The sequence below is a fragment of the Arthrobacter sp. TMN-50 genome, from assembly GCF_054511125.1.
Genome location: NZ_JBTNDG010000003.1, coordinates 114,964 through 171,789 on the forward strand (window position 1 = coordinate 114,964; position 56,826 = coordinate 171,789).

The 56,826-nt window shown below is 64.0% G+C and carries 50 protein-coding genes (1 of these 50 only partly in view); 29 read left to right on the top strand and 21 right to left on the bottom strand.

Features of this window, described 5'->3' with window-relative positions; all coding sequences use genetic code 11:
• Positions 1-24: 24 nt before the first annotated feature.
• On the bottom strand, positions 25-1,509 hold the full coding sequence (locus ACX80A_RS06845; RefSeq protein WP_459258939.1) for a PucR family transcriptional regulator: 1,485 nt from the start codon (positions 1,507-1,509) through the stop codon (positions 25-27).
• A 92-nt stretch (positions 1,510-1,601) separates the two neighbouring features.
• Between ACX80A_RS06845 and pxpA the strand changes: the two genes are divergently transcribed.
• The 5 genes from pxpA (at position 1,602) to ACX80A_RS06870 (ending at position 5,897) form a co-directional block, all read left to right on the top strand.
• Entirely contained in the window at positions 1,602-2,354 is a 753-nt protein-coding gene (gene pxpA, locus ACX80A_RS06850; protein WP_459258940.1) for a 5-oxoprolinase subunit PxpA, read from the top strand.
• A 76-nt stretch (positions 2,355-2,430) separates the two neighbouring features.
• The gene (locus ACX80A_RS06855; RefSeq protein WP_459258941.1) at positions 2,431-2,670 is read left to right on the top strand and encodes an acetyl-CoA carboxylase; all 240 of its coding nucleotides are present in this window, start codon (positions 2,431-2,433) and stop codon (positions 2,668-2,670) included.
• Positions 2,667-4,028: an acetyl-CoA carboxylase biotin carboxylase subunit gene (locus ACX80A_RS06860; RefSeq protein ID WP_459258942.1), complete on the top strand. Its 1,362-nt coding sequence runs from the start codon at positions 2,667-2,669 to the stop codon at positions 4,026-4,028. Before ACX80A_RS06855 ends, ACX80A_RS06860 begins: the two co-directional genes overlap by 4 nt.
• On the top strand, positions 4,025-4,927 hold the full coding sequence (locus ACX80A_RS06865) for a 5-oxoprolinase subunit B family protein (RefSeq protein ID WP_459258943.1): 903 nt from the start codon (positions 4,025-4,027) through the stop codon (positions 4,925-4,927). Before ACX80A_RS06860 ends, ACX80A_RS06865 begins: the two co-directional genes overlap by 4 nt.
• Positions 4,917-5,897 (top strand): 5-oxoprolinase subunit C family protein, encoded by a 981-nt coding sequence (locus tag ACX80A_RS06870; RefSeq protein WP_459258944.1) that lies wholly within the window; start codon positions 4,917-4,919, stop codon positions 5,895-5,897. Before ACX80A_RS06865 ends, ACX80A_RS06870 begins: the two co-directional genes overlap by 11 nt.
• On the opposite strand, the gene ACX80A_RS06875 is transcribed toward ACX80A_RS06870, so the two are convergent.
• Positions 5,883-6,947, bottom strand: coding sequence for a LacI family DNA-binding transcriptional regulator (locus ACX80A_RS06875; protein ID WP_459258945.1), 1,065 nt, complete (start codon positions 6,945-6,947; stop codon positions 5,883-5,885). The two genes, ACX80A_RS06870 and ACX80A_RS06875, sit on opposite strands and share 15 nt — an antisense overlap.
• A 239-nt stretch (positions 6,948-7,186) precedes the next feature.
• On the opposite strand from ACX80A_RS06875, the gene ACX80A_RS06880 reads away from it, so the two are divergent.
• The 6 genes from ACX80A_RS06880 to ACX80A_RS06905 are packed head-to-tail and all read left to right on the top strand — an operon-like array spanning position 7,187 to position 12,422.
• Positions 7,187-8,278: an asparaginase gene (locus ACX80A_RS06880; RefSeq protein WP_459258946.1), complete on the top strand. Its 1,092-nt coding sequence runs from the start codon at positions 7,187-7,189 to the stop codon at positions 8,276-8,278.
• Between the two features lie 3 nt (positions 8,279-8,281).
• Complete coding sequence (locus ACX80A_RS06885; protein ID WP_459258947.1) at positions 8,282-9,172, top strand: polysaccharide deacetylase family protein; 891 nt, start codon at positions 8,282-8,284, stop codon at positions 9,170-9,172.
• Positions 9,169-10,548 (top strand): MFS transporter, encoded by a 1,380-nt coding sequence (locus ACX80A_RS06890; protein ID WP_459258948.1) that lies wholly within the window; start codon positions 9,169-9,171, stop codon positions 10,546-10,548. The genes ACX80A_RS06885 and ACX80A_RS06890 overlap by 4 nt, the downstream gene beginning before the upstream one ends.
• Positions 10,541-11,305, top strand: coding sequence for an SDR family NAD(P)-dependent oxidoreductase (locus ACX80A_RS06895; RefSeq protein WP_459258949.1), 765 nt, complete (start codon positions 10,541-10,543; stop codon positions 11,303-11,305). Before ACX80A_RS06890 ends, ACX80A_RS06895 begins: the two co-directional genes overlap by 8 nt.
• On the top strand, positions 11,302-12,000 hold the full coding sequence (locus tag ACX80A_RS06900; protein ID WP_459258950.1) for an SDR family NAD(P)-dependent oxidoreductase: 699 nt from the start codon (positions 11,302-11,304) through the stop codon (positions 11,998-12,000). The genes ACX80A_RS06895 and ACX80A_RS06900 overlap by 4 nt, the downstream gene beginning before the upstream one ends.
• A 44-nt stretch (positions 12,001-12,044) precedes the next feature.
• The gene (locus tag ACX80A_RS06905; protein ID WP_459258951.1) at positions 12,045-12,422 is read left to right on the top strand and encodes a hypothetical protein; all 378 of its coding nucleotides are present in this window, start codon (positions 12,045-12,047) and stop codon (positions 12,420-12,422) included.
• Here ACX80A_RS06905 and ACX80A_RS06910 read toward each other — a convergent pair.
• Both ACX80A_RS06910 and ACX80A_RS06915 read right to left on the bottom strand, forming a co-directional pair.
• Complete coding sequence (locus tag ACX80A_RS06910; RefSeq protein ID WP_459258952.1) at positions 12,419-13,645, bottom strand: glycerophosphodiester phosphodiesterase family protein; 1,227 nt, start codon at positions 13,643-13,645, stop codon at positions 12,419-12,421. The two genes, ACX80A_RS06905 and ACX80A_RS06910, sit on opposite strands and share 4 nt — an antisense overlap.
• A gap of 115 nt (positions 13,646-13,760) precedes the next feature.
• Positions 13,761-14,495: a glutamine amidotransferase gene (locus ACX80A_RS06915; RefSeq protein ID WP_459258953.1), complete on the bottom strand. Its 735-nt coding sequence runs from the start codon at positions 14,493-14,495 to the stop codon at positions 13,761-13,763.
• Positions 14,496-14,624: 129 nt separating this feature from the next.
• Here ACX80A_RS06915 and ACX80A_RS06920 point away from each other — a divergent pair, with 129 nt between their 5' ends.
• The gene (locus tag ACX80A_RS06920) at positions 14,625-16,964 is read left to right on the top strand and encodes an FdhF/YdeP family oxidoreductase (protein ID WP_459259044.1); all 2,340 of its coding nucleotides are present in this window, start codon (positions 14,625-14,627) and stop codon (positions 16,962-16,964) included.
• A 103-nt stretch (positions 16,965-17,067) separates the two neighbouring features.
• Here the strand turns inward: ACX80A_RS06920 and ACX80A_RS06925 are convergent, their stop codons facing one another.
• Entirely contained in the window at positions 17,068-17,385 is a 318-nt protein-coding gene (locus tag ACX80A_RS06925) for a DUF6457 domain-containing protein (protein ID WP_459258954.1), read from the bottom strand.
• A gap of 107 nt (positions 17,386-17,492) precedes the next feature.
• On the opposite strand from ACX80A_RS06925, the gene ACX80A_RS06930 reads away from it, so the two are divergent.
• Positions 17,493-19,013, top strand: a complete 1,521-nt coding sequence (locus ACX80A_RS06930) for a flavin-containing monooxygenase (RefSeq protein ID WP_459258955.1) — start codon at positions 17,493-17,495, stop codon at positions 19,011-19,013.
• Between the two features lie 68 nt (positions 19,014-19,081).
• Here ACX80A_RS06930 and ACX80A_RS06935 read toward each other — a convergent pair whose 3' ends face one another.
• Both ACX80A_RS06935 and ACX80A_RS06940 read right to left on the bottom strand, forming a co-directional pair.
• Positions 19,082-19,750, bottom strand: a complete 669-nt coding sequence (locus tag ACX80A_RS06935; protein ID WP_459258956.1) for a GntR family transcriptional regulator — start codon at positions 19,748-19,750, stop codon at positions 19,082-19,084.
• Between the two features lie 135 nt (positions 19,751-19,885).
• Positions 19,886-22,717: an aconitate hydratase gene (locus tag ACX80A_RS06940; RefSeq protein WP_459258957.1), complete on the bottom strand. Its 2,832-nt coding sequence runs from the start codon at positions 22,715-22,717 to the stop codon at positions 19,886-19,888.
• Between the two features lie 342 nt (positions 22,718-23,059).
• Here ACX80A_RS06940 and ACX80A_RS06945 point away from each other — a divergent pair, with 342 nt between their 5' ends.
• Genes ACX80A_RS06945 through ACX80A_RS06955 form a run of 3 tightly spaced genes read left to right on the top strand, consistent with a single transcriptional unit; the run spans position 23,060 to position 26,282 of the window.
• Positions 23,060-24,097: an NAD(P)-dependent alcohol dehydrogenase gene (locus ACX80A_RS06945; RefSeq protein WP_459258958.1), complete on the top strand. Its 1,038-nt coding sequence runs from the start codon at positions 23,060-23,062 to the stop codon at positions 24,095-24,097.
• 2 nt (positions 24,098-24,099) lie between these two features.
• On the top strand, positions 24,100-24,702 hold the full coding sequence (locus ACX80A_RS06950; RefSeq protein ID WP_459258959.1) for a gluconate 2-dehydrogenase subunit 3 family protein: 603 nt from the start codon (positions 24,100-24,102) through the stop codon (positions 24,700-24,702).
• On the top strand, positions 24,699-26,282 hold the full coding sequence (locus tag ACX80A_RS06955; RefSeq protein ID WP_459258960.1) for a GMC family oxidoreductase: 1,584 nt from the start codon (positions 24,699-24,701) through the stop codon (positions 26,280-26,282). The genes ACX80A_RS06950 and ACX80A_RS06955 overlap by 4 nt, the downstream gene beginning before the upstream one ends.
• A gap of 44 nt (positions 26,283-26,326) precedes the next feature.
• Here the strand turns inward: ACX80A_RS06955 and ACX80A_RS06960 are convergent, their stop codons facing one another.
• The 3 genes from ACX80A_RS06960 to ACX80A_RS06970 form a co-directional block, all read right to left on the bottom strand.
• On the bottom strand, positions 26,327-26,725 hold the full coding sequence (locus ACX80A_RS06960; protein ID WP_459258961.1) for a hypothetical protein: 399 nt from the start codon (positions 26,723-26,725) through the stop codon (positions 26,327-26,329).
• Positions 26,726-26,745: 20 nt separating this feature from the next.
• Positions 26,746-27,540 carry an IclR family transcriptional regulator gene (locus tag ACX80A_RS06965; RefSeq protein WP_459258962.1) on the bottom strand — a complete coding sequence of 265 codons (795 nt, stop codon included), beginning with the start codon at positions 27,538-27,540 and terminating at the stop codon, positions 26,746-26,748.
• A gap of 94 nt (positions 27,541-27,634) precedes the next feature.
• Positions 27,635-27,955, bottom strand: a complete 321-nt coding sequence (locus tag ACX80A_RS06970; protein ID WP_459258963.1) for a putative quinol monooxygenase — start codon at positions 27,953-27,955, stop codon at positions 27,635-27,637.
• A 166-nt stretch (positions 27,956-28,121) separates the two neighbouring features.
• Here ACX80A_RS06970 and ACX80A_RS06975 point away from each other — a divergent pair, with 166 nt between their 5' ends.
• Genes ACX80A_RS06975 through ACX80A_RS06985 form a run of 3 tightly spaced genes read left to right on the top strand, consistent with a single transcriptional unit; the run spans position 28,122 to position 32,748 of the window.
• Positions 28,122-29,273 (top strand): glycerol dehydrogenase, encoded by a 1,152-nt coding sequence (locus ACX80A_RS06975; RefSeq protein ID WP_459258964.1) that lies wholly within the window; start codon positions 28,122-28,124, stop codon positions 29,271-29,273.
• A complete protein-coding gene (locus ACX80A_RS06980; RefSeq protein WP_459259045.1) occupies positions 29,270-32,116 on the top strand; it encodes an FAD-binding and (Fe-S)-binding domain-containing protein in 2,847 nt (948 codons plus the stop codon). Before ACX80A_RS06975 ends, ACX80A_RS06980 begins: the two co-directional genes overlap by 4 nt.
• The gene (locus tag ACX80A_RS06985; RefSeq protein ID WP_459258965.1) at positions 32,107-32,748 is read left to right on the top strand and encodes an MBL fold metallo-hydrolase; all 642 of its coding nucleotides are present in this window, start codon (positions 32,107-32,109) and stop codon (positions 32,746-32,748) included. Before ACX80A_RS06980 ends, ACX80A_RS06985 begins: the two co-directional genes overlap by 10 nt.
• Here ACX80A_RS06985 and ACX80A_RS06990 read toward each other — a convergent pair.
• The 4 genes from ACX80A_RS06990 to ACX80A_RS07005 form a co-directional block, all read right to left on the bottom strand.
• Positions 32,745-33,101 carry a 2-polyprenylphenol hydroxylase gene (locus ACX80A_RS06990; protein WP_459258966.1) on the bottom strand — a complete coding sequence of 119 codons (357 nt, stop codon included), beginning with the start codon at positions 33,099-33,101 and terminating at the stop codon, positions 32,745-32,747. The two genes, ACX80A_RS06985 and ACX80A_RS06990, sit on opposite strands and share 4 nt — an antisense overlap.
• The gene (locus ACX80A_RS06995) at positions 33,098-33,403 is read right to left on the bottom strand and encodes a hypothetical protein (RefSeq protein ID WP_459258967.1); all 306 of its coding nucleotides are present in this window, start codon (positions 33,401-33,403) and stop codon (positions 33,098-33,100) included. Before ACX80A_RS06995 ends, ACX80A_RS06990 begins: the two co-directional genes overlap by 4 nt.
• 45 nt (positions 33,404-33,448) lie before the next feature.
• Complete coding sequence (locus ACX80A_RS07000; protein WP_459258968.1) at positions 33,449-33,907, bottom strand: DUF3817 domain-containing protein; 459 nt, start codon at positions 33,905-33,907, stop codon at positions 33,449-33,451.
• 77 nt (positions 33,908-33,984) lie between these two features.
• Positions 33,985-34,899 (bottom strand): EamA family transporter, encoded by a 915-nt coding sequence (locus tag ACX80A_RS07005; RefSeq protein ID WP_459258969.1) that lies wholly within the window; start codon positions 34,897-34,899, stop codon positions 33,985-33,987.
• A gap of 45 nt (positions 34,900-34,944) precedes the next feature.
• Between ACX80A_RS07005 and ACX80A_RS07010 the strand changes: the two genes are divergently transcribed.
• Together ACX80A_RS07010 and ACX80A_RS07015 are read left to right on the top strand one after the other, a co-directional pair.
• Positions 34,945-35,430 carry a MarR family winged helix-turn-helix transcriptional regulator gene (locus tag ACX80A_RS07010; protein WP_459258970.1) on the top strand — a complete coding sequence of 162 codons (486 nt, stop codon included), beginning with the start codon at positions 34,945-34,947 and terminating at the stop codon, positions 35,428-35,430.
• A 56-nt stretch (positions 35,431-35,486) separates the two neighbouring features.
• Positions 35,487-39,050 (top strand): TM0106 family RecB-like putative nuclease, encoded by a 3,564-nt coding sequence (locus tag ACX80A_RS07015; RefSeq protein ID WP_459258971.1) that lies wholly within the window; start codon positions 35,487-35,489, stop codon positions 39,048-39,050.
• A gap of 62 nt (positions 39,051-39,112) precedes the next feature.
• Here the strand turns inward: ACX80A_RS07015 and ACX80A_RS07020 are convergent, their stop codons facing one another.
• The gene (locus ACX80A_RS07020) at positions 39,113-39,316 is read right to left on the bottom strand and encodes a cold-shock protein (RefSeq protein WP_019483883.1); all 204 of its coding nucleotides are present in this window, start codon (positions 39,314-39,316) and stop codon (positions 39,113-39,115) included.
• Positions 39,317-39,607: 291 nt separating this feature from the next.
• Here ACX80A_RS07020 and ACX80A_RS07025 point away from each other — a divergent pair, with 291 nt between their 5' ends.
• Together ACX80A_RS07025 and ACX80A_RS07030 are read left to right on the top strand one after the other, a co-directional pair.
• Positions 39,608-40,207 (top strand): cupredoxin domain-containing protein, encoded by a 600-nt coding sequence (locus ACX80A_RS07025; protein WP_459258972.1) that lies wholly within the window; start codon positions 39,608-39,610, stop codon positions 40,205-40,207.
• Between the two features lie 179 nt (positions 40,208-40,386).
• A complete protein-coding gene (locus tag ACX80A_RS07030; protein ID WP_459258973.1) occupies positions 40,387-41,082 on the top strand; it encodes a hypothetical protein in 696 nt (231 codons plus the stop codon).
• A gap of 8 nt (positions 41,083-41,090) precedes the next feature.
• On the opposite strand, the gene ACX80A_RS07035 is transcribed toward ACX80A_RS07030, so the two are convergent.
• Positions 41,091-42,278 carry a hypothetical protein gene (locus ACX80A_RS07035; protein ID WP_459258974.1) on the bottom strand — a complete coding sequence of 396 codons (1,188 nt, stop codon included), beginning with the start codon at positions 42,276-42,278 and terminating at the stop codon, positions 41,091-41,093.
• A gap of 179 nt (positions 42,279-42,457) precedes the next feature.
• On the opposite strand from ACX80A_RS07035, the gene ACX80A_RS07040 reads away from it, so the two are divergent.
• Together ACX80A_RS07040 and uvrA are read left to right on the top strand one after the other, a co-directional pair.
• Positions 42,458-45,739 carry a DEAD/DEAH box helicase gene (locus tag ACX80A_RS07040; protein WP_459258975.1) on the top strand — a complete coding sequence of 1,094 codons (3,282 nt, stop codon included), beginning with the start codon at positions 42,458-42,460 and terminating at the stop codon, positions 45,737-45,739.
• Positions 45,740-45,749: 10 nt separating this feature from the next.
• Positions 45,750-48,305, top strand: coding sequence for an excinuclease ABC subunit UvrA (gene uvrA / locus ACX80A_RS07045; protein ID WP_459258976.1), 2,556 nt, complete (start codon positions 45,750-45,752; stop codon positions 48,303-48,305).
• On the opposite strand, the gene ACX80A_RS07050 is transcribed toward uvrA, so the two are convergent.
• Entirely contained in the window at positions 48,286-48,525 is a 240-nt protein-coding gene (locus ACX80A_RS07050; RefSeq protein WP_459258977.1) for a YegP family protein, read from the bottom strand. The two genes, uvrA and ACX80A_RS07050, sit on opposite strands and share 20 nt — an antisense overlap.
• A 249-nt stretch (positions 48,526-48,774) precedes the next feature.
• On the opposite strand from ACX80A_RS07050, the gene ACX80A_RS07055 reads away from it, so the two are divergent.
• Both ACX80A_RS07055 and fdhA read left to right on the top strand, forming a co-directional pair.
• Positions 48,775-49,245, top strand: coding sequence for a DUF4383 domain-containing protein (locus ACX80A_RS07055; RefSeq protein WP_459258978.1), 471 nt, complete (start codon positions 48,775-48,777; stop codon positions 49,243-49,245).
• Between the two features lie 178 nt (positions 49,246-49,423).
• A complete protein-coding gene (gene fdhA, locus ACX80A_RS07060; RefSeq protein ID WP_459258979.1) occupies positions 49,424-50,641 on the top strand; it encodes a formaldehyde dehydrogenase, glutathione-independent in 1,218 nt (405 codons plus the stop codon).
• A gap of 86 nt (positions 50,642-50,727) precedes the next feature.
• Here the strand turns inward: fdhA and ACX80A_RS07065 are convergent, their stop codons facing one another.
• Positions 50,728-51,159 carry an acyl-CoA thioesterase gene (locus ACX80A_RS07065; protein WP_459258980.1) on the bottom strand — a complete coding sequence of 144 codons (432 nt, stop codon included), beginning with the start codon at positions 51,157-51,159 and terminating at the stop codon, positions 50,728-50,730.
• Between the two features lie 326 nt (positions 51,160-51,485).
• On the opposite strand from ACX80A_RS07065, the gene ACX80A_RS07070 reads away from it, so the two are divergent.
• Complete coding sequence (locus ACX80A_RS07070; protein WP_459258981.1) at positions 51,486-52,202, top strand: transglycosylase family protein; 717 nt, start codon at positions 51,486-51,488, stop codon at positions 52,200-52,202.
• Between the two features lie 98 nt (positions 52,203-52,300).
• Here ACX80A_RS07070 and ACX80A_RS07075 read toward each other — a convergent pair whose 3' ends face one another.
• The 3 genes from ACX80A_RS07075 to ACX80A_RS07085 all read right to left on the bottom strand — a co-directional run bounded on the left by ACX80A_RS07075 (position 52,301) and on the right by ACX80A_RS07085 (position 56,500).
• The gene (locus ACX80A_RS07075; RefSeq protein WP_459258982.1) at positions 52,301-54,655 is read right to left on the bottom strand and encodes a Tex family protein; all 2,355 of its coding nucleotides are present in this window, start codon (positions 54,653-54,655) and stop codon (positions 52,301-52,303) included.
• 68 nt (positions 54,656-54,723) lie between these two features.
• Entirely contained in the window at positions 54,724-55,401 is a 678-nt protein-coding gene (locus ACX80A_RS07080; RefSeq protein ID WP_459258983.1) for a hypothetical protein, read from the bottom strand.
• Between the two features lie 121 nt (positions 55,402-55,522).
• On the bottom strand, positions 55,523-56,500 hold the full coding sequence (locus tag ACX80A_RS07085; protein WP_459258984.1) for a hypothetical protein: 978 nt from the start codon (positions 56,498-56,500) through the stop codon (positions 55,523-55,525).
• A 71-nt stretch (positions 56,501-56,571) separates the two neighbouring features.
• Between ACX80A_RS07085 and ACX80A_RS07090 the strand changes: the two genes are divergently transcribed.
• Positions 56,572-56,826, top strand: partial view of an SRPBCC domain-containing protein gene (locus ACX80A_RS07090; RefSeq protein WP_459258985.1) — the 5' portion only. 216 nt of this gene lie beyond the right edge of the window; 255 of the gene's 471 nt are visible here — the first part of the coding sequence; it begins with the start codon at positions 56,572-56,574; its stop codon lies off the right edge, out of view.

Genomic DNA, 56,826 nt, shown 5'->3' on the forward strand with positions numbered 1-56,826 from the left:
CGATGTTCCGGCGGGAGCGCAATGTCAGCCCCTGAGGATCCGCAGCGCCAGCAGGCAGGTCGCCTGCCCCTCCAGGGTGGACAGGGACAGCTTCAACAGTCCTTCGAGTTTGCCGATCCGCTGGCTCAGGGTGTTCCGATGGATGTAAAGGCTCGCCGCGGCCCGGGAAGGTTGCGCGTCGTGGGCCAGGAAGCATTCAAGGGTGTCGAGCAGGCCCAGCGTATGGGTGGCATCGTAGGCGATCACCGGAGCCAACAGCTTGTGCGCGCCTGCCCGCGCACCTTGGGTGGCGGTTGAAGCGATCAGAGCGCTGATGCCCAGCTCGGGCGCAATCGTTGGCCTGGTCACGGTCGCCAGCAATTCCTGCGATTGGTAGACGCCGAGCCGTAGCTCATCGGTACTCGCGCAGGGCCCCTTGAGCACCACAGCCTGGTCGGGCATCTCGTCGACGAACCAACCGAGGAGCGACTCGGGAGCCGCCGGGTCCGCCCCGCTCCCCTTCCGCGGTTGCTGGGCGAACGCGAACAGCGTGCCGCTGCGCACCTGGACCCTGACGACGTCGAACACTGACTGCAGCATCAGCCGGGTCTTCCAGGCATCCGACAGTGTGCCGTAGCCCGTGCTGAGGGCGATGACAATCGTTGCCTCGTCACCGAGAAGCCCGGTGGACCGTACTGTGCTGGCAAACTGCTCCAGGGCCACTCCGTTCCAGTCGGACACCTGGTCGAGCAGCGTCATAAGCTCCGACTGTTTGGACGTGGTCGTCAGCAGCGCGGTCTGCAACTGCACAGCGATGATCGATGCAACGGGCGCCAGCACGGTGGAAATCGGGTGCTCCACCTCGGCATCCCGCACTACGAGTTGGAAGGAGTCTCCGGTCCCCATCGGCAGCGGCACTGTGGCGTCCATCCCTGCCGATGCTGCCAACTCCAGGTCCTCCTGGCTCCACGTTGACCGCTCCGGTGACCTGGCGATCACTGCACCGACGGCGTCGACGATCGCCACCTCGCCCCTGACCGCCACAGCAGCCGCATCCAGGATGACGGAGAGCCCGGCACCCGATGATGCGAGCCCGGCGCAGGTCTGGGCGATCTCCCAGGACCGGGTGATCGCCGTGAAGCGCTCGGACTGCAACACATTGGTGACATGGCGATGCACCTGCAGGAAGGGTACAGACCGGGGAATCTCCAGTAGGGGTAGATCGTGGTCCGCGGCTGCGCGCACCAGCCCCGGCGGGACCAGGCGGTGGGCGAATCCGGTACCAAACGCGACCGCGGCTACCTGGACGGAGACCAGCCGTTCCACGTACGCCGACCAGGTGCGGTCGTCCTCGATGTTCAAGCCAATTCCATTAGTCAGCAGGAGGACGTTGCGGCTCAGGAACGGTGTGGGATCGATAGTTTCCGCGGGGGCGCACCAGCTGATTTCCCGGGCCAGCCGGTCACGCGAACTGGGGGTATGCAGCCGGAGTTGCAGAGTGTCCTCGGCTAGCAGATCAGCAACAATCATCGGGCCCACCTGTGCAGATGCCCATCGAACGGGTTTATTCGAGGGCAGAGGTCCACTATAACGGCCGTAGTAGCGGCACTAGTGTGAAGCGCATGACTTCGCCAGCTGTGACCCGCGCCACCAGCAAGCCAGCCCCCACCCTGAATTCGGATATGGGTGAATCCCTGGGCTTGCACTCCTTCGGCAATGACCTCGCCCTGATGGACACCGTCGATGTCATCAATGTGGCGTGTGGATTCCATGCCGGGGATCCCGACACCATGGCGGCAACCGTGTCCGCGGCCACCGAGCGCGGACTTGGCATCGGCGCCCACCCGGGGTTGCCGGACCTCGTCGGCTTTGGCCGTCGCGAGATGAAGCTGACCCCCGACGAGGTGGAGAACATCCTGCTGTACCAGGTGGGGGCGCTGCAATCCTTCCTCACCGCCGCCGGCGCCACCCTGAACCACATCAAACCCCACGGGTCGCTGTACGGCATGTTGTCCCGGGACCGCTCCCTGATGACCGCTGCGGCCAAGGTCGCAGCCCTCTATGACGTGCCGTTCTACGGTCTGGCCGCCACCGAACACCAGACGGTCTGCGACCAGCTGGGTGTGCAATTCGTCAGCGAACTGTACGTGGACCTCAACTACGGACCTGTTGGCCAACTGTTGATCCAGCGTCGGCCCGAACCCACCGACCCCGCCAAGGCCGCAGCGCGGGTACGCCGCGCATTGGCGGACGGCGTCGTCGAGGCAGCAGACGGCACCGAACTGCAGATCGAGTTCCAAAGCATCTGCGTGCACTCGGACGCACCCAACTCCCCCGACGTCGCCGCCGCCGTGCGCGCCGCCCTCGCCGAGTAGCGCATCAAGGTTTCAACGTTCCACCAGATCCACCACCCCCTGGGACAGTCCCAAACAGAGCCCTGAAAGGCCACCCATGACCGACATCATTTCCCCGCTTCCCGGCATCTTTTACCGCAAGCCCGGCCCCGACAAGGAGCCCTACGCCACCGCTGGAGATCGGATCGAGGCCGGCCAGACGGTCGGTGTCGTGGAAATCATGAAGCAGTTCTCCGAAGTGCGCAGTGACGTCTCGGGGATTCTTGAAAGCTTCGCCATCGAGGACTCGGGGACCGTCAACCCCGGCGACGTCATTGCGACGGTGACCGAGGGATGACCGTGGAGAAGCTGCTGGTCGCGAACCGCGGCGAAATTGCCGTCCGGATTATCCGTGCGGCCCGCGAGCTGGGTATCAAGACGGTACTGGCAGCCAGCGAGCCGGATAAAGACTCCTACGCCGCGCACCTGGCCGATGAGGTCCACGTCATCGGTCCGGCCCCGGCTGGAAAGAGTTACCTCAACACTGAAGCAGTCCTTGAGGCGGCGACAGCCACCGGGTGTGACTCCCTGCACCCCGGCTACGGTTTCCTCTCCGAGAACGCCGGTTTCGCGAAGGCCGTCGTCGATCGGGGGCTCACCTGGATCGGGCCGCCCGCCGATGCCATTGAGCTCATGGGTAATAAGTCCCGCGCCCGGCAGGCGGCCAGGGATGCGGGCGTTCCCACCCTGCGCGGCAGCGACGGCGCACTCACGCCCGACAGCGACACCCTGGGGATCGCCGAAAAGGTGGGCTATCCCCTCGTGGTCAAAGCCTCCGCCGGCGGCGGCGGGAGGGGCATCCGCCTCGTCACCGCAGCACCGGACCTCCTGTCAACGGTGGAAATCGCCCAAGCCGAAGCCCAGGCCGCATTCGGGGACTCCACCGTGTACCTCGAACAGTTTGTCCACCGTGCCCGGCACGTCGAAGTACAAATCATCGGCGACGGCGAGCGGGTCATCCATTTGGGTGACCGGGACTGCTCCTTGCAGCGGCGCCAGCAGAAGATTGTCGAGGAAGCCCCGGCCCCCGGACTGCCGGAGGACGTCCGGGCAACCATCCTGGCCTCCTCAATCGAGCTCGGCCGCCAATGCAACTACAGTGGGCTCGGCACGGTCGAATTCCTCTACAACCCTGACTCCCAGGAGGCAGCGTTCATTGAGATGAACACCCGTTTGCAGGTGGAGCATCCCGTGACGGAGATGATCACCGGCCTGGACCTGATCCGTGAGCAGATCCTGGTGGCGCGTGACGGCGCACTCCGCCTGGTGCAGGAGGACGTCAGTTTCAGTGGCCACGCCTTCGAATTCCGGATCAATGCCGAGGATCCCGAGAACGGGTTCATGCCCAGCCCGGGCACCCTGGAGCGACTCCAATGGCCGGGTGGGCCGGGCGTCCGCATCGACTCAGGGGTGGTCGCAGGATCAGCTGTGGCGCCGTTCTACGACTCTTTGCTGGCCAAGCTCATCGTCTGGGATTCCAGCCGGGAGCAGGCGATGGCCCGGTCGGCTGGAGCGCTCAGCGAGGTCCTCATCTCCGGGGTGAAGACCACTCTTCCCCTGCTGAAAGCCGTCCTCGCCCGGAGCGAAGTGGCCGCCGTCGAGCACCACTCTAAATTCATCGAAACAACACCTGACCTGTTAGGAGCGAGTGCATGAGCGACACAGCCCTGCATCTGGACGCGGCCCGCTACACCTGGGGAGGCGACGAGTTTCTGTTCGTCGAAATTGCCGAGGGAATGAGCCTTGCCGCCAACTTCAAAGCCAACGCGATGGCTGCGGCGCTGGGATCCCGCCACCTGTCCGGGATCACTGACATCTGCCCAGCCAACGCGTCACTGCTGATCCGCTTCAACCCGGACGACCTCCCGCCCACCACTCTTGAGGAAGCGGTCCGAGGCGTCGAGGCCGAGGTGTCGCAGATGTCGCAGCACACCCTCCAGACCCGCATCATCGAGGTGCCCGTCTGGTACGACGATCCATACACGCGGGAGACCGGTGCCCGTTTTCGCTCCGGACACCAGCGCCCGGAAGGCAACGACCTCGATTTCGCGGCCGAGGAGAACAATCTGTCGTCACCCGCCGAGTTCATCAGTCGCCATCACGAGTCTCCGTGGCTGGTGTCGATGGTCGGTTTCGTAGCCGGCCTGCCGTTCATGTTCCAGATTGTGCCGCAGAACCAGCAGCTCGAAGTACCCAAGTACCTGAGTCCCCGCACCGATACTCCTGCCCTGACCGTAGGCCACGGCGGCTGTTTCGCCTGCATCTACTCGGTCCGCGGCGCCGGCGGATACCAGATGTTCGGAATCGCCGCGGCCCCGATCTTCGACCCTGCCCAGCGCCTGGCCGACTTCGAGGACTTCATGATCTTTTTCAAACCCGGAGACATTGTGAAGTTCAAACCGGTGGACGAAAGCGAATACCGGCACATCCAGCAGCAGGTGACCGACGGCACCTTCACGTACCGGCAGGCGCCCGTGGTGTTCGACCTTGAGCGGGCCCTCACCCATCCCACCGACTACAACCAGGAAATCATGGAGCACCTCAATGGCCATTAAGATCACTGAGCCCGGGCTTGCCACGACGGTCCAGGACACGGGCCGTCCCGGCTACTACCACGTCGGCATCCCCCAGGGCGGGTCAATGGACCAACTGTCGGCGGAAATGGCCAACGCCCTCGCCGGCAACACGCCAGCGGAGGCAGTTCTGGAGTGCACCTACATCGGCCCCCGGTTCACCACTGATGCCGACGCCGTCATCGCCGTCGCTGGGGCCCCAGTGGACGTACTGGTCAACGGGACGCCCAGGGAGCAGTGGTCCCGGCTTGAGCTGGTCGCAGGCGACGAGGTGTCCTTCGGGATGATTCGCGCCGGAACCCGCTACTACATTGCCGTCCAGGGAGGAATCGACGTCCCGGTGGTGCTGGGCAGCCGTTCCACCTACGCGTTGGGCGCCATGGGCGGATTCCAGGGGCGCACCCTCGCAGCAGGCGACACCCTCGACGTCGGGACAGCCGGGTCTGAGCGCCATGCGTCGGCTGCGGACTTCATCGACGAATCCCTCAGGCCAACCTTCGCCAAGGAGATCACGGTCAGGGTCCTGCCCGGCCTTTACGACCACCGGCTGACCGAGGAAGGACTCGCCACACTATTCAGCGCCACGTGGAAACTGACGCCCGTCGCCGACAGGACGGGGCTGCGGTACGCCGGCCCGTCCGTCTCCTGGAAGCCCCGGGTCCAGCCGTTCGGTGCGGGATCCGACCCGTCAAACATTGTCGACGCCGGCTACGCGATCGGCTCCATCCAGATTCCCGGCGGCAAGGAACCCATCGTGCTCCACCGCGACGCCGTCTCCGGCGGGGGGTACGCCATGGTGGCCACCGTCATCAGCTCTGACATGGATCTACTGGCGCGGAGCGCTCCCGGCACCCAGACCACTTTCACGCCGGTCACCATGGAGGAAGCCCTCGCGGCTCGCGCAGAGGGTAAGGCACTCCGGTCACGAATCTGGGGGTCAGCTGCCCAGTGAACGCTGCGAGACGTCGAGGGGGAACGCAGCGCTGCTTTCACGGACGAAGAGCTCGGGGGTCATCCTGACCGACTCGACTCGCTCGCCGTTAATGACCCGCCGCAGCATCAGCATCGCCTGACGGCCAATCTGGAACATTGGCGAGCGCACCGAGGACAGCGGGATGGGAAGCTGCGGCGCGAGTGAGGTGTCGTTGAAGCCGACGACGGCAATGTCCGTGCCCACGGTCAGCCCGTGGGCACGGAAGGTTCCCATGGCGCCGATCGCCGCGAAGTCGTTGACCGCAAAGACAGCTGTCGGCGCCGGGCCGGACCGCGCGACAATGGTTTCCGCGGCCTCCCTGCCACCCTCGGTGTCGAAGCGTGACCAGATCACCGAGCTGTCCGGAAGCTCCCCGCCAAGATCCTGCCAGCGCTGCCGGAAGCCGGCGGTGCGGTCGAGTGCTGTGCTCGCGTAAGGCTCTCCAGCGATGAGGGAGACACGGCGGTGACCCGCCCGCCAAAGGTGATCGGCCACCAGCTCGCCACCAACGACGTCGTCACAGGTCGCCGACGGGAACCCAGGGTGGCGGCGGTTCATCAGCACGAACGGGATCTGCCGGGCACGGAGGTCCGGTAACAGGTCGCTGCCGACGTGAACGTCGCCGAGGATGAGCCCGTCCACGCGGCGGGCCAGCATGATTTCGGCTTTGCGTCGCTGCTCGTCGGTACTGTCATGCGAATTCATCACAAACGTGGAGTAGTTGCTTTCGGCCGCCGCTTCCTCGATGCCCTCATACATGGTGGCCAGCACAAGGTCGGAGAGCCGTGGCACGATCACCCCGAGGGCCCGGGTGCGGCGGGTCCTGAGACTCTTCGCCTGGGGGTCCGGCGAGTAGCCGCGTTCGCGGGCAAGGTCTCTCACCTTCTGGGCTGTGGCGGACGACGCAGCACCACGGGCAACATCCGAGGTCGAGTGCAGCACCCGGGACACCGTCGAGGGGTGAATGCCCAGCTCGCTGGCCAGGTCCTTCAGCGTGATCGGCGCACGGCTTGATCCTGCTGCCTCCATGAAGCTCCCCCCTTCGTCCGGCCCGTGCATGCTTGACCGATTGTTTCAGACGCGAAAACTTTTGGCCGACCCCTTGACGAGATCCAGATCACATCCTAGTCTTTTCCTCAGCGCAACCCAAACGATTGGGTTGCAGGACCAACAGGGCATTCACGTCAACTGTGTGGTGGCGATCAACACCGGACGCAGGATCTGATCCGGGCTTGGACTGGCACCTACCCAAACGATTGGGTGAATGCGTGTCAAACGAAATGGAGGTGACCATGAACGCTGGTGAGGATCACTACGTGGTACTGCTAGCCACCGGTGGCACCATTGCCTCCCGCAACTCCCCCGACGCCGGTGGCGCTACCGTCGCTGAGGACTCGGGCGAGGCGCTACTGGAAAGTTCCGGTTACGGATCCATCCCGGTCAGGGTGGTCGATGTGATGCGTAAGGGCTCCTACCGGCTCACCTTCCCGGACATGCTGGAAATTTGTTCGGCGGTCAAGGCTGCGCTGGGCGATCCGCTGGTGGTCGGCGTCGTCGTCACTCACGGAACCGACACCACCGAGGAGACCTCCTATCTGGCCGATCTGCTCCATGACGACTGGCGGCCCGTGGTCTTTACCGGTGCCCAGTTGGCCGCCGATCACCCCACCCCCGATGGCCCGGATAACCTGCGGCGGGCCATCGCGGTCGCTGCTTGCCCAGAAGCAGGCGGCCGGGGCGCCCTCGTCAGCTTCGCCGGGAAGATCTTTCATTCGGCGGGCGTGCGGAAGGTCCACACCACCGCCCACGCGGCCTTCGACAGCCCCGACAGCACCCCGGCTGGCCGCGTCACCGATGCCGGGGACGTGTGGATGGGCACCCGCCCGGCACGCTTCGACCCCCTGCCCCAGCCCGCCCCCCAATCCGGCGACGACGTCGGTTTCCCCCGAACCGACGTCGTCGCCTCCTACCCCGGCGCAGATGCGGTGATGATCGAGGCCGCACTGGCAGCGGGCGCGGCAGGCATCGTGTTGGAGGCCACCGGGATCGGCAACGCCAACCCCGTCATGTGCACTGCGGTGGCGGATGCGACGGCCGCAGGCGCCGTCGTCGTCACCAGTACGCGAGTGCCTGCCGGGCCTGTGGTGCCGGTCTACGGCACCGGCGGCGGAAAGGATCTCCTCGCCGCGGGGGCGATCCCGTCCGGCTTCCTTCGGCCGGCGCAGGCGCGGATCCTGCTGCAACTGCTCCTCAGCCTCGGGCTGACCCGTCCCCACATCGAACACCATTTCCACCTTCGGGGCCTTCTGGTCCCGCAGGAGAGCGACACCCTGACCGCTTTGACCCCATCGAAAGGCTGACCCATGACAAAGAACATTCAGATTGCATTCGGCGTAGACGTCGACGCCGTTGCTGGCATGCTCGGCTCCTACGGCGGCGAGGACTCCCCCTGCGACATCTCGCGCGGGCTGTTCAGCGGCGAGGTGGGAGGTCCCCGCCTCCTTCGGCTTTTTGAAAAGTACAACCTTCCCTCCACCTGGTTCATCCCGGGGCACTCCCTGGAAACCTTCCCGGAGCTGACCCGGATGGTGGTGGAGGCCGGTCACGAGATCGGGGTTCACGGCTACTCCCACGAAAACCCGATCGCGATGACCCGTGAGCAGGAAACAGCCATCCTCGACCGGTCGATCGAACTGATTGAACAGGTCTCCGGGAAGCGCCCCACCGGATACGTGGCGCCGTGGTGGGAGTTCTCAACGATCACGAACGAGATTTTGCTCGAGCGGGGCATCAAGTACGACCACTCCCTGATGCACAACGACTTCGAGCCGTACTACGTCCGGGTCGGCGATAGCTGGACGAAGATCGACTACAGCAAGCCAGCCGAGGCGTGGATGAAACCACTGGTCCGCGGCCACGAAACGGACCTGGTGGAGATCCCCGCCAACTGGTACCTCGACGATCTGCCTCCGATGATGTTCATCAAGGCAGCCCCCAACTCTCACGGATTCGTCAATCCCCGTGATATCGAGCAGATGTGGAAGGACCAGTTCGACTGGGTTTATCAGGAGATGGACGATGCCGTCTTCACCATGACTATCCACCCCGATGTCTCGGGACGCCCCCAGGTCCTGCTCATGCTCGAGCGCCTCATCCAGCACTTCAACTCGCACGACGGCGTTACCTGGCGGACCTTCGACCAGATCGCCGACAAGTTCCTGTCCGACAATCCCAGAAAGGAAGCCAACTCATGAAGGCTCCGGCACTAATTGACCTGTCCACGCCCACCCCTGACGAAAAACGCGCGCTGCCCGTTTTCAGCAAAAAGAACACCAATACCGCGATGGTCCTCGCACTGCTCGCGTGGACTATTGCCATTTTCGACTTCGGTTTGTTCGGCACCCTGCTTCCCGCCATGCAGGAAGAATTCGGTTGGACCGAGCCGGAAGCCTATGCGGTCAACACCTGGATTGCCGTCGGCACCGCGATCGTCTGCTTTGGTATTGGTCCTGTCATTGACCGGCTTGGGCGTCGCAAAGGGATGATGTTGACGGTCGGCGGCACTGCCGTCGTCTCCGGCGTTACGGCAATGATCCCTGCAGGTCTCGGCCTTCTAAGCAATTCCCTGCTCGTCTTTGTCCGTTCCTTCGGAGGGTTGGGATTCTCGGAGCAAGCGGTCAATGCGACCTACATGAACGAGGTCTTCCAGGTCACCGAGGATGAGAAGAAGCGCAAGCGCCCAGGCTTCTACTACTCCTTCGTCCAGGGTGGCTGGCCGCTGGGCTTCCTGCTCGCCGCAGCTCTCGCCTTCGCCTTCCTGCCAACACTGGGCTGGCGTGCCCTTTACATCATGGCGGCCATTCCTGCTGCCATCATCGTCTGGGTCATTTCCAAAAAGCTCAAGGAAACTCCCCAGTTCGAGTTGCACGAGAAGCTGACTCAGCTGGAAAAGTCCGGCAAGGTTGACGAAGCACATGCTTTGGCAGCCTCGTTCGGTGTCCAGCACTCCTCCACAGCGCCCCTGAAGCGCATCTGGGAACCACAGCTGCGACGCAACACCATCGTCTTCTCCCTGGCCTGGATTGTGAACTTCTTCGGCATCATGGTCTTCAGCATTCTGGGATCCTCGGTGCTGGTGAACTCTCGCGGAGTGGAACTGTCCGACGCCTTCTGGATGCTGATCGTCATCAACGCACTGGCCTACTTCGGCTACGTTTTCCACGGCTGGTTCGGCGACGTGATCGGGCGTAAAAAGACGATCATCTTCGGGTGGATTATCTCCGGATTGTCCTTCTCCGTGATGCTCAGCCCCATCGCTTCGACCCCTTTCCTCATCATTCTCAGCTACGGCGTCGGCCTCTTCTTCCTGGTGGGACCATACGCAGCCATCCAGTACTTCATGGCCGAGTGCTACCCCGTCAGCTGCCGGGCAACCGGACTCGCGTTCATCGGCGCCATGAGCCAGCCGGGCATCATCATCGGCGGAGCGTTGTTCACCATCGTCACAGCGTCGGTCGGAACCACAGCAGCAGCGCTGTGGGTCGGGGCCCTCGGCACCTTTGTTTCAGGACTGCTGATGATCATGGCGAAGCCCATCCCCAAGGAGCTGCTGGAGGACCCGAGTGTCTGAGTCTCCGGTTGCCATCATTACCGGCGCCGCCAGCGGTATTGGACGTGCTCTCGCCGTCCACTACGCGCAGCGCGGAGTCCGCTCGGTCATCGGTACGTTCCCCGGCGATCCGCACGACCCGGAGGAAACCTTCCACCGGGTCGTGCAGGCTGGCGGCCAGGCCGTTATCCAGGAAGTGGACGTCAGGAACACCGAGTCGGTGGAGACCTTCGCAGACCGGGCGCTCAACGAGTTTGGGCGCCTGGACTACGCGGTGGCCAACGCCGGGGTCCTGCGCAATGCACCCCTGGATGAGCTCACCGACTCTCGCTGGAACGACATGCTCGACGTCGATCTGACCGGTGTGCTGCGGACCCTCCGCGCCGGCTCCACCCGGATGGGCGACGGCGGCGCGATGGTCGCCGTCTCGTCCATCGCGGGTGGCGTCTACGGCTGGGAGGAGCACGCACACTACGCCGCAGCCAAAGCGGGGATTCTCGGACTGGTCAGGAGTATCGCCGTCGAGCTGGGTCCCCGCCGGATCCGGGCCAACGTCGTCATTCCCGGATTGATCGAAACTCCGCAGTCCCTGGATCCCGTGAACTCGCTGGGACCTGACGGCCTGGAACGCGCGGGCCAGGACATCCCTTGGGGTCGCGTTGGCCGGCCGGAGGAGGTAGCCAGCGTGATCGGGTTCCTCACCTCGGCCGATGCCGCCTATGTGACCGGGCAGTCGCTGATTGTCGACGGCGGCCTCACGGTCAAGATGAAGGCATGAGCGCCGCGCGGACAGTAGTCGTCACCGGTGGTGGAAGCGGCATCGGCGCGGCAATCGCCGATGCTTTCCGGGAGGGCGGTTCCCCGGTGGTGGTACTGGACCGGACGCCCTCGCCCCACTCGATCACCGTCGATGTGGGAGACGAGGCAAGCGTGGTGGCCGGGTTTGCCGCAGCGCGGGCACAACTGGGCAGGATCGACATCCTGGTCAACAGCGCGGGACTGCTCACCGAATCACCGCTCCAGGACATGTCTCTGGCCCGATGGCAGGAGACCATCACGGTCGACCTGACTGGGGTCTTCCTCTGCTGCCGCGAGGTAGTTGCCGACATGCGGGCGAACAAGTGGGGACGGATCATCAACATCTCGTCCCAGCTGGGCATCAAGGGCGGCACCGGACTCAGTCACTACAGTGCGGCTAAGGCGGGCGTCATCGGCATGACCAAATCCCTCGCCCTGGAAGTGGCTGGTGACAACGTGCTGGTCAACTGCATAGCTCCGGGACCGATCGAAACACCGCTGGTGGAGGGAATCTCCGAAGACTGGAAGGCCGCCAAACGGAAGGAACTTCCCCTGGGACGCTTCGGCATACCGGCCGAGGTCGCCCCCGTAGCCTTGCTCCTCGCCAGCGACCCCGGCGGAAACCTCTTCGTCGGGCAAACGCTCGGACCCAACTCCGGCGACGTGATGCAGTGATTCTCACCAGTCGAGTTTTCACTGACAAAAGGTGTTGCAAGTAAATGTGTGGCGTCTGTGGACGGACGGTCGCTGCCGATGAGGTGCTCGGTCCGGTCAGCACCCTTCGTCACCGGCTGATCGCCGCGCAGACCATCAACTCCCTCTGCGACGGCCTGCCAGGTATCCCCACCGTGCAAGCTGCCGGGGATACCTGGCTGGTCCGAGGGAAGACCGGCACCGTCATTCAATGCACAACGGTCACCGCCGTGTGGTCGACCATCCTGAAGGACCCGGCCGCGCTGCCGCACTGGAAGAAGCTACAACATCGATTACAGGTCTACGCTTCAACTGAAACTGGAGTCGCACTGAGCGTCGTCAGGGCCGGGCTCCGGCTGGGCGACACACATACCCAGCTTTACGCTGAGGTCAGCGCCGACTAGTTGGCGAAAACGTCCTGCAGCTTGTCCTGTGGAGTCCACAGACCCAACGATTCGCCGCCGTTGTTCAGCAACGAAGCCGTCCCACCGTTGTAGTAGGCCTCCGGGGTATTGGTTCCGGGACCGGTGTAGACCCGCAGTTCAGCACCCGGCGCGAGCGTGTACCCCTCACCCACGGTGAGGATGTTGTTGGCAGCATCCCGGAGAAGATAACCGCTCACGTCAATATCCTTGGTGCTGGTGTTGCGCAGCAGGACATGCTCGCCGGTCTCGGGCTGTACGTCATCGCCCGCTGGGTTGTTCACCGAGTCGACAATCTCCACGCCGCTGCCTGGAAACACCGGTGCACCCTGAAGGTACCGGGCGTTCTGGATGGGGAAATCCGTGGTGACCGCGTCGACGCCCAGATCGATGGACGCCTGGACCGCTTCTGGCGAGTTCACGGTGTACACGCCGAGCACCAGACCCGCCGCCTTGACGTCGCTGACATTCTGCGGGGTCAGGACGCGGTAGTTGGTTCCCACCGAGTCGGCGAAGGTCGCCCAGGATTCCAGCGCTGCCGGACCTGGCACAACCCCGGCGAGCTGCTGCAGTTCAATTTCCGGGGCAAGCTCGGCGAACGTGCGGTTGGAAGCCTCATCAAAGCCCAGAACCTGAACCTTGTCGGCAGCGACGAGTCGCTGCCAGGTCTTATCCGTGCGTAGTTCGTCGGCAACCAGCTGCTCGATGCCCGGCGAATTTACCGGCGACTTGATCTCGATGTACACGCCGGTTTGGGTGGTGGCGACCTTCGCGGCGTCGTCGAGGTGCGGAATCCGTTCACCGGCGAACTGGTCGTCGAAGTAGGACCCGGCGTCGAGTTGCTGCAGCTCGGCCCAGGTGAACGAAGTAATCGGATCGGTGGCGCGGTCCGGGAAGACTTCCTCGACGTTGGTAGTGCGCGCCGGAGTATTGTCGTGAAAAAGAAACGGAACGCCGTCGGAACTGAGTTGCACGTCAATTTCGAAGAAGTCAGCGCCGGATTTGCGCCCGTCCTTAAACGCGGCAACAGTGTTTTCCGGCGCGGTTCCGGCGGCGCCACGGTGTCCGATAAGGATGGGCGATGCCTCGTCCTGTCCGGGGGCCTGTCCGGGAGCCTGCGCTGAAGCGCCGGGCGCTGCAATGAGGGTGAGGCCTACCGCTGCGGCGGCTGTACTCGTGAGGGTCTTGGCTAAACGGGATGCCATAGAAGATGTTCCCTTCGTCGTGGAGGGGCGTGATCCCCTCCTCCACCGACGCTGCCGCATCAGGGTATCCCAGACATCAATACCGGGTAAACGGAACGTGAAAGCTCGCCGCGGGCTACTCCGCCGCGTACCGGGTCACGAAGTTCCGTAGGATCGTCGACGGCCACTCCACCAGGGAGGACCGGGCCCGGGCCATGTAATCTTCCGCCTCTTCCGGCGGGAAGTACCCTGCATTGCGGTAGACGTCGATCCGCTGCACCAGCCCATCGACGTCGAGCTCGGGATGGAACTGGGTGGCATACAGGTTGGTGCGGATGCGGAACATCTGGACCGGGCAGCTGGCCGACGAGGCCAGCAGCACCGCCCCCGGCGGCAGGGTGGTGCACGCTTCCTTGTGGCCAACGAAGGCATCGAACGACGGCGGCAGCCCCGCCAGCAGTGGGTCGACGGCGCCCGCGTTCGTCACGGTGATTGCCGTCGGCCCGATCGGTTCAGTGAAGGTCCTGTCAATCAGCGCTCCCTGATGTCGGCCGAGCGTTCCAACTCCATAGCAGGCGCCAAGAAATGGGAAGTCGGCAGCGACGACCCGGTCGAGCAGCTCGCCGATCTCGCGTTCCACCCGACGCTGCACGCCGGACTTGAGCTCCTCGGCGTCTGAAGAGTTGAAAGGGCTGCCGCCCACGATGATTCCGGAGTAGAGCTCAGGGTCGATGTGCGGAATCGGGCCGGATTCGGCCCGGACGCGGTGCAGCTGATCCGGTTCAAGGCCGCCGAAGCGCTGGAACGCCCGGTATTCGCCGTCGGCGGCATCATTCTCGGCACGGGTGGCTATCAGCAGAAACGGTTTCACCTGTCGAGACTACTGCCCTCGGATGCCTCATTCCGAACAATATTCGGACCGCGACACCGCTCCGGCCTTGCGGTACGCAGCCTTGACTGCTAAGTCTGGGGTATAGACGGCATGAAAGAGAAGTGGAAAATGGTCCGCAAGAATCCGCACGTAGAAGAAGCCGACGAGAGTGAAATTGAGGTCACCAAGCCCAAGGAATGGGCGGCGGGTGTCCCGGGTGTTTTGCACTCCATGCAACCCGCAATCAAACACATGGGTCCCAACCGGACCCGGAAAACCCTGCTGGCGCTGAACCAGAAGGACGGTTTCGACTGCATGAGTTGTGCCTGGCCGGATCCGGGTAAGCGTAGCAACTTTGAATTCTGCGAGAACGGCGCGAAGGCCGTCACGTGGGAAGCAACGCCCGTCGTAGTTTCATCCGAATTTTGGGCCGAGCATTCAGTGACCGATCTGCTGACCAGAAGCGAATACTGGTTGGGCATGCAGGGGCGCCTGACCGAGCCCGTTTACAAACCGGCAGACAGCGACCACTACCACCCGGTGAGCTGGGAGAAGGCGTTCTCACTGGTTGCCGACAAACTTAACGCTCTTGAGACCCCTCATCAGTCGGCGTTCTACACCAGCGGTCGCGCGTCAAACGAAGCTGCGTTCGCCTACCAGTTGTTTGTCAGGGCTTTCGGAACCAACAACCTGCCCGACTGTTCCAACATGTGCCACGAATCGTCCGGCTGGGCGATGGGCCAGACCATTGGTATCGGCAAGGCGACGGTTGCTTACGACGACTTCGCCAAAGCCGACCTGATCATCATCATGGGCCAGAACCCGGGCACCAATCACCCCCGGATGCTGACCGCACTGGAGCACGCCAAGGAGAACGGCGCCGAGATTGTTGCAATCAACCCGCTTCCCGAGGCAGGCCTCAAGCGATATAAGAACCCGCAGGAGGTCAAGGGAATCCTTGGCCGTGGCACGGAAATTGCCGACCAGTTCATGCAGATCCGCATCGGCGGCGATATGGCTCTGATGCAGGCTATCTGTCGTCGAGTCCTCGACGCCGAAGCCGAGAATCCGGGAACTGTCCTGGATCACGACTTCCTGGAGAAGCACACCCAGGGTCTCGACGATCTCAAGGTCAGCCTGACCCAGTTGGATGAGGGCGCTGTCCTGGAGGCGACCGGTCTGACTGTCGAAGAGATCGACGAGTTGGCTGCACGCTACCTCAAGGCCGACAAGGTCATCATCACCTGGGCGATGGGCATCACGCAGCAGAAGAAGGGCGTGGCCACCATCAAGGAGATCATCAACCTGCTCCTGCTGCGCGGGAACATCGGCAAGCCGGGCGCGGGCGCATCACCTATTCGTGGGCACAGCAACGTCCAGGGAGACCGCACCATGGGCATCTGGGAACAGATGCCGCCGTCGTTCCTCGACGCACTGGAAAATGAGTTCGGTTTCGACCCACCCCGGGACCATGGCACTGACGCAGTGGAAACCATCCGCCAGATGCGCGACGGTGACATCAAGGTCTTCGTCGCTCTCGGCGGCAATCTGGTGGCAGCCATCTCGGACACGCACGCCGCCGAGGAGGCCATGCAGGCCACGGACATGACCGTGCAGATCTCCACCAAGCTGAACCGGTCACACGCCGTGATCGGCAAAGAGGCGCTCATTTTCCCAACCATGGGCCGTTCTGAGATCGACATGCAGGCCAATGGCCCACAGTTCGTCACCGTCGAGGACACAGTGTGTGCCGTACACCCCTCGCACGGCACCGTGAATCCTGTGGCGCCAAACCTGCTCTCCGAGGTCGCCATCGTCAGCCGTCTCGCGCGTGCTGTGCTCGGTGACAAGGTGAACGTGGACTGGGCCGGGTTCGAGGACAACTACGACGTCATCCGCGAGCATATTTCGCACGTCGTCGACGGGTGCGAAGACTACAACCAGAAGGTTCGCCGGGAAGGCGGGTTCGTGCTGCCCAACGGACCACGCGATTCGCGGACCTTCAGCACCCCCACCGGCAAGGCGATCATCACGGTAAATGATCTACAGGCCGTCGAGCGGCCCGCAGGCACCCTCATCCTGCAGACGCTGCGCTCTCACGACCAGTTCAACACTACGATCTACGGTCACAACGACCGGTACCGCGGTATCAAGAAGGGTCGCCACGTGGTGTTCGTCAATCCTGATGATCTAGCCGAGCTGGGATTCGCTGACGGTCAATACGTTGACGTGCGCGGTGAATACCAGGATGGCCGGGAACGGGTACTCCGGAACTTCCGGGTGGTGTCTTACCCCAGCGCCAAGGGCTGTGCGGCTGCCTACTATCCGGAGGCGAACGTGCTGGTTCCGCTGGAGGAGCTGGCCGAGGGCAGCAACACACCCGTCTCCAAGGCGGTAATCGTCCGGCTGGAACCGGCAAAGGGCGATGCTACCGAATCAGCGGCTGCTGCTAAGGCTTCAATTTCCTAGCTCGCTACCCAGAAAAGTGGCTCGGACGCAGGATCGTGGTTTGGCAACCACTTTTCCGCGGCCGAGCCACTTTTTTGGTGACGGGCCGGGCTGATACCCGCTGTTACTGGGCGGTCTTGGTCCAGCCGTTGGCATCCGGGCCGTCTTCCAGCCCCTTGGCGTGTACCTGCATGACGACGTCGGCCGCTGACTGCACCGCGTCGTCTGCCCCTTTACGTCCGCTGGTATCTGCGGTGCCGGCAGCGTAGCCGATGAGGAACGCACTGATCGCTCCGGCGGATGGGGAAACCGTGTCGGACGTCTGTCGGGCAACCTCCGCGATCCGCTCGTGATCCACCTCCAGGTCGAGAATCTGCAGGGCCTGGGTCAGCTGACGGCTCCATTCGCTGAGGGTGCGCAGTTCATCGTCGATGCCTGTCATGGGTGACTCCAATTATTGTGGGAAGTACTGTCCCCTCAAGGATTAGCATCTGTTCCCGCATTCCACAACGTTGGCCTGCCGAGTGGGAGGTGCCCAATAATGGACTCATGCCCTCTCCCATCGAGCACCTTGACGTCGCGATCATCGGAGCGGGCATCTCGGGGGTCGGTGCAGCCCACCGGCTGCGGACCGAATGTCCGGGCAAGACATTCGCCTTATTTGAGGCGCGCGGAGCGATCGGCGGTACCTGGGACCTATTCAAGTATCCGGGCATTCGGTCCGACTCGGACATGTTCACCCTCAGCTACCCGTGGCGCCCCTGGACCGGCCGGGACGCCATCGCGGACGGCTCCTCCATTCTCAGCTACCTGCAGGACACGGCCGAGGAGGCCGGGGTGACCACCCACATCCGCTTCAACACCCGACTGGTCAGCGCCGATTTCTCCTCCACGACCTCACGCTGGACCCTGCACCTGGAGACCACCGACGGCGGTGGCACCCATTGCCGGACCGTCACCTGCTCATTCCTTTACGCCTGCACCGGCTATTACAACTACAGCCACGGCTACCAGCCCGAGTTCCCTGGGCTGGAGGACTTCACCGGTAAGGTTGTCCACCCACAATCCTGGCCGGAAGACTTCAATTACACCGGTAAACGGGTGGTGGTAATCGGCAGCGGAGCCACCGCCATCACCCTGATCCCGGCGCTGGCCCCCGACGCAGCGCACGTCACCATGGTCCAGCGGTCACCGTCCTACGTGGTGTCCATACCGCGCCGCGACCGGTTCGCGGATGCCGCCCGGATGCTCCTCCCGGCCGGAGCCGCACACCGGCTGGCTCGGTCCCGCAATGTGCTCTACTCCCAGGCGTTCTACCAGTTGTGCAAGCGGGCGCCCGGGGTGGCGAAGGCGTTCCTCCGCCGCCAGGCCCGGTCCATCCTGGGCGACGAGGAACCGATCGTCGAGCATTTCACCCCGGCTTACAACCCGTGGGATCAACGGCTCTGTGTTGCTCCGGACGGCGACTTCTACCGGGCACTGACGTCGGGGAAAGCGTCTGTGATCACCGATCGAATCGACCGGTTCACCCCGGGCGGGGTCCGGCTGGAGTCGGGTCGGGAACTCGCCGCCGACGTCGTCGTGACCGCCACCGGGCTGGCCCTGCAGCCCCTCGGCGGAGCCGTTGTGAGCGTTGACGAGGTTCGGGTCGATCTGGCCGACGCGTGGGTGTACCGGGGCGTGTTGGTGGCCGGAGTCCCGAATCTCGGCTACTGCGTGGGGTACACGAACGCGTCCTGGACTCTCCGCTCGGACCTCAGTTCGCGATACGTGTGCCGGCTGCTGAAGTTCATGGATCGGCGCGGACATGCGGTGGCGGTCCCGGTGCCGGAGGCCGCCATGACGCGGCGGCCGCTGCTGGATCTGTCCTCGGGGTATGTGCAGCGTTCCGCGGGGTTGTTCCATGGGCAGGGCACGGGTAGGCCGTGGGTCCTCGGCACCAACTACCTGCTGGATGTTCCCGCGGTGCTGCTCGGTAATGTGAGGGCCCACATGGCGTTCGACCCTATGACAGCCAGCGTGCCGGTCCGGGCTTCACCGCCGGTTCCCATGCCCAGGAAAGTGGCCTAGCCGCAGGAAAGTGGTTGCCCCACAGCGAAGCTGCAGGTGCACCACTTTTTTGGCTCGGAAGCCGGCCGCTACACTGTCTTCGCCGCGGACTTCAACAGCGCCAGCCGCAGGGCACGTGCCGTTTCCATGTGCTGCCTCGCGATCTGCCGGGCGTCTTCGGCCCGCTGATCGATGATGGCCCTCACCAGCGCCTCATGCTCGTCCAGCGCATCTTCCCACCGGTTGCCGACGGACAGGGTCGACCGAGGCGTGTTGATGAGGTGGGTGGAGAGCCGTTCCAGCAGGTCCTGCAACACCCGGTTGTGCGCGGCCGTACTGACAGCCGCATGGAATTCGACGTTGCAGCGGATCCGGGTCTGGTCATCCGGGGAATCGAGTTCCCGGTCCCGCTCAACCAGTGCCTCAAGGCGCATAATGTCCGAGGCCGTCCTGCTGCTGGACGCCTGCCCGGCGGCTTCCTGCTCGAGCATGACCCGCAGGTCGTAAATCTGGATAACCTCCTGCGGGTCAATCTTGGGCACCTGAAGGCCACGCGCAGCACGTTCAAGGAGCCGCTCGTGCTGCAGTCGGCTAAGTGCCTCGCGGATGGGGGTCCGCGAGACGCCAAAGCGCTCAGAGAGCCCCACCTCACGCAGTGGTGTCCCGGGGGGATGAACTCCCGCCAGAATCTCGCTGCGCAAAACACGGAAGACAACAGCGCCGTCGACGCGTCCCGTCGAATCTGCCGGATCAGACACTTTCAACCGGTTCAGACACTTGGTGCTCCTATAAGTAGGACCTGAATTTTAGGCACCCTATCCACGGGTGTGGGCTAGGACAATACTCATGGAACAGCCATTCGGACGCGTCGACGAGCGACTCAGATAGAACTGCTAGACGGCAATCTGGCGCAGCACGTACTGCAGGATGCCACCGTTGCGGTAGTACTCGGCTTCGCCCGGAGTGTCGATGCGCAGCACGGCTTCGAAGGTGATGGGCTGGCCGCCCCCTTCAGGAGTCGCGGTGACGGTGACGGTCTTCGGGGTGGTGCCGTTGTTCAGTTCGGTTACACCGGATACCGCGAAGGTCTCCGTGCCGGTGAGACCCAGTGACTCGGCGTTCTGACCCTGCGGGTACTGCAGTGGAAGGACGCCCATGCCGATGAGGTTGGAGCGGTGAATCCGCTCGTAGCTCTCGGTGATGACGGCGCGGACACCCAGCAGTGCAGTGCCCTTGGCGGCCCAGTCACGTGACGATCCCGAACCGTATTCCTTGCCTGCCAGGATCACCAGTGGTGTTCCTGCGGCCTGATAGTTCATCGCGGCGTCGTAGACAGCAGCCTGAGGCGCGTCGGCCTGGCTGAAGTCCCGGGTGAAGCCGCCCTCGACGTCGTCAAGGAGCTGGTTGCGGATCCGGATGTTCGCGAAGGTGCCGCGGATCATCACCTCGTGGTTTCCACGACGCGAACCGAAGGAGTTGAAGTCCTTGCGCTCCACACCGTGCTCCAGCAGGTATCGACCCGCTGGAGTGTCGGACTTGAAGGAACCGGCGGGTGAGATGTGGTCGGTGGTGACCGAATCCCCCAACTTCAGCAGGACGCGTGCACCGTCAATGTCGGTGACGGGCTCTGGCTCGGCCTTCATTCCCTCGAAGTACGGAGGCTTCCGGACGTAGGTGGATTCGGGATCCCATTCGAAGGTGTCGCCGGCCGGGGTGGGCAAGGACTTCCAGCGCTCGTCGCCGTCGAAGATGGTCGAGTAGCTGGCCTTGAACATTTCCTTGTCGATGGACTCGTCAATGATCTGCTGGACCTCGACCGGGTTCGGCCAGATGTCGCGCAGGAAGACGTCGTTGCCGTCGTCGTCCTGGCCCAGCGGATCGGCGTCGAAGTCGAAGTCCATGGTGCCGGCCAGCGCATAGGCCACCACCAGCGGCGGGGAGGCCAGGTAGTTCATCTTGATGTCCGGGTTGATCCGGCCCTCGAAGTTGCGGTTACCGGAGAGGACAGCGGTCACGGCGAGGTCGGCATCGTGGATCGCCTGGGTGATCTCCTCGTCGAGGGGGCCCGAGTTGCCGATGCAGGTGGCGCAACCGTAACCCACCACGAAGAAGCCGAGCTTCTCCAGGTACGGGATCAGGCCCGACTTTTCGTAGTAGTCGGTGACAACCTTCGAACCCGGTGCGACAGAGGTCTTGACCCAGGCCTTCGACATGAGGCCCTTGTCGACCGCGTTGCGGGCCAGCACTGCCGCCGCCATCATCACCGACGGGTTAGACGTGTTAGTGCACGAGGTGATGGAGGCGATGGTGACCGCTCCGTGGTCGAGGGTGAAGTTGCGGCCGTCAGCGGTCGTCACCTCAATCGGGCTGGAATCGCGGTTGGCCTCGGTCTCGGTGACTATCTCATGTGGGTGGTCGTCAACCTTGGTGTCGGCCTCGGTATAGGAGGGTGGGTCGGACGCAGGGAAGGACTCCTCGAGTGTCTCATCGACAGTCGCGCCCTCCTCTTCCACCGACCGGTGCACGTAGTTTTCCAGGTCCTTGCGGAACTGGGGCTTGGCGTTAGTCAGCTCGACGCGGTCCTGAGGACGCTTCGGGCCAGCAATTGAGGACACGACGGTCGACAGATCCAGTTCCAGGTATTCGGAGAACAGGATCTCCTTGCTCGGATCGTGCCACATGCCCTGGGCCTTGGCGTAAGCCTCGACCAATGCCAGGTTCTCTTCTGGGCGCCCGGTCAGGCGCAAGTAATCCATGGTGACGTCATCAATCGGGAAGATCGCCGCCGTCGAGCCGAACTCGGGGCTCATGTTGCCGATGGTGGCGCGGTTCGCGAGGGGCACCGCGCTAACGCCTTCGCCGTAGAACTCGACGAACTTGCCGACCACGCCGTGCTTACGCAGCTTCTCGGTGATGGTGAGAACGACGTCGGTCGCGGTAGCGCCAGCAGGGATCTCGCCGGTGAGCTTGAAGCCCACCACGCGAGGGATGAGCATCGAGACGGGCTGACCCAGCATGGCGGCCTCGGCTTCGATACCGCCCACGCCCCAGCCCAGGACGCCCAGGCCGTTGACCATGGTGGTGTGGGAGTCAGTGCCGACGCAGGTGTCGGGGTAGGCCTGAAGCGCAGTAGTGCCGCCGGTGTTGACCTCACGGGTCATGATGGTGCGCGCCAGGTATTCGAGGTTCACCTGGTGAACGATGCCCATACCTGGTGGGACTACCAGGAAGTCATCGAATGCGGTCTGACCCCAGCGCAGGAACTGGTACCGCTCGCCGTTGCGCTGATACTCGATCTCGATGTTGCGCTCGAGTGCGTTGGCGTTGCCGGCAAAGTCAATCTGCACCGAGTGGTCAATGACCAGTTCGGCGGGGGCCAGCGGGTTGACGCGCTTGGGGTCTCCACCGAGTTCGACGACTGCCTCGCGCATGGTGGCGAGGTCGACGACGCAGGGCACACCGGTAAAGTCCTGCATGATGACGCGGGCCGGGGTGAACTGGATCTCGGTGTCCGGCTCGGCCTCGGGGTCCCAGCTGGCCAGGGCACGCACGTGGTCGGCGGTGATATTGGCACCATCTTCGGTGCGGAGCAGGTTCTCCAGAAGAACCTTGAGGCTGTAAGGGAGCTTCTCCGATCCCTCTACAGCGTCGAGGCGGAAGATCTGATATTCAGCCCCCGCCACCTCGAGTACGTCTTTGGAGCCGAATGTGTCGACAGCAGTCATTTGCGGGTATCCCTTCGAGGATCGGTGAAGCCTTTGAATCCATCATATCCCGAAACGCAAACAATCTGTATACAGTCGTACACACTCCCCTTGCTCGTTAAATAAGTGGTGACCGTGCCGGTTAGTGGTTGCGCAACCACTAACCGGCGGGTCGGCCACTTTTTTTGGCGCCGGAGACCCGCGCACGACGGCGGCCCACCTCCCCCGGGGATTCTCACCCGGCGAGAAACTCCCTTCCCAACGAGTGTGACCCCGGGCACACTTGCATCAGCACTCGTTCATCGCTGGGAGCGCCTGACGTCCGTCGGGGCCTGCCCGCGTCAGTCATCGCTGAGGAGGACCATGAGAGCCGTCCGGGTACACCGCTACCAGGAAGACCCACTGATCGACGATGTGCCGGAGCCTACGGCCACCGGCCCGTGGGATGTGGTCGTCGACATCGGCGCCGCAGGCCTGTGCCGCACCGACCTGCATGTCATCGAGGGGCAGTGGGACGCCATCCAGCACCCAAAACTCCCCTACATTCTCGGGCATGAGAACGCCGGCTGGGTCCGCGAGGTGGGCTCGGCGGTCACCAACGTCCAGCCCGGCGACACGGTGATCATGCACCCGATCGTCACCTGCGGACTCTGTCTGGCCTGCCGCGAAGGTCAGGACTCCCACTGCGAAAACTCCACCTTCCCCGGACTGAACGTCGACGGCGGGATGGCAGAGGTGATGAAGACCAACGCCCGCTCCGTGGTGAAACTCGACCCGGCGCTCAAGCCCGCCGACATCGCGGCCCTCGCCGACGCCGGTCTCACCGCCTACCATGCGGTCCGTAAGGCCGCGCCGCTGCTGCACCCCGGAACCCACGCCGTCGTCATCGGCAGCGGCGGCCTCGGCCACATCGGCATCCAGTCCCTGAAGGCGCTCACCTCGGCGCAGATCACCGTCGTCGACACCTCCGAGGAGGCCCTCGAGCTCGCGAAGACGCTCGGCGCCGACCACACCTTGTCCCAGGCCGGCGACGGCGGGAAGCTCCTCGAGATCACCGAGGGCGGCGCCCACGTGGTCTTCGACTTTGTCGGCGAGCACGGCACCGAGGAACTCGGCCTGAACGCGCTGCGCAACCGGGGCAGCTACTACACAATCGGCTACGGCGGAGCGGTAAACATCGACACCATCGAGATCATTTCCCGGGAAATCAACATCGTCGGAAACCTCGTGGGCACCTACCTCGACCTCGTGGAACTCATGACCCTCACCGCCCAGGGCCAGGTCACCCTGCACACCCAGACGTACGACCTCGAAGATGCCGTCCAGGCCATGCATGACCTGGACAGCGGCAGGCTGGTCGGCCGTGGCATTCTCGTCCCCAACCTCACCCAAGGGAGATAACAATGGCGTATCCCGCGAAATACTCGACACTCAACGAGCTTCAGCTGACGGAGGAGGCTCGACGGATTCTGGTCAGGATCATCAGGGTGGCGTTCCCGCATCCGAAAATTCCTGACGGACCGTATGAGCGCATGGCCGACAAGATCATCACGGAATCCAACGAATCCACGTGGTTCAGGGTGGCCCTGACCCAGGGCCTGTTGACCCTGAACCAGCAGGGTGGCGAGAATTTCCTTGACCTCTCCGATGACCGGGCTCTCGCCGTCCTGCAGCGCATCGCGGACCTTGAGTTCTTCGGCTTCATCCGGCGGACCACGGTCCTGAACTTCTACGACGACCCCGAGGTGTGGGAGGTCTTCGGCTACGAGGGCGAATCCTTCTCCAAGGGCGGCTACCTGAACCGCGGCTTCGATGACCTGGATTGGCTCCCCAGCCCCCGGGTCGAGGAAGCTGATGAGCCGCTCACCGAGATCGGGCCGCTCGGCTACGACATTGCGCAGCAGGCACCCCAGCGGGTGCAGGAAGCCTCAGACACCACTCCCGAGGAGCCGGTCGAGGATCTCTTCAAGGGCCAGGACAAAGTTGAAGGAGCACGCACCCTATGAGCAACGAAACATCGGCACACTTTGGCTTGGATGACGACTCGGTGGTCGTCATCATCGGCTCCGGTGCGGGCGGCGGTACCCTCGCCCACGAACTCACCGAAAAGGGCATCAAGGTGGTGGTCCTCGAAGCGGGCGGCCACATCAAAAACGACGAGTACATCAACCATGAGTGGGAGTCGTTCAACCAGATGGCCTGGCTGGACCCGCGCACGACGTCGGGCACCTGGCGGATTGCGCGCGACTTCCCCAATCTGCCCGCCTGGCTGGTGAAGGCGGTGGGCGGCACCACCACCCACTGGTCCGGCGCCACCCCACGATTCAAAGCCCACGAGTTCAAGACCCGCAGCACCTACGGGCGGATCGACGGCGCCAACCTGCTGGACTGGCCCATTACCCTCGACGATTTGGCACCATATTACGACAAGGCTGAACAGAAGATCGGCAGCACCCACCGTCACGGCCGGCCGGCCCTGCCCGCCAACAACAACTACAAGGTGCTTGCCGCGGGCGCCGAACGGATCGGGTACCGGCACTACGCCACCGGCCCGTACGGCACCAACGCCGAACCCTACGACGGCCGGCCCGCCTCCATCCAGGACGGCTTCAATTTCCAGGGCGACAAGAACAAATCCAAGTGGTCCACCCTCGTGTCCGAGATCCCCAAGGCACTGCGCACCGGGAAGCTGGATCTGAGGCCCAACTGCCACGCCGTGCAGATCACCCACACCCCCGAGGGCACCGTGGACAGCGTCATGTACATCGACGACGCCGGGAACCTCCAACGCCAGAAGGCCCGCCTCGTCGCAGTGGCCGGGAACTCGATCGAGACGCCGCGCCTGCTGCTGCTCTCCGGGTCTCCTCTTTTCCCGGACGGGTTGGCCAACTCCTCCGGCCAGCTGGGCCGGAACTATATGCGGCACACCACCGGCTCGGTCTACGCGAAGTTCGACAAACCGGTCCACATGTATCGGGGCGAGACGATGGCCGGCCTGGTCGCCGACGAGTCCCGGCACGACGTCGACCGCGGCTTCTCGGGGGGCTACTACCTGGAGACCATCGCGTTGGGCCCGGCTTTCCTCGCCAGCTTCGCGGACCCCGGGGCCTGGGGGCCGAACTTTGCGTCGCTGCTCGACGACTATGAGAACACGGCGGGTTTGTGGATCGTGGGCGAGGACATGCCGCAGGAAACCAACCGGGTTACCCTGAACACCAGCGTTAAGGACCGTCTCGGACTGCCCGTCCCCAACGTGCACTTCGACGACCACCCCAACGACACGGCGATGCGCAATCATGGCTACCAGCAGGCGTCGCTGCTCTACGAGGCGGTGGGTGCGCTGTCCTCGCACCACACCCCGCCGTACCCTGCGACCCACAACATGGGAACCGCACGGATGAGCGAACGCCCGGAAGACGGCGTCGTGAACCAGTGGGGGCAAACCCACGATGTGAAGAACCTCTTCGTGTCGGACGGTTCGCAGTTCACCACTGGGGCGGCAGCCAATCCGACGCTCACCATCGTGGCGTTGGCGATCCGGCAGGCGGAATACATCGCGGAGCAACTGGCGACGTCGGCCCTGTAAGGTGGGGGTCCCGAGCCTGGGCTCGGGACCCCGCCGCGCGAGAATCACACGAAGATCAGCACAAACCCCACCACCGCGGCCAACGCCCCGATACCGGCCAGAATCCAGCCCAGTACCCTCAGCGCGTGCGCCGGCGGTACTGGTTCGGTGAGCGAGTACAGGGCAGGATCGCGGCGGTTGTAATAGATGGTGAATTCGGTCCCAGGCACCAGCTCCTTGCCGTCCCTAAAGGAGAACAGGGCCTCCCGGATTTCGTAATCCTGGTCGTGCCAGCGGTAACCAATGCCTTCTCCCGTGACGAAAACAACGGCGTGCGTGGCGGTCCAGCCGAGCTGTGAGGTGCGGATAATCCAGGCGGTCAAAATCAGCAGAATCCCCGGCACCAGTCCCACCCACGTCAGGACCTCAGTAATAGCACCCCACAACTGAGACTGGTTCTGCATAATTTGATGCTATCGAGTATTTATTGGCGCTGCGGCAACACTGATGTTGCCCGGAGCGCACGGCTCACCTTGTCGGCCGTGTCACGGAGCAGGACGGCAACCCTGGCGGACCGCTGGTCGAAGTCTGCGGCGTTGAGGGAGACGGCAACGGATCCCACGATCTGGCCGGCCGCGTTCCGGACCGGCGCACCCAGGCAGGACGATCCAACCATGAATTCCTCGCGCTCGACGGCGATCCCGCCCTCCCTGACCCGGTCCAGTTCCGTCTCCAGGTTTTCGAAGGTGCTGATGGTGTTGTCAGTCATAGCGGGCAGCCCGTGCCTGGCCAGGAATACCCGGCGCTGCGCCGGGTCCATGCCGGCCAGGAGAATTTTCCCGAACGCCGTCGCGTGCGCCGCATCATTGAACCCGAAGCCCATCGGGGTGATGCGAGGACGGGTCGGGGAATCCACCACGTGCGCGACCACAATGTGGTCGCCGCGGTGCACCGCATAGTAGGCGGCGGCGTCGGCCCGCGAATGCAACTCAAGCACCAGCCGAGCCACCGCAGACGGCGTCCCGACCTGACGGTGCAGCGACGCATCCAGGGCGTGCAGCTTATAGCCGAGCGCGTAACGGCTCTCATCCTTGAGATGGACCAGATGCCGCGACTCGACCAGGGTTTTCAGCAGTCGATAGACGCTGGGCAGCGGCATGTCCAGGGCGGCTGCAATCTCCTTCGCCGACAAGCCGCGCTCGTCGGCTGCAACCACGTCGAGCAGCGCGAAAGCCTTCTGCACCGAAGCCATGCCGGTAAGGGCATCATTGCGTCCCATGACCCCATCTTCGCCGGTCGGTCAAGCCAACGCCAACCGACCTGGTCACTCACGCGACAAACGCGGCGCTCCCAGCGCCGGGACGCGTCGCCGACTACTCGACGGTCAGCTCACCCATGCGGCCCCAACCGTCCGAGGATATCTTCTCGCTGATGATCTGTGGGGTCTCCACGAGCGCCTGCGGCATGTCCTTCATGGCCTGCTGGAAGTGCTCGCTGTTGACGTGGTCCCCGGCGGCGTCGTCCTGGAACGCTTCGACCAGAACGAACTCGTTGGGGTTCTCAACGCTGCGGGACCAGTCGAACCACAGGTTTCCTGGCTCCTGCCGGGTGGACTCGGTGAAGTCACGGGTGAGGTCGAGCCAGCGGTCCGTCCAGTCGGGTTTGACGTTGAATTTAACGACGATGAAGATCACTGCGCGCCTGCCTTGGGTCGTGGGGATGAAGCGGTGTTTCCAGCAGTCTGCCGTTAATCACCGCAGCCACCAACTTCGGTTCTCGCCTTGTGAGAATGTGCGGCGCCATCCAGGCGGCACACGCCTACGCTGACAGTGGAACAGCCCTCTATCCCAGGAGATTGAGATGAGTCATCCTCTGCAGGTCCGCACCATGATCAGCCCAGCCCGGTACGTCCAGGGGAAAGGCGCGATCCACCGCGTAGGCGAGTTCCTGACGCCGCTGGGCAGCAAGCCGCTTATCGTGGCCGACGATCTGGTCTGGGGTTTTGTAGCGCACGACGTCGAAGCCTCCCTCACTGCCGCTGGCCTGCCTACCACCCGGGTAGGGTTCGGCGGTGTTCCCAGCGCCAACGAGGTCAACCGGTTGACGGGGCTCATTGCTGAACACCAGGCGGACGTGATTGTGGCCGTGGGCGGCGGCAGCACCATCGATGCGGTCAAGGCCTCGGGCTTCGCATCGGGCATCCGTTGGGTCACCGTGCCCACAGTGGCCTCCACCGACGCACCCACCTCCGCCCTGTCAGTCATTTACACCGACGACGGCGTCTTCGAGGAGTACCGCTTCTTCCCCCGCAACCCCGATCTGGTGCTGGTGGATACCCAGCTGGTGGCCAACGCGCCGGCATCGTTCCTGGCCGCAGGAGTAGGCGATGCCCTGGCTACCTGGCTGGAGGCCCGTGCCACCAGCCAGGCCTTTGCCAGCACTATGGCGGGTGGCCTGCCCACCCTGACGGGCACGGCCTTCGCCCGGCTGTCGTGGGACGTGCTGTGGGAAAACGCACTCCCGGCGCTCGACGCCGTCCGCGACAACGTAGTCACCCCCGCCCTGGAAAAAGTGGTGGAAGCCAACACGCTGCTCTCCGGACTGGGGTTCGAGTCCGGTGGGCTCGCCGCCGCCCACGCCATCCACAACGGCCTGACCGCCGCCGCCCAGACCCACGGCCTGGCGCACGGCCAGAAGGTCAACATCGGTTCCCTCACCCAACTGGTCCTGGAGGGCGCGCCCAGCGCCGACATTCGGGACTTCATCGAGTTCACCACCCGGGTGGGACTGCCGAACACGCTCACCGAGGTGGGCCTGTCTCCCGACGATGACGAGGACCTGAAACGGGTGGCCGAAGCCGCCACCGTACCCGGCGAAACCATCCACAACATGCCTTTCCCCGTGGGCGTCGACGATCTGACCAGCGCCCTGAAGTCGATCGAGCGGCTTTCCGCCGGAATCCGTAGCCGGGCGGGGCTGCCCGAACCCGTGCCGTACAAGGCGAAGCACTGAACCCCCGGCCGCCGACGCAGGCGATCGAGGCCCTGCGGTCGGCAGTCGCTGACCCGGCGCAGGTCAAAACCCGCGCCATCGACCTGCATGCCAACGCCCACGATGCCTCGCACTTCCTGCTCATCCCGCAGGCCGTGGTGGTGCCATCCAACGCCGCCGAGGTCGGGCGACTGCTGCAGGCCAGCGCGGCCCAGGGCATCCCGCTGACCCTCCGGGCCGGGGGCACCAGCCTCAGCGGACAGGCCGTCACCGACAGCGTGCTGGTCGACGTGCGCAGGAACTTCCGGGAAATTGAGGTGCTCGACGGCGGCTCCCGGGTGCGCGTCCAACCAGGGGTCACAGTCAGGGCGCTCAATGCCCGGCTGGCCCGGTACGGTCGGAAGTTCGGGCCCGACCCCGCGAGTGAAGCGGCGTGCACCGTCGGCGGGGTGGTAGCGAATAACTCCTCGGGGATGAACTGCGGCACGACCGACAACGCCTACCGGACGCTTGAATCGGTGACGGTGGTCCTGCCCAGTGGCACTGTGATCGACACCGGGGCCGTCGATGCCGATGCCAGGCTGCGGGCCCTCGAACCAGACCTCCACGACGGGCTGCTGCGGTTATCGCGGCGGCTGCGGGGGGACCCTTCGTCGGTGCGGACGGTGCAGCACCAGTTCTCGATGAAGAACACGATGGGCTATGGCCTGAACTCACTGCTGGACTTCGACACCCCCGCCGACATCCTGGCCCATCTGATTGTGGGCAGCGAGGGCACCCTGGGTTTCATTGCCGAAGCAGTGTTTCGCACCGTTCCCCAGCCAGCGTTCGCCGCGACAGGACTGCTGGTGTTCCCGGACCTGGAAACCGCTGCGACGGCCCTGCCTGCCCTGATCCATTCCAGCGCGTCGACCGCTGAGCTGATGGACGCCGTTTCGCTGAAAGTGGGACAGTCCTTGTCGGGGGCCCCCGATGTCGTCCGCGCCCTGAATGTTGTGGATCATTCCGCGCTGCTGGTGGAATATTCGGCCGGCTCTGCCGCGGAACTCGATGATCTGCGGGGTGACAGCCCGGAACTGCTGGGCGGGCTCGGCTTGAGCGGGCACACCCAGTTCAGCACCGACCCCGCGGTCCGCGCCGGCCTGTGGCGGCTACGCAAGGGCCTCTATGCCTCGGTGTCCGGGGCCCGGCCACCTGGCACCACCGCTCTCCTGGAGGATGTGGTGGTGCCCGTCCCGGCGCTAGCCCGCACCTGCACCGAACTGACCCGGTTGTTCGACACGCACCGTTACAGGGACAGTGTGATTTTCGGTCACGCCAAGGACGGCAACATCCATTTCACGCTCACCGACCAGTTCGCTGCTCCCGACGAGCTGGAGCGGTACCGGGCGTTTACCGAGGACATGGTGGATCTGGTGCTGGGCGAGAACGGGTCGCTGAAAGCCGAGCACGGTACCGGCCGCATGATGTCACCCTACGTCCGCCGGCAGTATGGTGACGAGCTGTACTCGATCATGCGGGACCTAAAAAGGCTGTTCGATCCGGCCGGCATGCTTAACCCGGGAATTATTCTCGACGACGACCCGCAGGCCCACCTCCGGCATATCAAGACCACCCCTCCGGTGGACCCCGAGGTGGACCGCTGCGTCTCCTGCGGATTTTGCGAACCCGTCTGCCCCAGCAAGGACATCACCCTCACCCCGCGCCAACGCATCGTGACCCTGCGAGCCATTAAACAGGCACGGCTCGACGGCGACACAGGGCTGGCAACCCAGCTTGAGAACGATTACGACTACGAGTCAGTGCAGACCTGCGCCGTCGACGGCATGTGCCAGACCGCGTGCCCCGTCGAGATCAACACGGGATCCCTCGTCAAACGGCTGCGCCGCGACGACGCCGGGCGAGCGGAGAACCGGGCCTGGGCGGGCGCCGCACACCGGTGGAAGCTGGTCACCCGCGGCGCCGGCCTGGTACTCGACGCCGCGGCGAAGGTTCCGGACGCCGTCATCATCCCGTTAAATCGGGTGGCCAGGACCGTGATCGGCAACGATACCGTGCCCCTGTATTCCTCGGACCTGCCGTCGGGTGGTGCGGTCAGGGCACGACCCCACCCCGCCGTGGCACCCGACGCCGTGTACTTTCCGGCGTGCGTGGGCACGATGTTCGGGCCCGCAGGAACCGGTTCGGGGGTGCAGGACAGTTTTGAACTGCTCTGCGGGCGCGCAGGGCTTTCGCTGCTGGTGCCGACCGGTATCGACGGGTTGTGCTGCGGGACGCCGTGGTCGTCGAAGGGCATGGCCACCGGCGAGGCGACGATGCGGACGAAGACTGTTGCAGCCTTACGGGTGGCCACCCGCGACGGCGAACTCCCAATCGTATGCGACGCCTCCTCGTGCACCGAGGGGCTGCTCGGTGCACTCGACCACGCATCCCGTGAGCTGGAGCCGACCGGCCACCGGCCGCTGGTGGTAATGGATGCCGTGCAGTTCGTGGCCGAACGGGTCCTGCCACTTTTGGGAGCTGTCAAAAAGCTCGACTCGCTGGCTCTGCATCCCACCTGTTCCTCAACGCGGCTGGGCTTGAACCCAGCCCTGGAGGTGGTGGCCAACGCCGTCGCGGCTGAGGTTGTGATCCCCGAAAATTGGGGGTGCTGCGCCTTCGCCGGTGACCGTGGGATGCTTCACCCGGAGCTCACCGCCTCGGCCACTCGCCGGCAGGCCGCCGACGTCGCGGTCTTCGACGCCTCGGCCCACGCGTCCTGCAACCGCACGTGCGAACTCGGGATGACCCGGGCTACCGGTGAGGACTATCGCCATATCCTTGAGCTACTAGCGGAAAGTACGAGGATTCCCCCATGCGACTGATCGCCGAAAACTGTTACCAGCTTGAGAAGTCGAAAGGGTCGAACGGCTATCTGGTGAGCGCCAACGGGTTCACCGCCGTGATCGACCCGGGCATGTCGGGCGGCTACGATACGCTGCTCACCGAACTGCGCGACGCGGAGCCGGTGATCGGCGCGGTCACCCACATTCTTCTGACCCACTACGACGCCGATCACACGCGGGTGGCAAAGCAGCTGCAACAGGCGCTCGGGGTCCCGGTCTGGCTCGGCGCTGCCGACGCCGCCATCCTGCGCGGGGACGTTCCTCCACCCACCCGCTTCAGACGTTTCCTTGCCCGGGTCTTCCCCACCGCGTACCCGGCGGGGGTCGTTGAGCTCACCGGCGAGCAAACCGTGGCCGAGGGTCTCACCGCCTTTCCGACCCCGGGCCACACACCTGGCCACATGGCGTTCCAGCTCGGTGAGGTGCTCTTTTCCGGCGATGCGGTGGCGGTATCCGCGAACGGTGAGCTCAAGCAGTTCTATCGGCTGACCATCAGCGACGCAGTGCAGGCCAGACAGACCGAAAATCTGCTGCGAACCAGGATTGCTGGCGGTGGTGTGCGGTGGATCTGCGCCGGGCACAACGCGCCGGCGAAAACCGGGATCCGCTAGGAGTCTATGGGTGGGGAGTCCTTGGGCACAGAGTCCTCGTGAGACCTGAGCTCATCGAGGGCTCTGATGGCTTTTTCCCAGCGCGTCTGCCGTTCGGCAGGTGACTGCTCCCACCAGGGGGTGCCACGTTCGCCGAGGCCTTCCTTGGCGATCTGCACGCGGCGACGCGCATCCTTCACCTTTGGTTCCTGTTTTGCCTTGCGGTACTTGTTGACAGCTGACCGGGCGCGACCCAGTTGGGACAGCAACTGTTTGGCGACGTCGTCGGGCAGGGTGGGATCGGCGCGGCGCCACTTCCTGCCTTCGTGCAGGAAGAACCGGTCGTCGTCGGGCGTCTGGGGTGTGGTGGTCACTGGCTGGCCTGAAGACCGAATAGTGCACCAAAGAAGAGGAAGAAGCCGACGATCAGCAGCAACGCCCAGATAGTCGAAATCCACCCCAGCACCTTGCCGATCGTTGAGGCCTGATTGTATTTTTCGGCCTTACCCGCCTGAATGATCGCCAGAGGTCCAAAGACAATCCCAAAGAAAAACAACCCAATGATCCCAAACACCAGGGACATCTGGGCGTGCTTCTGGCCCTGCATCGCCCCTTGGGAATGCATGGTGTGGGTCGGCCCATAGTAGGACGATTGTCCAGGATAGTTCTGGGACATTAGTTCATCCTTCGGTCGGCATCGCTGGCTTAGAGTACCAATTTACTAGCTGCTGGGGACCGGTGGACCAATGACCAGCATGGCCGCGAAAACCACGGCGACGGCCGCCACCGACGCCACAGCGGCGAGCAGGGGCTTGCGCAGCACCCAGGCCTGCAGATGCTCGGCCGGGCCGCGCGGAGTGTCGGCACCGGGCGCGAGCCGCCACCCGCCGTCGAGCTTCCCGCGTCGTTCCATCACCTGGTCAAAGACAACAGATGCGAGGGGGACCACTGCGGAGAGCAGGCCGAGAATGCCGATCCTGAAGGACCAGCGCTGGTTCACCCAGACAAATACTGTGACCACCACAAACATCAGGAAAACGAACCCATGGATTCCACCGGCGGGCGAAATGAGCGCCTCGGTTGTTTGGGTCACGTACTTGAGGAACATGGCCAGGAGCAGGAAGGCCCAGGTCAGTGCCTCGGCGACTGCGACGGTGCGGAACAGGATACGGGGGCTCATGCGTCTCTCCAGAATGGTCGGTCCTTCCAAATTACCTCAGGGCGTTGCGCTCCCGCACCCATCCGGCGTCGGAAATGTCACACCCGGGCCACTGGCGGCGAGCCCTTCGCCGCCGGGTCTTCCCTACCCAGCGGAGCACTGCTACTGGTTGACCGGGCCACCGTGATCAGGGTGGCGATGATGATGATTGCGCCGGCCAATTGACCGACCGAGAGCGGTTGGTTGAGGAAGACCCAACCGCAGAACGTCGCCGTCAGCGGACTGAGCAGGCCGAGGAACGACGCGGTCGACGCCGGGAGCCGGTGCAGACCGCGAAACCAGAGGAAATAGGCGACGGCCGTGCCGAAACTCATGAGGTAGAGGTAGCCGGCAATGTTCGCTGCCGTCAGCACTGCGGGCGGCACCCCTTCGACCAACCATGCCAACGGCATCAGGAACAGACCACCGGCGACCAGTTGCCACGCAGTCAGGGTCAATGGCGACGCGGGTTGCCCCCACCGCTTCAACAAGACGACTCCAGTCCCCATCGAGACCGTGCCCAGAAGTGCTGCGGCCACACCGATCGGATCGAGCTTCGCCTCGGCGGACAGGACCATCAGGCCCACCCCAAAGATGCCGGCAATACCTGCGACTATTTTCCGCACGGTGAGACGCTCCGAGACCACCACCGAAGCCAGAACGGCGACGACCAGCGGCTGGATTGCACCCATGGTGGCGGCCACACCGCCGGGAAGCCGGTACGCGGCGATAAATAGTAACGCGAAGAACGCCCCAATATTGAGCACGCCAAGGACTGCAGCCTTCCACCACCAACTTCCCCGAGGTCGCCGGCGGACAAAAACGAGCAGGACCAGGCCCGCGGGCAGTGCCCGCAGCACCGCAGCAAGGAGTGGACGGTCGGGCGGCAGAAACTCGGCAGTCACCAAATATGTCGTTCCCCAGACCGCGGGAGCGAAGGCGGTCATTCCTAGGAGAATTCGATTGCTAAGCACTTAGCTAGTTTAGCTAAGTGCTTAGCAAGTGTCTAGGCTTGGTTCATGACCGATCACGTGGACCGCATACTCAGGCAGTGGAGCGCCGAGCGACCCGACCTTGATGCGTCCCCCATGGGGGTCATTGGGCGGCTGTCCCGGTTGTCACGGCAGATCGACCGGGACCTTGAGCGGACCTTCCTCAGTCACGGGCTGGATGCCGCAAGCTTCGACGTCCTCGCTACCCTTCGCAGGTCCGGCCAGCCCTACACTCTGACCCCCCGCGAACTCACTGTCAGCTCGATGGTGACCTCCAGTGCGATCGCCCAGCGCCTCAACCGACTTGAGGAACGCAGCCTGGTCGCCCGCGCAAAGGACCCGGGTGACGGACGTGGGAAGCAGGTGACGCTCACTTCCGCCGGACTCAAGCTGATCGACGCTGCCCTCCCCGAACACCTGGCTACCGAGCGGCGGATCCTGTCTGCCCTGTCCCCCGATGAACGGGACACTCTCGCCGGGCTGCTCATAAAACTGTCAGCGGCACATGGTTAGCTAAAACAGTTCTGGTACCGTAAGCCGCTCCACGGTTGCAACTGCTGGGAGGCATAGTGTTTCTTCTCGACCCCACCCTTCCCGGCGAGCCGCCGGACCTGGTCTTTTCCGCCACCGACCTGGTCACCGCCGCCGAATGCGAGTACCGGCTGCTTTCCATTCTCGACGAGAAGTTGGGCCGATCAATCTGCCCGGAGTTTGACGCCGACGCCATGCTGGAGCGCACCGCCATCCTTGGTGATGTCCACGAACGCAAGGTCCTTGACGCCCTCGTTGCCGAGCACGGTGCCTGGAATTCCGACACTGGGACTGGAGTGTACGACGTCGCCCCCGCCGCGGGCATGGACCGCACCCTCCTGGAGGACAAGCACCGGGAGTCGATAACCGCGCTGAGGTCGGGGGCCGACGTCGTCTTCCAGGCCGCGTTCTTCGACGGCCAGTTTCATGGCAGATCCGATTTCCTGGTAAGAACCCCTGAAGGGCAGTATGCGGTCTGGGACACGAAGCTGGCCCGTCATGCGAAGGTGAGTGCCCTGTTACAGCTCGCGGCCTACGGCGATCAGCTGTTGTCGGCCAGCATCCCGACGGCGTCGGAGGTCACCCTGGTGTTGGGCAACGGAGCGCACAGCATCCACAGCCTTGCCGACATCCTGCCGATCTTCCGCGAGCGCCGCGACCGGTTCCTGCGGCTGGTCAATGAGCATCGCGGCCAGCCCGAGCCGGTGCGGTGGGGAGGTGCCGACCACGCCGCGTGCGGCCGCTGCAACTACTGTCATCTCCAGGTCGTCGAAACCAGGGACCTGCTGTTGGTCGCGGGCATGAGCACCACTCGCCGGGCCAAGCTCCACAAGATCGGTATTCAGACCATTGAGCAGCTTGCCGCCCTCGATGACCCAGTAACTGACAAGAGCGTACTTCGATTCCGTGACCAGGCACGGATGCAGACCGGCACGGCCCACCCCGACGGTAGCGTCGATTACACCGGCAAGGATGGTATGGCCACGACGCTGAGCTACCGGGTCCTCCCCGACCACACCCTTGCGACCCTTCCTGCCCCCAGCCAGGGCGACATCTTCTTCGACTTCGAGGGCGACCCGCTGTGGCAGGACAGCACCGGGATGTGGGGGCTCGAGTACCTGTTCGGCGTCGTCGAAAATCCGGACCGCCCCGGCGACCCTCCCCCGTTCCTGCCTCTGTGGGCACACTCCCGCCTCGAGGAACGCCACGCCTTCACCGACTTTCTTGACTACGTTGCCCGACGCCGGTCCCAGTACCCCGACCTGCACATTTACCACTACGCCTCCTACGAGAAGACGGCCCTGCGGAATCTTTCGCTGGCCCATGTGGTCGGCGAGGATGCGGTCGACGCCCTGCTCCGGGAGGGCGTCCTGGTAGACCTGTATGAGACGGTTCGCCACAGCCTCAGGATTTCCGAGAATTCCTACAGCATCAAAAAACTTGAACCCCTTTACATGGGGAAACGCCTGCGCAGCGGGGATGTCAAAGACGCCGGCGCCTCGGTGGTTGCCTACGCCGACTATTGCACTGCCAGGGATTCCGGCAACGACGCCCTGGCCTCTGAGATCCTGGCCGGGATCCGCGACTATAACGAGTACGACTGCCTCTCGACCCTCCACCTCCGCGACTGGCTGCTCGACCGGGCCGCCGAACGGGGCATCACGCCCGTCGCCGCCACCCCAAGGGAAAGCGTCATCGAGCTCCAGCAGCCGACTCCCGAGGAGACCCGCCTGCTGGCGTACCTCGCCAGCCTTCCCTTGACCCGGGAGCTGACCGCGGATGAGCAGGCCGTGGCGATGGTCGCCGCCGCGGTGGGCTATCACCGCCGTGAAGACAAGCAGTTCTGGTGGGAGCACTTCGATCGGCTGGACAAGGCGATCGAGGACTGGTCGGATACCCGCAACGTCTTTGTGGTGCAGGGTGCCGAGGTTCTCGACGACTGGGAGAAGCCCACCCCTCGCAGCAACCCGGTCCGCACGCTCCGGCTGACGGGCGTGGCAGCCGAGGGATCGGACTTCGAACCGGGGAAAACCCTGTTTCGCATGTACGATCAGCCGCTCCCGGACGACCTCGCGGCCGAAGCCGAGACGGGAACTTCCCTCAGGGCCGGCTGGTTCGGTACCGAGGTGGTTTCCCGGGACCACGACGGCACCCGGGACGTGCTGGTGGTCCGCGAAAAGCTCAGGAAGAAGGGCGCCACCTACAGCGAAACTCCCATCGCACTGACCCCCGACCAACCGATCGCAACCAAGAGCATCCGAGCTTCCCTGGCGGAGCTGGCCCAGCAGGTGGGGTCAGTGCTGCCAGGACTGCCCCGCAACCCAGGGCTGGAGGTACTGCGAGGGGCCAGTCCTAGGCTCTCCGGTCTAGAATCACTGCCGGTAGTGGTCGACGACGACTACGTCACGGCCATCATCTCCGCCATCACCGCACTGGACCAGTCGTATCTTGCTGTGCAGGGACCGCCGGGTACTGGCAAAACCTACGTTGGCTCGCAGGTCATCGCCGCGCTGGTGGCCCGCGGCTGGAAGGTAGGAGTGGTGGGCCAGTCCCACAAGGTAGTGGAGCACATGATCCGGCGCGCACTCGCCGCCGGCGTTCCGGCTGATCGCACGGCGAAAAAGACCAATGATCCCCGGGCGCCGTGGGAGCACGCCACCGATGAGGAGGTTGCGGCCCTCTTGGATTCCCCAGGCGGCGCGCTGGTCGGCGGCACCGCCTGGACAATGACCGGCAGCAAGGTCCCGCCCGGGTCCCTGGATTTGCTGGTGATTGATGAGGCTGGACAGTACTCGTTGGCCAACACCCTCGCGGTGTCACGGGCAGCCACACGCCTGCTGTTACTCGGCGATCCGCAGCAGCTCCCGCAGGTGACGCAGGGAACCCACCCCGAACCGGTGGACACCTCGGCACTGGGCTGGCTTTCCGCCGGCCACGCCACCCTTCCCCCGGAACTGGGCTATTTCCTCGCCGATAGCTGGCGGATGCACCCCGATCTCTGCGCAGCGGTGTCCCGTCTCTCGTACGACGCGAAGCTAGAGTCGGCGTCCGCGGCCACCGAGCGTTTCCTTGAGGGCAAGGCCTCGGGAGTCGAGTGCGTTTTGGTGGGCCACACGGGAAACACCACGTTGTCGCCCCAGGAGGCCGCGGAGGTGGTCAGCCAGGTGAAAGCGCACGTCGGGCTGCAGTGGACGGGTGGCGCGGATGAGCAGCCGCGCCCGCTGGAACCTGCTGACCTGCTGGTGGTAGCTGCCTATAACGCGCAGGTGCAGCTGATTCGGGATCAGCTGGAGGCAGCTGGGCTGCACGGAGTGAGGGTGGGGACCGTCGACAAGTTTCAGGGTCAGGAAGCTCCGGTGGTGGTTGTGTCGATGGCCTGTTCTTCCGCAGCAGAAGCCCCCAGGGGAATCGGGTTCCTACTCAACCGGAACCGGGTCAACGTCGCGGTGTCCCGCGGGCAGTGGCGGGCAGTGATCATCCGATCGCCTGAACTCACCCACCATTTGCCTCCCCGCCCTGAACAGTTCGAGGAGTTGGGTGCGTTTGTAGGGTTATGTGCGGCCGGAACCCACACTGGATCGGCGCGGGTACGTGCTGCTTAACGCAAAATAGGGCGGGAATTTCTTCCCGCCCTATTTCAGTGGTCAGAGACCACTAAGTCGAACTAGACGACCTGGATGTTTACAGCCTGAGGACCCTTGGGGCCCTGCTCGGTCTCAAAGCTAACCTTCTGGTTCTCGTCGAGGGACTTGAAGCCGCTCGAGTTGATAGCGGAGAAGTGAGCGAACACATCGGCGCTGCCATCTTCTGGTTCGATGAAGCCGAAGCCCTTGTCAGCGTTGAACCATTTCACGGTACCTGTTGCCATTTTTAATCATCCTTCTGGAAATATGAAACCGATCCCGACTGTCGGGTAGTTTCAGTCGCGGCGTTCGTTTCCCGCTTCTACAGAAAAAGCGGCTGGCCCGTCTGGGTTTCGCCGCTTGAAATACAAAATGCGCAACACTACAACTGCCAACCAGTCTACACGTATTTCGGGGCTGTCAGAACCAGAGTCTCGGTGGTACCGAAAAAAAAGATCAATCAGGAGCGATCCGGCGCTCGTTACGTGACGAAGAACATATACCAGAAGCTCCATAGTTCGACGAAAGGCACCACCATGAACACCACCTCCAAAGCCCTGCGCGTGGCCTTCGCCGCTTCCCTCGCCGGCGCCGTCAGCCTGGGTTCAGCTGGCATGGCTATCGCCGCTCCCCCAAGCGCCCCGCTTTCCGTACCCGCGATGACCCAGGCCGAGGACGTTGTCATCACGATCACCGACTTTTCCTTCGACGTTTCCGGTCCGGTTAGCCCAGGCGCCACCGTGACCGTCACCAACAACGATTCAGAAGCCCACACCGTATCGTCGACGGCCCTGGAATCCGGGTCGATCCCTGGCGGGACGAGCCTCACCTTCAGTGCTCCCAGCGAACCCGGCGAATACCCGTTCATCTGCGATTTCCACGGCAATATGATGGGAACACTTGTCGTTCAGGCGGCGGCAGCACCCGCCCCAACTGAAGCACCGGAACCGGCATCGACACCAGCCCCAACCCCGACCTCGCAAATGGGTAAAATGCCCGTAGGCGGCGCCGATACCGGCGTTCAAGGGTCGTCTTCCGAAGGTTCAGTTGGAGGAATGGTGCTGGGCGGTGGCCTGCTCCTCGCTTTGGCCGCTGGCGGCACCTATGTGGTGCGCCGGGCGACATCCAACAACTAGTACCTGCCCGGGACCGGCATGGAAGCTACTCATCCACCATGCCGCTCCTGGCTGCCCCGCGCCCTGGTCTTCGGCAGACGGCCAGGGCCGCGTGAGATTATCGGAGCATGCTGACGACCAGGGAAGGGCCGCGTCGGCGACGACCGCCTAGACTTCCTCTGGGCCTGTTGCTGCTCGGGATGATCGCCTCAGTACTGGTGTTCGCCGGACCCAGGCTACTCGACGGCATGAACATCCAGGGCAGTTCCCTCCTCGGCGGCCCTGAGTGTACGGTCGAAACCTCCGACGGCGACGTCGGCCTCACCGCCGATGAAGCGAAGTTGGCTACTACCGCCGCCGCTCTCCTGGCTCAGGGGCTGGACGCGCCGGACACCTCTACTATCGACGATGCAGTCATCCAGCAGTTGATGGACGGGCCACCAGACGATGCCGGGCCCAGCTTTTACTGCCGGGGCTCGGCCGCCACCGATCTTGAGGTTGAGCAACTTACCGACACCGGCCTGACCCCGCGAGCCCAGCAGGTGCTGCAGAGGATGGCCGAGGTATTCGGGGACCAGAGCCTCGGCGGGTTCACCCCGGGCGGGGTCGGCCAGGGCCACGGCGAAGCTTCGACGCACTACGACGGTCGGGCTATCGACGTCTTCTACCGACCGGTGACCGAAGAAAACCGGCGCGAAGGGTGGATTCTCGCCCACTGGCTCGTTGCTCATGCAGACGACCTGGATATCCAATACATCATTTTCGACGACCAGTTCTGGAGCGCACATCTCGCCCGCGGGCAGTGGCATGACTACGAGGCCCCCGCACCCGGCAATGAGATCCTGCGCCATCTCGACCATGTCCACGTGGACGTGCTGGGAGGAGGCCCCGGCTGACGTACTACCTAGGGCTCGTGTACGGGGCCGGAAGAGCCGATGGCGCCAAGGTCAGTCGTCCGGGTCACCGGCCCGATTGCCACGGTGCCGGTTGCCTGCCGGCCGAGGTACCACCCGTGTGTGCGCTCAGATCCGCCGCCCGGCCGCACCTGCCAGCGGGTATCGCTGACCCGCACGATCGGAGCCGTCGCCACAAGATCGAGCGCCACGGGAAGAACGACGGTATCAGATACCGTTTCGCCGCCCTGGCATCCGTCAGTGATGAACCGATCGAACGAGATGGATCCAGAAGCGGTGGCTGTTTCCAGCTTGCGGCCGATAGTCAGCACCCCTGGCCCCGACCCGACGACGAACTGCTCGCGGACGGCTGCCGTACCGTCACCACAGTCGATCCGTTCGGCGGTGAAGCTCGACGCGCTGACCGTCGTCACACGCCCAGGCGGGCTGGTGGTGCTGGCCTGCACGATCATGTCCTCAAAGAGGAGACCGAGGCCTCCGGTGGGCTCAAACACGGCACTGTAATCCCCGCGCGCTCCTGTACCGCCTGACGGTGCGACCGGGTCGGGCGCGACCGGAGCGATACCGTGGATTCGCTGCTGCTCCACCGCGTACTTCAGGAACGCGGCGGGGCTCTCCGCTCCAACGATGAGCGAGCCCACGCTAACGGAGCCGATGCCATCGCGGGCGAAGCTGTAGGACCGACCAGTCGAACGATCGGCGCCAGCCGACGTGGTGCCTCCGATACCCGTAAAGAACCTGACCGAAGTACCCATCACCGTAATCTGCACCTCGTGTGAAGGCAGCGTCGTGACTGTCTCCGGCTCGTCGCACCCGGGGCTGGTGGTGACAGTTAGGTTGAGGACAGCGTGCCCGAAAGCCTGGTCGAGGCTATGCCCGATGTCGAGGGTTACCGGACCCGGTTCACTCGCGTCCCGGATTTCGGTCTGGACCGTGGTGGTAGTGATGTCCTCGCTTAGATCTGGACAAATGATGGTGGCTGCCCGGGACAGAAACACGTCAACCGTCGCAGCAGCTCCAACCTCCTGCCGGAAGGAGACCGCACCGGCATAGGCTCCGTCCTCGTCCGGAAGAAGGTTGACCGCGGCCTGGTAGTACCGCAGTTCATCCTGCTGCGTGCCTCCGGGTGGTGCTGCCACCGCCACCGTGGGCAAGGTCGGGGCAATGAGCCCCAACATTGCTATGCAACATACCAACCTGCGCTGTGCACCTGTGCCTAGTTTCATGGCCCGCTCCCTGCCTTCGTGGGTGATTTTACTCCTGGATAAGTTGCACGTCACTGCTTTTCCGCTACGTTTTCTGGACTGCCCACGGGACCTCACGCGATTCGGTCAGTGGCGCGTGAGAGCATTAATACATGCCCCCAACCAGCTCCCCCATGATCGATGTCACCGACATCATCCGCATGGTGGGCGGCGCCTCGTTCCAGCGCGGGCAGACCTACGCGAAACAGGGCGCGGTATCCCAGCTCGCCTGGGATCCGTCGGGCAGCACCCTTGACGCCCGGGTCCAGGGAAACTCACCCGCCGCCTACCGTACCCGCCTGTTCCTGGCAGAAAAGGGCGACGGCCGCTACCATCTCAAAGACAGCTTCTGCAGCTGCCCCATCAGTCTCGACTGCAAACACGTAGCTGCTACCGCGCTTCAAAGCAACACCGAGCATCTCCTCTCCCGCCAGGAACTCACCACTCCCGTGCGGACGTCGGCGAGGGTGGGCTGGCAGAGTTCCCTGACCGGGCTGATCGAACCCGCGTCCGACGACGGCGCCGCCACCCCGACGCGGCCCACCCCGCTTGCGCTTCAGTTTGAGCTGCGCGCCGCCACGAGCCCGCAGCACGGCTGGGGGTCACCAAGGTCATCGCGGAAGGCAGCCAAACCACGGCTCGGGGTGCGCCCGGTGGTCCGCAACAGCAAAGGCAACTGGGTCAAGAACAACCTGTCCTGGGGCAGCATCAGCTACCAGACCTACGGCATCCTCCTCGACCCCGACCAGCACCGCTGGTTCTCCCAGTTCCCCTCACTCCATCGCGGAACAGGGGTCAACTACTTCGGCAACAACGATTCCTGGCTGTACCTTGAGGACTTCAGTAATCCACTCCTATGGCAGTTGCTGGGCGAAGCACGGCGCCTCGGCATCGAACTTGTCGGCTCCACCAAGGGCGTCGCAGTAGTCCTGGGTGGGACAGCCACCCTCAAACTGGATGCCACCGCCACGGCAGACAACCAGTTGCGCCTGCGCCCGGTGCTGGAAATCGACGGTCACCAGCACCCACCCGACACGGCCCGACCAATCAGCACCCACGGCATCTACACGGTCGATCCAGGAACTCCCACCCAGAGCACCGTCATCACGCTGGCGTCGTCGTCGAAACGGCTCACCGATCACGACGTCGGGCTGCTGCTGCAAACCGCCCCGGTGGTCATCCCCGCCGAGGAAACATCCCACTTCCTTGACAGCTTCTACCCGCGGCTTCGCCAGGCGATCGAGGTGATCAGCAGCGACGAGTCGGTGACCTTCCCCGACATTGCGGCTCCACTGCTCATCCTCACCGCCTACTACACCACAGACGACCGGTTAGAGCTTGCCTGGGACTGGGAATACCGGTTCGGTGACAAGCCAACCCGTAAACCGCTGGTCGCCGAACCCGGCACCCAGGACTACCGCGATGCCGCTGCCGAGGACGAGTTGCTTCACGCCGCACGCTCCCAACTCGGGTCCACCCCGCTCGGATCGCTCACCCTCGACGACATGGATGCCGTCGAGTTCACCGAGGACACCCTGCCGAAACTGCTGGAACTGGACGGCGTCAGGGTTGACGTGATCGGCGACCAGCCCACCTACGAGGAGCTCACCGAGCCCGCCCAGCTGACCATCACCACCGTGGAGACCGACAACCGCGACTGGTTCGACCTCGGCGTGCTCGTCACCGTCCAGGGCCGCAAGATTCCCTTCGATCGCATCTTCCGCGCCCTCGCCCAGGGGAAGAAAAAGATCAAGCTGGTGGATAACAGCTACCTGTCCATGGACCAGCCCATCTTCGAACAGCTGCGTGAACTGATCGAGGAAGCCCGCTCCCTCAACGAATGGGAGCCGGGCCTGAAGATCAGCCGCTACCAGGCGGGGCTGTGGGCCGACTTCGAGGACCTGGCCGAGGAAACCGAGGAGGCCCAGGGCTGGCGGTCAGCGGTCGCAGGCCTGAACGATCTCCAGGAAATTACCCCCACTCCCCTGCCGCCCACCCTGTTTGCCACCCTCCGCCCGTACCAGCAGGACGGTTTCAACTGGCTCGCGTTCCTCTACCAGCACGGACTCGGCGGTGTCCTCGGCGACGACATGGGCCTCGGCAAAACTTTGCAGACCCTGGCCCTCCTCACCCATGCGAAGGAAACCGGCGAAACCAGGCCCTTCCTCGTCGTCGCCCCCACCTCAGTGGTGCCGAACTGGGTGTCCGAAGCCCAGCGCTTCGCCCCCGGCCTCTCCGTCACCGGCATCACCGACACCCAGGCGAAAAGCGGCACGGATCTGGCGGCACTTACGGCGGGAGCCGACGTCGTCGTCACCTCCTACACCCTGTTCCGGCTGGATTTCGCGGGCTACCAGGCGCAAGAGTGGGCCGGACTGATCCTTGACGAGGCACAGTTTGTGAAAAACCGAACCGCGAAGGTCCACCTGTGCGCCAAGGAGTTTTCGGCGCCGTTCAAGCTCGCCATCACCGGCACCCCGATGGAAAACAACCTGATGGAACTGTGGTCACTGTTCTCCATCACCGCACCGGGCCTGTTCCCCTCGGCCCGCCGGTTCACCGAGGATTACCGCAACCCGATCGAGAAGGTAGGCAACACCGAGCGGCTGGCGCGTCTGCGCCGCCGGATCCGGCCGCTGCTGATGCGGCGCACCAAGGAAGCGGTCGCCTCCGATCTCCCACCGAAGCAGGAGCAGGTGCTGGAGGTGGAGCTGCATGCGCGGCACCGGAAGATCTACCAGACCCACCTGCAGCGCGAACGGCAGAAGCTGCTCGGTCTGATCGAGGACCTGGACCGCAACCGGATGATCGTGTTCAGGTCCCTCACCCTGCTGCGCATGCTGAGCCTCGACGCATCGCTGGTGGATAGGGCGTACGACGGCGTCCCCTCCGCCAAGCTCGACGTCCTGTTTGAGCAGCTCGAGGATGTGGTGGCCGAGGGACACCGGGCCCTGGTGTTCAGCCAGTTCACCTCCTTCTTGAAAAAGGCAGCTGAGCGGTTGGACGCCCAGGGCATCGCCTACAGCTACCTCGACGGTTCCACCCTGCGCCGCGGCGACGTGATCAACAGTTTCAAGGACGGCCGCGCGCCGGTCTTCCTGATCAGTCTCAAGGCGGGCGGGTTCGGCCTGAATCTCACCGAAGCGGACTATGTGTTTCTCCTGGACCCGTGGTGGAACCCCGCCACCGAGGCGCAGGCCGTCGACCGCACCCACCGAATCGGCCAGACCCGCAACGTCATGGTGTACCGGATGGTGGCCACGGGCACCATCGAGGAGAAGGTCATGAAGCTCAAGGAGCAGAAGGCGAAGCTGTTCAGTTCAGTGATGGACGACGACGCCGTCTTCAGCTCCGCGCTGACCGCCGACGACATCCGGGGCCTGTTGGAGGGCTAGAGTCGAAGGGGTGAGTCAACAATTATCAGCCGACCTGCCCACAAGCTCCTCCAGCACCGGATTCGTCAAGGTCCGGGGTGCCCGCGAGAACAACCTCCGCAACGTGAGCGTCGATGTCCCCCGGGATGCGATCGTGGCCTTCACCGGGGTTTCCGGGTCCGGGAAATCTTCGCTGGCGTTCGGCACCATCTACGCCGAAGCGCAGCGCCGCTACTTCGAATCGGTGGCCCCCTACGCCCGGCGGCTGATCCAGCAGGGTTCCAACCCGCGGGTCGATGAGATCACCGGCCTGCCGCCTGCCGTCGCCCTGCAGCAGCGCCGCGGCACCCCCAGCTCCCGCTCTACGGTTGGCACCGTCACCACCTTGTCCAACTCACTGCGGATGCTCTTCTCCCGCGCTGGGACCTACCCCGAGGGCGCCGGGTCGCTCGACTCCGACGCCTTCTCCCCCAACACCGCCGCCGGTGCCTGCCCGCAGTGCCACGGCCTGGGCGTCGCCCACACGGTCAGCGAGGAATCGCTGGTCCCGGACACGTCGCTGACCATCCGCGACGGGGCCATCGCCGCCTGGCCCGGAGCGTGGCAGGGCAAGAATCTCCGAGACATCCTGGGCGAACTTGGACACGACATCGACATCCCGTGGAACCAGCTCCCGAGGGAATCCCGCGACTGGATCCTCTTCACCGAGGAGCAACCCGTGGTCGAGGTGACCCCTCAACGAGACCGGGTGGCCAAACCGTACAAGGGCCGGTTCTGGAGCGCGAAGAGCTACGTCCTGCACACCCTCGCCGACTCCGCCAGTCAGTCCATGCGGGAACGGGTCCTGCAGTTCATGCACAGCGGCCCCTGCCCGCTCTGCGACGGCAGCGGCCTGCAGCCGGCCGCGCTGGCTGTGACCTTCGCCGGCTATTCGATTGCCGAGCTCACCGCAGTTCCCCTCGCCGAACTCGCAGCGATCGTCGAGCCCACTGCCACCCTGCAACACGCGGGATCCAGCTCCCGCGCGCTGAGCTCCGGTGAGACCACCGAGGTGGCGGTCACCCTCACCAAGGACCTGCACCAGCGGGTCGGCGTCCTCCTGGAGCTGGGACTGGGCTATTTGAGCCTCCGCCGTCCCACCCCCACCCTGTCGCCGGGTGAGATGCAGCGGCTCCGGATCGCCACCCAGCTCCGCTCCGGCTTGTTCGGGGTGATCTACGTCCTCGACGAGCCGTCGGCTGGCCTGCACCCGGCGGACGCCGAACCTCTCCTGGAGGTCCTGCAACAGCTCAAGACGTCCGGCAACTCGGTGTTCGTGGTCGAACACGACATGGACGTGGTCCGCAACGCCGACTGGGTGGTCGACGTCGGCCCGCGGGCTGGCGAGGCTGGCGGCTCAGTCCTCTACAGCGGCGCGGTGGCGGGCCTCGCCGACGTCGACGCGTCGGTCACCCGCCCGTTCCTTTTCCCGGAGCAGGCACCGCCCGCCGCCGAAGCGGCGCTGCGTCAACCGGAGCGCTGGCTGACTCTGAATGACATCACCCGCCACAACCTCCGCGGGCTAGACGCCGCCGTCCCCCTGAACGTGCTGACTGCCGTCACCGGAGTCTCCGGCTCGGGCAAGTCCACCCTCGTCTCCCAGGTGCTGGCTGACGTCGTCAGCGATTACCTGCATGCCGGTGCACCGGAACAAGACGACGACGGCAGCGACCGCGACTGTGCACCCGGCGACCACATGACCGTGGGCCATGTGGAGGGGCTCGACCTGATTGACCGGCTGGTCCGGGTGGATCAACGCCCCATCGGGAGGACCCCCCGATCCAACCTGGCTACCTATACGGGCCTGTTCGACGCCGTCCGGAAGGTCTACGCTGCCACTGACGAAGCCAAAGCGCGCGGATACGGGGCTGGCCGGTTCTCCTTCAACGTGACCGGCGGCCGCTGCGAGACGTGCCTCGGCGAGGGATTCGTCTCCGTTGAACTCCTGTTCCTGCCGGGCAGTTACGGGCCTTGCCCCACCTGTGATGGGTCACGCTACAACCCCGAAACGCTGGACATCACGTATCAGGGCAAGACCATCGCCGATGTGCTCGAGCTGACCGTCGACGCCGCCGCTGGGTTCCTTGCCGATGTTCCAACGGCAGCGCGCAGCTTGACCACCCTCCGCCAGGTGGGGCTGGGCTACCTGCGGCTCGGCCAGCCCGCCACTGAACTCTCCGGCGGTGAGGCGCAGCGCATCAAACTCGCCACCGAACTCCAGCGCGCCCGCCGCGGGCACACCCTGTACCTCCTTGACGAACCCACCACCGGGCTCCACCCGGCGGACGTGCAACTGCTACTCGCCCAGCTGGGCAACCTGGTCGACGCCGGCAACACCGTCGTCGTCGTCGAGCATGACATGTCGGTCATCGCAGCGGCAGACTGGGTCATTGACCTGGGACCCTCCGGCGGCGATGACGGCGGCAGGATTGTCGCGGCCGGGACGCCGTCGTCGGTCGCCACCAATACTGTCAGCCGGACCGCCCCCTATCTGGCCCGTCGACTCGGCACCGCCACGGAAAAGTCATCTACAGGCGCTCATTGCTGAGAACCTTCTTCCCCGCCGCGCTTGCGCCGACGTGGTTTCCGCGGCTCTGATCGGTCACCGGTCCGGTACCGGCAACCTCGCGCATCTGCTCAATGCCGGCGACCGCCTCGATTTTGGTCGGATAGTACGTGGAAACGGCGACCAATGCTCCGTCGCCGGCCATCAGTTTGATCCGGTAACCACCGTCGTGCGCATCCACTATCTTGAAGTAGCCTGACACTTTCTTACCTCCTTGTAAGGAATGTCTGAACGGGTACCTACATACTAAGGATCCTTACGTCTGCTGGATATGGTTTGGAAGGATAATCCCGCTGAAGTTTTAACAGCCGTTTACCTTCTCCCTTTCCCCGTACTGGCGGTAAAATGTGAATGCTGGCATGGTAGCCATGCCGATGCCAACGGCCCTGTAAAAGCTCGGCGAATAGGTTGCAATTTCACAAGGTTCTTTTCTCGATCCAAGGGAGGGGAAATGACTACCGCATCGCATCACGCACGTGACTTTCACGTGACTCATGAGTTGGTTCGCACCGGCTCCATGGGACTAGGCGTAGTCTTTCTGCTTTTGGGCGTCCTGGCCTTCGTTCCAGGACTGACGACACAATACAGTTCGCTGGCCTTGGCCAGCGGCTCGGAAGCTCTGCTTTTCGGCGTCTTCCAGGTGTCCATCCTGCTCAACCTCGTCTATCTGATTGTCGGAGCAGCCGGGGTCATCATGAGCAGGGACAGCAATAGCGCTCGCAATTTCCTGGTGGGCAGCGGTGCCTTATTCCTGGTTATGTGGGTTTACGGAATGGTCATCGATCTTGAGTCGGCGGCCAACTTCCTGTCCTTCAATGCGGCGGGTAACTGGATGCATCTGGCCCTCGCGGTAATCGCGGGCGCCGTTGCCGTCGCGCATATCGCCCGGACCCGTGGAGGTGGCCAATCAGCCAACACCTAGTCAGCGGCCATCGGCCCAGATCATAGCTGTTGCCTTGCATCGACCCGTTCGATGCAAGGCAACAGTGGTTAACAGTGCATGCAACCTGAATGCAACCTTCGTGCAACCCGGATCACGGTACGGTCGCCATGTGCCCCGTCACCGACGACAGGGCTGTTCGGAAACGGAAGGGAAGCTCATGCCTGGAAACAAAGCCGTTGCCTACAAAGGCCCCGGGAAAGTGGAGGTCATCGACATTGATTACCCCACCTTCGAGCTCAAGGATGGACCCGGAGTCAACCCGGCCAATATCGGCCGGCAGGTTCACCACGGGGTCATCCTCAAAACTGTGACAACAAATATTTGCGGCTCCGACCAGCACATGGTCCGGGGCCGTACTACCGCCCCCTCCGATCTGGTGCTTGGCCATGAAATCACCGGCGAGGTGGTCGAGGTTGGCCGCGACGTGGAATTCATCAAAAAGGGCGACATTTGTTCGGTGCCCTTCAACATTGCATGCGGGCGGTGCCGGAACTGCAAGGAACGCAAGACAGGCATCTGCCTGAATGTTAACCCCGACCGCCCGGGCAGCGCCTATGGGTATGTGGACATGGGCGGCTGGGTGGGCGGCCAGGCCGAGTACGTGCTGGTCCCCTACGCCGACTGGAACCTGCTGAAGTTCCCGGACCGGGATCAGGCGCTGGAGAAGATCCTGGATCTGACCATGCTCTCGGACATCTTCCCCACCGGGTTCCACGGCGCGGTGACCGCCGGTGTGGGGGTCGGCTCAACCGTATACGTGGCGGGTGCGGGACCGGTGGGGCTTGCTGCAGCGGTCTCAGCGCAACTGCTCGGTGCCGCCGTCGTTATCGTCGCCGACCTCAACGAGGAGCGGCTGGCCCAGGCCCGCAGCTTCGGCTGCGAGACGGTCGACGTGTCGAAGGGCGATCCGAAGGACCAGATCGCCCAGATTCTGGGCGTGCCGGAAGTGGATTGCGGAGTTGACGCTGTGGGATTTGAGGCGCGCGGTCATGGTGCCGATGCGTCGCACGAAGCACCGGCCACCGTGCTGAACTCCCTGATGAGCATCACCGCCGCCGGCGGCGCCCTGGGCATTCCGGGACTGTACGTCACGGGTGATCCGGGAGCGGTCGACGACGCCGCTAAGGTAGGTTCGCTGTCCCTCAGCCTCGGCACGGGCTGGGCCAAGTCCCTGTCCTTCACCACTGGCCAATGTCCGGTGATGAAGTACAACCGCGGTCTGATGATGGCGATCCTGCATGACAAGGTGCAGATCGCCAAGGCAGTCAACGCCAAAGCGATCGGCCTGACTGACGCTCCCCGCGGCTATGAGGAGTTCGACGCGGGCGCTGCCACCAAGTACGTGCTTGACCCCCACGGGTACGTCGCTGCGTAACAGGAGCACCTGAGCGCGTAGGGACCGCGGGCGCCGCCGCCCGCGGTCCCTACGCTATGGCGGTCCCTACGCTGTCGGGAGCCGGATCACGTGAACAGCGGCTCACCCAGAAAGGGTGAGAGGGCGTCCTGCTGTGCCCCACTCAGACGGAGCAGGCTCCCCGTGTTTGTGTCCACGAAAGCGAGAATTGTTTCTGCCTTCACGCACACTGCCTCGGAGCGGGGGTCATGGATCCGGTAGGCAAGGGTAAAACTCGCTGGTGACATGGCGCTTACCCAGACGTCAATGCGCACTGGAACATTGCGGTAGTCGAGGGTGTCGACAAACCTGACCCGGTGCTCAACCACCAGAGCCTGCGTGTCCGGGTCTATCGAGGAAAACACTGCGACCGGAGGCTGATCACCCTCGGCTCCCGTCCCGCCGGGCGGCCCAAAGGCGTGGATCCTGGCTTCCTCCAGAAGCCGAAGAACCTGTACATTATTGATATGCCCATAGGCGTCCATATCGGACCACCGCATCGGCACCCAAGAGGTTAGCGTTTGGGCATCCGAACCCATCCCTTTTCCGCCCTTTCGTCAAGCAGCGACATGTCTCGATTTGGCAACGATTAGAATCTGTTCTACCGTAGACAGTAACCCGTTCAGGGAAACACCCCCGCCACCACCTCCTCGGAGATCACCTCCTTGAAGACAGTGACGGAATATGCCCGGTGCTGCCAATCCACCCGACGTTGCTCGTCCGGTAGCCACCACAGACCAGACCTCTAAAACAGTCGAGGCGAGCAACGGCGCAAAGATGTCCGGGGACGGAACTAGCGTTGGTGGCCTTTCGGAGCATCTGACCCATGAAGAACCAAAAATTCAGTACTACCGCGCGCCGCGGCGTTGCCGTCGTCGCTCTCGCGGGCCTTGGCCTCGGAGCATCCGCTGGTGTAGCTAACGCAGCACCCGCCAGCACCTGGGATTCCCTCGCACAGTGCGAAAGCGGCGGAAACTGGGGCATCAACACCGGAAACGGTTTCTCCGGTGGACTGCAGTTCACCCCCTCCACCTGGGCCGCTTTCGGCGGGCAGGGCGCTCCTCAGGACGCCAGCCGCACCCAGCAGATTGCTGTAGCAGAGAATGTTCTGCAGGGTCAGGGCTGGGGCGCTTGGCCAGCATGCTCGGCCAAGCTCGGCCTGAGCGGTGGAGCCAACCCTTCGGCCGCACCAATGCAGCAGGCTCCAGTTGCACCTGCTCCAGTTGCCCAGGCACCCGTGCAGGCTCAGGCTCAGCAGATTCAGCCTCAGATCCAGCAGGCTCCGGTAGCCCCGGCGCCCGTCGTGCAGGCTCCTGTAGCCCCGGCTCCAGTTGTTGCGGCCCCCGTTGTCGAGGCCCCTGTCGCTGCACCCGCTCTCAGCGGTGACACCTACACCATCCAGTCCGGCGACACTCTCGGCACGATCGCCGAGAAGCTGGGCGTTGTGGGTGGCTGGCAGGCCCTGTACGAGGCTAACGCTGACACCGTTATCCACGCTGACCTCATCTTCACCGGTGACGTTCTCCAGCTCCCAGCTTCATAGCATCACGCTGTAGTTAGCTAAGCCACTGACGACGGCGGCCGTCCGGACTATCCCGGACGGCCGCCGTCGTCGTCTGGGCATGCCCACCCCACCCTGCGCTACGCTAGGCCTGCCTTCCGGAGGGCCTCGGCCATCGCTGTATTGGCTGAAGTCGTATTGGCAGGCGGCGCTTTGGCTGGAGAAGTATTGGCAGGCGGCGCTTTGGCTGGAGTCGCTGGCATCCGTCCAGCATGTTTACCTACGGCGGGCTTGCCTTTCTCTGGCTTCCCACCGGAGCCGGTGGATTCGTCGTCGAGCCGTAGGGTCAACGAAATCCGTTTGCGCTCGGGGTCTGCTTCAAGCACCTTGACCCTGACCACCTGGCCCGACTTCACCACCTCGTGCGGGTCGCTGATGAAGCGGTTCGACATGGCCGAAATGTGCACCAGCCCATCCTGGTGGACGCCAACGTCGACAAAGGCGCCGAAGGCCGCGACGTTGGTCACCACGCAGTCGAGCATCATCCCCGGTATCAGGTCGGAAATCTTCTCCACTCCATCCGAGAAGGAAGCCGTCACAAATTCGGGCCGGGGATCGCGTCCTGGCTTCTCCAGCTCGGCGACGATGTCTTTGATGGTCGGTAGACCGAAGGTATCGTCGACGAAGGCCGTCAGGTCCACCTCGCGGAGCGAGGTGCCGCCCGCGCTGAGAATCCGACGGGCCACACCGTAGGCCTCCGGGTGAACGCTTGAGGCGTCGAGCGGCTCAGTGCCGCCCGATACCCGCAGGAACCCTGCGCACTGCTCGAAGGCTTTCGCCCCGAGGCGTGGCACCTTCAGCAGGTCCGCCCGGCGGGCAAAGCGGCCGTTGGCGTTGCGGTGGGCCACGATGTTCTCGCTGAGCAGCGGGCCGACACCGGCCACGCGGGTCAGGAGCGAAGGCGACGCGGTATTCACATCCACGCCGACGGCGTTGACGCAGTCCTCGATCACCGCGTTCAGCGACCGTTCCAGGTTGGCGGCCGTCACATCGTGCTGGTACTGGCCGACCCCGATCGACTTGGGGTCAATCTTGACCAGTTCGGCGAGCGGATCCTGCAGACGCCGCGCGATCGACACAGCACCGCGCAGGGACACATCAAGATCGGGCAGTTCAGCGGATGCCAGGGCTGACGCCGAATACACTGACGCGCCGGCCTCTGAGACCACCAATTTTTGCAGTTTCCGCTCCGGCAGCGCCTTGATCAGCTCAGTGGAGAGCTTGTCGGTCTCCCGCGATGCAGTGCCGTTACCGATGGCGATGAGTTCGACGTCGTACCTGGTAACGAGTTTTGCGAGGGCGGCGAGCGCGGCGTCCCATTTTTTCAGCGGAGCGTGCGGGTAGACGGTTTCCGTGGCTACCGCCTTGCCTGTACTGTCCACCACCGCCACCTTCACTCCGGTGCGCAGCCCGGGGTCAAGTCCGAGGGTGGTTCGCCCTCCCGCGGGCGCGGCGAGCAGCACGTCCCGGAGGTTGGCAGCGAAGACGCGCACCGCCTCGGTTTCCGCGGCAGCGAACAGGCGCACCCGTAGGTCGAGCGAGAGTTTGGCGAGAACCCGGCGCCACGCCTGCTGGACCGTCTGAGTGAGCCAGGCGTCGGCTGGCCGGCCGACGCCAGCTATTCCGAGCACCGCGGCCACCGAATTTTCATACGTGGTCCGCGCCCGGTCAAACTCTGCGGTGTCCGCCGGGTCCGCTTCGCTGATGGCGAGCTCAAGCACCCCCTCCTTCTCACCGCGGAACAGGGCGAGGACACGGTGAGATGGCATGGTGGAGGGCGCCTGCGCGAACTGGAAGTAGTCCGCGTACTTCTGCCCTTCAGTCTCTTTACCGGCGCGCACCTTTGACCGCATGAGGCCCTGTTTCCAGAGCCTCTCCCGTGCCGAGGTCAGCAGGTCGGCGTTCTGGCCCGCGCGTTCTACCAGGATGGAGCGAGCCCCGGCGAGCGCCTCCCCGGCGTCCGACACCTCCCCGGTGACGTATCGGGCCGCCTCCACGGTTGGGTCCAGCGAGGGGTCGGTCACCAACGCATCGGCGAGCGGTTCCAGACCTGCCTCCCGGGCGATCTGTGCCTTGGTACGCCGTTTGGTCTTGAAGGGTAGATAGATGTCCTCCAGCCGGGACTTGGTGTCAGCGCCTGCAATGGCGGAACGCAGCTGGTCGGTGAGCTTCCCCTGCGCCTCGATTGACTCAAGGATTGCCCGACGGCGATCCTGCAGTTCGCGCAGGTAGCCCAGCCGCTCATTAAGGGTCCGTAGCTGAGCGTCGTCGAGGGACCCGGTGGCCTCCTTACGGTACCGGGCAACGAAAGGCACGGTTGATCCGGCGTCGAGCAGGTCAACCGCGGCTTTCACCTGCCAGGCGTGAACTCCCAATTCGGAGGCGAGAAGATGAAAGATGGTGGCGTCGGAGGTCAAAGGTAACACGTAAGCCATTGTCGCCTACTGTGGGCGGAAGGTTCCAGCTGGACTGTCAGCCCGCCCGGGCCGCTCGGGCAATTCGGTTAGGCGCAGGAGTCGCTGTCGATGGTGATCGCGAGCGGATGCTGGCCGGTGAAGGAACCTTCCGAGGTTGAGTAGTCGATCTTGACGAACTCGGAAGAGCCTCTCTCGGCGCCTTCGTCGAGGGACACCGAGACCACCACGTTGAGGTACTCAAGCGTGGAGATTTTGTAGCCGACCGCCGGCACGGGTTCAGTGAAAAAAACATTCTCGGGCATGTCCTTCTCGCCTGCCATTTTGCCAGCGCCGTGGGTGCCAGTGTGTTCGTCGCCACCGCCCATGACGGTTCCATCAGCCATGCCGTGGGTTCCGTGGCCACCGCGGTTGGCCGGGGTCACCTCCGCAGAATCCAAGGTGACGCCCGACGGCGAGCCGAGGCTGACGTCGTCAATGGTGAACGATTCGAGGGTTTCATTGTGGATCAGCACCGTGTACTCCTGGTACCCCAAGGCTGGCTCAACCGAGCAGAGCTTGGCCCCATTGGCACCCAATTGCAACGGATCTTCGCCCAGGGAAGCAGCAACCACTCCTGCGTCGGGAGTATCAGCAACGTTCGCACCCTCGACGGTCTGCGGTGCGCTGTTGACGTTGAGCGGGTTGTCTTCCATCCCGCCGCATCCGGAGATCAGGCCGGCGGTAATTACCGAGATGCCTATAATCGTTGCTGTTCTGCCAAGCATGGTTTCTTTTGCCTTCCAGGATTTGTGCCCCGGACCGGGAAGTGCGTCCGGTCTGGGCTTACCTATCATTCGTACCCCGTCCGACGAAGGTTTGGTGAGCTGCGCGCATTCTGTCGGCGGGCTACTCGTAGAGAACGTAGTCCGGCTCTGGCCGGAGGCCGAGGACGTCCGGCGGCAGCATCAAGGGTCCGAGAACCGTGTCCTCTTCGAAGAAGAGCTTAAAGCCGGGATTCACTGTCGGCGGGAGTCCCAGCATCAACTGATTATAGGTTTCCACCTTCGAGCCAGGTGCGCCGATCCCGTCCACGCTTTTGATGACCTCGACGCCGTCGTACTCTTTGATTGCGCTCTGATTAGTCACCACTGATGCCGAAACCTGATGGAAGACCAGTGCCTTCTGCGGCAACTGATGCTTGGAGACCAGGGCGTCGAGGTAGCTGGCGATGTGATCGATCTCCTCCCCTGAGGTCTGCCCATACGACTGGCCTGGGAGTTGATCCCCGGAGATGTCCCATTCCGGGTCCAACGCGAGGCCCACGTCGGGTTCTTTCAACCACTCCTCCAGCAGCTCGACCTCCTTGGTCATGGTGGAACGGCCGGGCTGGATGTTGAGCAGGAGCATCGCGTCATGCCGCCTTGCTGCCGCCAGATAGGTCGCAATGAACTCGTCGGACGCTGGGGCGCGGTAAAGCCCGTCGTCTCCCGGCGAGGCCTGCACGACGACGGTGATCAGTTCCAGTACCGGCATCACTTTGCGTCCGTCCGCGTACTGCTCACCGAGCAGTTCCATTTCCCTGACCCGCTCGTCGATGTCACCTATCCCGAGCCGACCCATACCCTCCGACGTCGGGTGCCCGCTGAACCCCACCAACCGGTAGCGAGGAAACAGGTCGGTGCCGCCTCCGGGTAGCTGGAGTGGCTCAGGTTCGAGGGTGGGAGTCACACTGGGAAGGGCCTGCGGCGCCTCGCTGGCAGGCGTCGTCGCGGCGCTCTCCGTCGGGTTACCCGCCACGCAGGCGGTAAGGAAGAAGCACAGGAACACGAGAATCGGCACTCCGGCACGCCGGCGGGGATGAGGTGAGGGTTGGGTGTGGTGCATGTCATTCCTCGGCGAGAGTGTCAGCGGATGTTTGGGCTTTCAACGGTACAGGCCTGGGCTACTCTGATCTCATGACTGAGCCTGCATTTGTGCATGAGACCGAGATCGCCACCTCCCCGCTGCGCCTCTGGGAAGCCCTGACCGACGGCGAGGTGACGCGACGTTACTGGTTTGGGCGGCGGCTGGAATCCAGCTGGGTCCCCGGCTCCCCGATTCGCTTCTACGACGGAAGCTCCGAAGCCGTTACCCATCACGGCGTCGTGCTGGAGGCTACCGAGCCCACCCACCTGTCGTACACGTTCCGTGAGGTGCCCGACGGCGAGGAT

What these genes read in the sequence shown, in the direction of transcription:
- ACX80A_RS06845 (WP_459258939.1), bottom strand. Translation starts at nt 1,509, where the DNA reads ATGATTGTTGCTGATCTGCTAGCCGAGGACACTCTGCAACTCCGGCTG.
- pxpA (WP_459258940.1), top strand. Translation starts at nt 1,602, where the DNA reads ATGACTTCGCCAGCTGTGACCCGCGCCACCAGCAAGCCAGCCCCCACC.
- ACX80A_RS06855 (WP_459258941.1), top strand. Translation starts at nt 2,431, where the DNA reads ATGACCGACATCATTTCCCCGCTTCCCGGCATCTTTTACCGCAAGCCC.
- ACX80A_RS06860 (WP_459258942.1), top strand. Translation starts at nt 2,667, where the DNA reads ATGACCGTGGAGAAGCTGCTGGTCGCGAACCGCGGCGAAATTGCCGTC.
- ACX80A_RS06865 (WP_459258943.1), top strand. Translation starts at nt 4,025, where the DNA reads ATGAGCGACACAGCCCTGCATCTGGACGCGGCCCGCTACACCTGGGGA.
- ACX80A_RS06870 (WP_459258944.1), top strand. Translation starts at nt 4,917, where the DNA reads ATGGCCATTAAGATCACTGAGCCCGGGCTTGCCACGACGGTCCAGGAC.
- ACX80A_RS06875 (WP_459258945.1), bottom strand. Translation starts at nt 6,947, where the DNA reads ATGGAGGCAGCAGGATCAAGCCGTGCGCCGATCACGCTGAAGGACCTG.
- ACX80A_RS06885 (WP_459258947.1), top strand. Translation starts at nt 8,282, where the DNA reads ATGACAAAGAACATTCAGATTGCATTCGGCGTAGACGTCGACGCCGTT.
- ACX80A_RS06890 (WP_459258948.1), top strand. Translation starts at nt 9,169, where the DNA reads ATGAAGGCTCCGGCACTAATTGACCTGTCCACGCCCACCCCTGACGAA.
- ACX80A_RS06900 (WP_459258950.1), top strand. Translation starts at nt 11,302, where the DNA reads ATGAGCGCCGCGCGGACAGTAGTCGTCACCGGTGGTGGAAGCGGCATC.
- ACX80A_RS06905 (WP_459258951.1), top strand. Translation starts at nt 12,045, where the DNA reads ATGTGTGGCGTCTGTGGACGGACGGTCGCTGCCGATGAGGTGCTCGGT.
- ACX80A_RS06910 (WP_459258952.1), bottom strand. Translation starts at nt 13,645, where the DNA reads ATGGCATCCCGTTTAGCCAAGACCCTCACGAGTACAGCCGCCGCAGCG.
- ACX80A_RS06920 (WP_459259044.1), top strand. Translation starts at nt 14,625, where the DNA reads ATGGTCCGCAAGAATCCGCACGTAGAAGAAGCCGACGAGAGTGAAATT.
- ACX80A_RS06925 (WP_459258954.1), bottom strand. Translation starts at nt 17,385, where the DNA reads ATGACAGGCATCGACGATGAACTGCGCACCCTCAGCGAATGGAGCCGT.
- ACX80A_RS06930 (WP_459258955.1), top strand. Translation starts at nt 17,493, where the DNA reads ATGCCCTCTCCCATCGAGCACCTTGACGTCGCGATCATCGGAGCGGGC.
- ACX80A_RS06940 (WP_459258957.1), bottom strand. Translation starts at nt 22,717, where the DNA reads ATGACTGCTGTCGACACATTCGGCTCCAAAGACGTACTCGAGGTGGCG.
- ACX80A_RS06945 (WP_459258958.1), top strand. Translation starts at nt 23,060, where the DNA reads ATGAGAGCCGTCCGGGTACACCGCTACCAGGAAGACCCACTGATCGAC.
- ACX80A_RS06950 (WP_459258959.1), top strand. Translation starts at nt 24,100, where the DNA reads ATGGCGTATCCCGCGAAATACTCGACACTCAACGAGCTTCAGCTGACG.
- ACX80A_RS06955 (WP_459258960.1), top strand. Translation starts at nt 24,699, where the DNA reads ATGAGCAACGAAACATCGGCACACTTTGGCTTGGATGACGACTCGGTG.
- ACX80A_RS06960 (WP_459258961.1), bottom strand. Translation starts at nt 26,725, where the DNA reads ATGCAGAACCAGTCTCAGTTGTGGGGTGCTATTACTGAGGTCCTGACG.
- ACX80A_RS06965 (WP_459258962.1), bottom strand. Translation starts at nt 27,540, where the DNA reads ATGGGACGCAATGATGCCCTTACCGGCATGGCTTCGGTGCAGAAGGCT.
- ACX80A_RS06975 (WP_459258964.1), top strand. Translation starts at nt 28,122, where the DNA reads ATGAGTCATCCTCTGCAGGTCCGCACCATGATCAGCCCAGCCCGGTAC.
- ACX80A_RS06985 (WP_459258965.1), top strand. Translation starts at nt 32,107, where the DNA reads ATGCGACTGATCGCCGAAAACTGTTACCAGCTTGAGAAGTCGAAAGGG.
- ACX80A_RS06995 (WP_459258967.1), bottom strand. Translation starts at nt 33,403, where the DNA reads ATGTCCCAGAACTATCCTGGACAATCGTCCTACTATGGGCCGACCCAC.
- ACX80A_RS07000 (WP_459258968.1), bottom strand. Translation starts at nt 33,907, where the DNA reads ATGAGCCCCCGTATCCTGTTCCGCACCGTCGCAGTCGCCGAGGCACTG.
- ACX80A_RS07010 (WP_459258970.1), top strand. Translation starts at nt 34,945, where the DNA reads ATGACCGATCACGTGGACCGCATACTCAGGCAGTGGAGCGCCGAGCGA.
- ACX80A_RS07020 (WP_019483883.1), bottom strand. Translation starts at nt 39,316, where the DNA reads ATGGCAACAGGTACCGTGAAATGGTTCAACGCTGACAAGGGCTTCGGC.
- ACX80A_RS07025 (WP_459258972.1), top strand. Translation starts at nt 39,608, where the DNA reads ATGAACACCACCTCCAAAGCCCTGCGCGTGGCCTTCGCCGCTTCCCTC.
- ACX80A_RS07030 (WP_459258973.1), top strand. Translation starts at nt 40,387, where the DNA reads ATGATCGCCTCAGTACTGGTGTTCGCCGGACCCAGGCTACTCGACGGC.
- ACX80A_RS07035 (WP_459258974.1), bottom strand. Translation starts at nt 42,278, where the DNA reads ATGTTGGGGCTCATTGCCCCGACCTTGCCCACGGTGGCGGTGGCAGCA.
- ACX80A_RS07040 (WP_459258975.1), top strand. Translation starts at nt 42,458, where the DNA reads ATGCCCCCAACCAGCTCCCCCATGATCGATGTCACCGACATCATCCGC.
- ACX80A_RS07055 (WP_459258978.1), top strand. Translation starts at nt 48,775, where the DNA reads ATGACTACCGCATCGCATCACGCACGTGACTTTCACGTGACTCATGAG.
- fdhA (WP_459258979.1), top strand. Translation starts at nt 49,424, where the DNA reads ATGCCTGGAAACAAAGCCGTTGCCTACAAAGGCCCCGGGAAAGTGGAG.
- ACX80A_RS07065 (WP_459258980.1), bottom strand. Translation starts at nt 51,159, where the DNA reads ATGCGGTGGTCCGATATGGACGCCTATGGGCATATCAATAATGTACAG.
- ACX80A_RS07070 (WP_459258981.1), top strand. Translation starts at nt 51,486, where the DNA reads ATGAAGAACCAAAAATTCAGTACTACCGCGCGCCGCGGCGTTGCCGTC.
- ACX80A_RS07075 (WP_459258982.1), bottom strand. Translation starts at nt 54,655, where the DNA reads ATGGCTTACGTGTTACCTTTGACCTCCGACGCCACCATCTTTCATCTT.
- ACX80A_RS07080 (WP_459258983.1), bottom strand. Translation starts at nt 55,401, where the DNA reads ATGCTTGGCAGAACAGCAACGATTATAGGCATCTCGGTAATTACCGCC.
- ACX80A_RS07085 (WP_459258984.1), bottom strand. Translation starts at nt 56,500, where the DNA reads ATGCACCACACCCAACCCTCACCTCATCCCCGCCGGCGTGCCGGAGTG.